General features: G+C 64.5%; 63 protein-coding genes (2 of these 63 only partly in view). 33 read left to right on the top strand and 30 right to left on the bottom strand.

Annotated elements, in window-relative coordinates:
* Together B5V03_RS07650 and B5V03_RS07645 are read left to right on the top strand one after the other, a co-directional pair.
* Positions 1–3,266 carry the 3' portion of a tetratricopeptide repeat protein gene (locus B5V03_RS07650; protein WP_164987849.1) on the top strand. Its footprint begins 427 nt before the window's first position, so 3,266 of the gene's 3,693 nt are visible here — the last part of the coding sequence; its start codon lies beyond the left edge, outside the window; the stop codon is at positions 3,264–3,266.
* A gap of 79 nt (positions 3,267–3,345) precedes the next feature.
* Complete coding sequence (locus B5V03_RS07645; protein WP_129268725.1) at positions 3,346–3,582, top strand: hypothetical protein; 237 nt, start codon at positions 3,346–3,348, stop codon at positions 3,580–3,582.
* Between the two features lie 203 nt (positions 3,583–3,785).
* Here B5V03_RS07645 and fliP read toward each other — a convergent pair whose 3' ends face one another.
* Both fliP and B5V03_RS07630 read right to left on the bottom strand, forming a co-directional pair.
* On the bottom strand, positions 3,786–4,547 hold the full coding sequence (gene fliP, locus B5V03_RS07635) for a flagellar type III secretion system pore protein FliP (RefSeq protein WP_129268721.1): 762 nt from the start codon (positions 4,545–4,547) through the stop codon (positions 3,786–3,788).
* A complete protein-coding gene (locus B5V03_RS07630) occupies positions 4,544–5,509 on the bottom strand; it encodes a flagellar biosynthetic protein FliO (protein ID WP_129268719.1) in 966 nt (321 codons plus the stop codon). The genes fliP and B5V03_RS07630 overlap by 4 nt, the downstream gene beginning before the upstream one ends.
* Before the next feature lie 351 nt (positions 5,510–5,860).
* Here B5V03_RS07630 and flgB point away from each other — a divergent pair, with 351 nt between their 5' ends.
* The 9 genes from flgB to atzF all read left to right on the top strand — a co-directional run bounded on the left by flgB (position 5,861) and on the right by atzF (position 14,978).
* Positions 5,861–6,265, top strand: a complete 405-nt coding sequence (flgB, locus tag B5V03_RS07625) for a flagellar basal body rod protein FlgB (RefSeq protein ID WP_129268717.1) — start codon at positions 5,861–5,863, stop codon at positions 6,263–6,265.
* 18 nt (positions 6,266–6,283) lie between these two features.
* A complete protein-coding gene (gene flgC / locus B5V03_RS07620; RefSeq protein WP_027567607.1) occupies positions 6,284–6,709 on the top strand; it encodes a flagellar basal body rod protein FlgC in 426 nt (141 codons plus the stop codon).
* A gap of 16 nt (positions 6,710–6,725) precedes the next feature.
* Entirely contained in the window at positions 6,726–7,034 is a 309-nt protein-coding gene (fliE, locus tag B5V03_RS07615) for a flagellar hook-basal body complex protein FliE (RefSeq protein WP_129268715.1), read from the top strand.
* A 157-nt stretch (positions 7,035–7,191) separates the two neighbouring features.
* Positions 7,192–7,455: a flagellar biosynthesis protein FliQ gene (gene fliQ / locus B5V03_RS07610; RefSeq protein WP_129268713.1), complete on the top strand. Its 264-nt coding sequence runs from the start codon at positions 7,192–7,194 to the stop codon at positions 7,453–7,455.
* 17 nt (positions 7,456–7,472) lie between these two features.
* Positions 7,473–8,243: a flagellar biosynthetic protein FliR gene (gene fliR / locus B5V03_RS07605; RefSeq protein WP_129268711.1), complete on the top strand. Its 771-nt coding sequence runs from the start codon at positions 7,473–7,475 to the stop codon at positions 8,241–8,243.
* 7 nt (positions 8,244–8,250) lie between these two features.
* Positions 8,251–9,330 (top strand): flagellar biosynthesis protein FlhB, encoded by a 1,080-nt coding sequence (gene flhB, locus B5V03_RS07600; RefSeq protein WP_129268709.1) that lies wholly within the window; start codon positions 8,251–8,253, stop codon positions 9,328–9,330.
* Positions 9,331–9,484: 154 nt separating this feature from the next.
* Positions 9,485–12,061 carry a cell cycle histidine kinase CckA gene (cckA, locus tag B5V03_RS07595; RefSeq protein WP_129268707.1) on the top strand — a complete coding sequence of 859 codons (2,577 nt, stop codon included), beginning with the start codon at positions 9,485–9,487 and terminating at the stop codon, positions 12,059–12,061.
* 368 nt (positions 12,062–12,429) lie between these two features.
* A complete protein-coding gene (locus B5V03_RS07590; RefSeq protein ID WP_129268705.1) occupies positions 12,430–13,422 on the top strand; it encodes a Tim44 domain-containing protein in 993 nt (330 codons plus the stop codon).
* A 170-nt stretch (positions 13,423–13,592) separates the two neighbouring features.
* The gene (gene atzF, locus B5V03_RS07585; protein WP_129268703.1) at positions 13,593–14,978 is read left to right on the top strand and encodes an allophanate hydrolase; all 1,386 of its coding nucleotides are present in this window, start codon (positions 13,593–13,595) and stop codon (positions 14,976–14,978) included.
* 10 nt (positions 14,979–14,988) lie between these two features.
* Here atzF and B5V03_RS07580 read toward each other — a convergent pair whose 3' ends face one another.
* The 4 genes from B5V03_RS07580 to B5V03_RS07565 all read right to left on the bottom strand — a co-directional run bounded on the left by B5V03_RS07580 (position 14,989) and on the right by B5V03_RS07565 (position 18,518).
* Positions 14,989–15,714 (bottom strand): Crp/Fnr family transcriptional regulator, encoded by a 726-nt coding sequence (locus B5V03_RS07580; protein WP_129268701.1) that lies wholly within the window; start codon positions 15,712–15,714, stop codon positions 14,989–14,991.
* A 91-nt stretch (positions 15,715–15,805) separates the two neighbouring features.
* Entirely contained in the window at positions 15,806–16,645 is an 840-nt protein-coding gene (locus tag B5V03_RS07575) for an ABC transporter ATP-binding protein (protein WP_206736128.1), read from the bottom strand.
* Between the two features lie 20 nt (positions 16,646–16,665).
* Positions 16,666–17,322, bottom strand: a complete 657-nt coding sequence (locus B5V03_RS07570; RefSeq protein WP_245502183.1) for an ABC transporter permease — start codon at positions 17,320–17,322, stop codon at positions 16,666–16,668.
* A gap of 182 nt (positions 17,323–17,504) precedes the next feature.
* Positions 17,505–18,518, bottom strand: coding sequence for an NrtA/SsuA/CpmA family ABC transporter substrate-binding protein (locus B5V03_RS07565; RefSeq protein WP_129268695.1), 1,014 nt, complete (start codon positions 18,516–18,518; stop codon positions 17,505–17,507).
* A gap of 241 nt (positions 18,519–18,759) precedes the next feature.
* On the opposite strand from B5V03_RS07565, the gene B5V03_RS07560 reads away from it, so the two are divergent.
* Entirely contained in the window at positions 18,760–19,464 is a 705-nt protein-coding gene (locus B5V03_RS07560; RefSeq protein ID WP_129268693.1) for a glutathione S-transferase, read from the top strand.
* 302 nt (positions 19,465–19,766) lie between these two features.
* Here B5V03_RS07560 and B5V03_RS07555 read toward each other — a convergent pair whose 3' ends face one another.
* From B5V03_RS07555 to B5V03_RS07550, 3 genes are all read right to left on the bottom strand, one after another.
* Positions 19,767–20,441 (bottom strand): methyltransferase family protein, encoded by a 675-nt coding sequence (locus B5V03_RS07555; RefSeq protein ID WP_129268691.1) that lies wholly within the window; start codon positions 20,439–20,441, stop codon positions 19,767–19,769.
* A gap of 116 nt (positions 20,442–20,557) precedes the next feature.
* Positions 20,558–20,731 (bottom strand): hypothetical protein, encoded by a 174-nt coding sequence (locus B5V03_RS41380; protein ID WP_164987848.1) that lies wholly within the window; start codon positions 20,729–20,731, stop codon positions 20,558–20,560.
* A gap of 313 nt (positions 20,732–21,044) precedes the next feature.
* On the bottom strand, positions 21,045–21,518 hold the full coding sequence (locus B5V03_RS07550; RefSeq protein WP_129268689.1) for a hypothetical protein: 474 nt from the start codon (positions 21,516–21,518) through the stop codon (positions 21,045–21,047).
* 247 nt (positions 21,519–21,765) lie between these two features.
* Here B5V03_RS07550 and B5V03_RS07545 point away from each other — a divergent pair, with 247 nt between their 5' ends.
* Entirely contained in the window at positions 21,766–23,421 is a 1,656-nt protein-coding gene (locus tag B5V03_RS07545; RefSeq protein ID WP_129268687.1) for a fumarate hydratase, read from the top strand.
* 157 nt (positions 23,422–23,578) lie between these two features.
* Here B5V03_RS07545 and B5V03_RS07540 read toward each other — a convergent pair whose 3' ends face one another.
* The 6 genes from B5V03_RS07540 to B5V03_RS07515 all read right to left on the bottom strand — a co-directional run bounded on the left by B5V03_RS07540 (position 23,579) and on the right by B5V03_RS07515 (position 27,843).
* The gene (locus tag B5V03_RS07540; protein WP_129268685.1) at positions 23,579–24,499 is read right to left on the bottom strand and encodes an SH3 domain-containing protein; all 921 of its coding nucleotides are present in this window, start codon (positions 24,497–24,499) and stop codon (positions 23,579–23,581) included.
* Between the two features lie 15 nt (positions 24,500–24,514).
* Positions 24,515–24,811: a hypothetical protein gene (locus tag B5V03_RS07535; protein WP_129268683.1), complete on the bottom strand. Its 297-nt coding sequence runs from the start codon at positions 24,809–24,811 to the stop codon at positions 24,515–24,517.
* Between the two features lie 105 nt (positions 24,812–24,916).
* The gene (locus B5V03_RS07530; protein WP_129268681.1) at positions 24,917–25,471 is read right to left on the bottom strand and encodes an inner membrane-spanning protein YciB; all 555 of its coding nucleotides are present in this window, start codon (positions 25,469–25,471) and stop codon (positions 24,917–24,919) included.
* 13 nt (positions 25,472–25,484) lie between these two features.
* The gene (locus B5V03_RS07525) at positions 25,485–26,054 is read right to left on the bottom strand and encodes a hypothetical protein (RefSeq protein WP_129268679.1); all 570 of its coding nucleotides are present in this window, start codon (positions 26,052–26,054) and stop codon (positions 25,485–25,487) included.
* Positions 26,055–26,130: 76 nt separating this feature from the next.
* Positions 26,131–26,394 (bottom strand): hypothetical protein, encoded by a 264-nt coding sequence (locus B5V03_RS07520; RefSeq protein ID WP_129268677.1) that lies wholly within the window; start codon positions 26,392–26,394, stop codon positions 26,131–26,133.
* Positions 26,395–26,445: 51 nt separating this feature from the next.
* Positions 26,446–27,843, bottom strand: a complete 1,398-nt coding sequence (locus B5V03_RS07515) for a carotenoid oxygenase family protein (RefSeq protein WP_129268675.1) — start codon at positions 27,841–27,843, stop codon at positions 26,446–26,448.
* 106 nt (positions 27,844–27,949) lie between these two features.
* On the opposite strand from B5V03_RS07515, the gene B5V03_RS07510 reads away from it, so the two are divergent.
* Positions 27,950–28,678 (top strand): TetR/AcrR family transcriptional regulator, encoded by a 729-nt coding sequence (locus tag B5V03_RS07510; RefSeq protein ID WP_129268673.1) that lies wholly within the window; start codon positions 27,950–27,952, stop codon positions 28,676–28,678.
* A 15-nt stretch (positions 28,679–28,693) separates the two neighbouring features.
* Here the strand turns inward: B5V03_RS07510 and B5V03_RS07505 are convergent, their stop codons facing one another.
* Positions 28,694–29,299: a hypothetical protein gene (locus B5V03_RS07505; RefSeq protein WP_164987847.1), complete on the bottom strand. Its 606-nt coding sequence runs from the start codon at positions 29,297–29,299 to the stop codon at positions 28,694–28,696.
* Between the two features lie 163 nt (positions 29,300–29,462).
* Here B5V03_RS07505 and B5V03_RS07500 point away from each other — a divergent pair, with 163 nt between their 5' ends.
* Complete coding sequence (locus B5V03_RS07500; protein WP_129268671.1) at positions 29,463–30,020, top strand: SET domain-containing protein; 558 nt, start codon at positions 29,463–29,465, stop codon at positions 30,018–30,020.
* Between the two features lie 75 nt (positions 30,021–30,095).
* Here the strand turns inward: B5V03_RS07500 and B5V03_RS07495 are convergent, their stop codons facing one another.
* Entirely contained in the window at positions 30,096–30,494 is a 399-nt protein-coding gene (locus B5V03_RS07495; RefSeq protein ID WP_129268669.1) for a hypothetical protein, read from the bottom strand.
* A gap of 37 nt (positions 30,495–30,531) precedes the next feature.
* On the bottom strand, positions 30,532–30,762 hold the full coding sequence (locus B5V03_RS07490) for a hypothetical protein (protein WP_206736125.1): 231 nt from the start codon (positions 30,760–30,762) through the stop codon (positions 30,532–30,534).
* Between the two features lie 101 nt (positions 30,763–30,863).
* Between B5V03_RS07490 and B5V03_RS07485 the strand changes: the two genes are divergently transcribed.
* The 3 genes from B5V03_RS07485 to B5V03_RS07475 all read left to right on the top strand — a co-directional run bounded on the left by B5V03_RS07485 (position 30,864) and on the right by B5V03_RS07475 (position 33,078).
* On the top strand, positions 30,864–31,685 hold the full coding sequence (locus B5V03_RS07485; protein WP_129268665.1) for a helix-turn-helix domain-containing protein: 822 nt from the start codon (positions 30,864–30,866) through the stop codon (positions 31,683–31,685).
* 88 nt (positions 31,686–31,773) lie between these two features.
* Entirely contained in the window at positions 31,774–32,325 is a 552-nt protein-coding gene (locus B5V03_RS07480) for a hypothetical protein (protein ID WP_129268663.1), read from the top strand.
* Between the two features lie 87 nt (positions 32,326–32,412).
* Entirely contained in the window at positions 32,413–33,078 is a 666-nt protein-coding gene (locus tag B5V03_RS07475) for a DsbA family oxidoreductase (RefSeq protein ID WP_129268661.1), read from the top strand.
* A 7-nt stretch (positions 33,079–33,085) separates the two neighbouring features.
* Here the strand turns inward: B5V03_RS07475 and B5V03_RS07470 are convergent, their stop codons facing one another.
* On the bottom strand, positions 33,086–34,255 hold the full coding sequence (locus B5V03_RS07470; protein WP_129268659.1) for a GNAT family N-acetyltransferase: 1,170 nt from the start codon (positions 34,253–34,255) through the stop codon (positions 33,086–33,088).
* A gap of 170 nt (positions 34,256–34,425) precedes the next feature.
* On the opposite strand from B5V03_RS07470, the gene B5V03_RS07465 reads away from it, so the two are divergent.
* A complete protein-coding gene (locus B5V03_RS07465; protein WP_129268657.1) occupies positions 34,426–34,854 on the top strand; it encodes a YeeE/YedE family protein in 429 nt (142 codons plus the stop codon).
* A gap of 22 nt (positions 34,855–34,876) precedes the next feature.
* The gene (locus B5V03_RS07460; protein WP_129268803.1) at positions 34,877–35,344 is read left to right on the top strand and encodes a DUF6691 family protein; all 468 of its coding nucleotides are present in this window, start codon (positions 34,877–34,879) and stop codon (positions 35,342–35,344) included.
* A gap of 57 nt (positions 35,345–35,401) precedes the next feature.
* On the opposite strand, the gene B5V03_RS07455 is transcribed toward B5V03_RS07460, so the two are convergent.
* The 4 genes from B5V03_RS07455 to B5V03_RS07440 form a co-directional block, all read right to left on the bottom strand.
* Positions 35,402–35,728, bottom strand: a complete 327-nt coding sequence (locus B5V03_RS07455) for a hypothetical protein (protein WP_129268655.1) — start codon at positions 35,726–35,728, stop codon at positions 35,402–35,404.
* 116 nt (positions 35,729–35,844) lie between these two features.
* Positions 35,845–36,315, bottom strand: a complete 471-nt coding sequence (locus tag B5V03_RS07450; protein ID WP_129268653.1) for a PaaI family thioesterase — start codon at positions 36,313–36,315, stop codon at positions 35,845–35,847.
* A 17-nt stretch (positions 36,316–36,332) separates the two neighbouring features.
* Positions 36,333–36,914, bottom strand: a complete 582-nt coding sequence (locus tag B5V03_RS07445; RefSeq protein WP_129268651.1) for a bifunctional transcriptional activator/DNA repair enzyme AdaA — start codon at positions 36,912–36,914, stop codon at positions 36,333–36,335.
* 70 nt (positions 36,915–36,984) lie between these two features.
* Complete coding sequence (locus B5V03_RS07440) at positions 36,985–37,389, bottom strand: hypothetical protein (RefSeq protein ID WP_164987846.1); 405 nt, start codon at positions 37,387–37,389, stop codon at positions 36,985–36,987.
* A 151-nt stretch (positions 37,390–37,540) separates the two neighbouring features.
* Here B5V03_RS07440 and B5V03_RS07435 point away from each other — a divergent pair, with 151 nt between their 5' ends.
* The gene (locus tag B5V03_RS07435) at positions 37,541–37,771 is read left to right on the top strand and encodes a hypothetical protein (protein WP_129268647.1); all 231 of its coding nucleotides are present in this window, start codon (positions 37,541–37,543) and stop codon (positions 37,769–37,771) included.
* A gap of 40 nt (positions 37,772–37,811) precedes the next feature.
* Positions 37,812–39,821, top strand: coding sequence for a pyrroloquinoline quinone-dependent dehydrogenase (locus B5V03_RS07430; RefSeq protein ID WP_245502182.1), 2,010 nt, complete (start codon positions 37,812–37,814; stop codon positions 39,819–39,821).
* Between the two features lie 44 nt (positions 39,822–39,865).
* Here B5V03_RS07430 and B5V03_RS07425 read toward each other — a convergent pair whose 3' ends face one another.
* Entirely contained in the window at positions 39,866–40,108 is a 243-nt protein-coding gene (locus tag B5V03_RS07425) for a PilZ domain-containing protein (RefSeq protein WP_164987845.1), read from the bottom strand.
* A 185-nt stretch (positions 40,109–40,293) separates the two neighbouring features.
* Here B5V03_RS07425 and B5V03_RS07420 point away from each other — a divergent pair, with 185 nt between their 5' ends.
* Complete coding sequence (locus B5V03_RS07420) at positions 40,294–40,587, top strand: HdeA family protein (RefSeq protein WP_164987844.1); 294 nt, start codon at positions 40,294–40,296, stop codon at positions 40,585–40,587.
* 118 nt (positions 40,588–40,705) lie between these two features.
* Here the strand turns inward: B5V03_RS07420 and B5V03_RS07415 are convergent, their stop codons facing one another.
* Positions 40,706–41,170, bottom strand: a complete 465-nt coding sequence (locus tag B5V03_RS07415; protein ID WP_129268641.1) for a PaaI family thioesterase — start codon at positions 41,168–41,170, stop codon at positions 40,706–40,708.
* A 379-nt stretch (positions 41,171–41,549) separates the two neighbouring features.
* Between B5V03_RS07415 and B5V03_RS07405 the strand changes: the two genes are divergently transcribed.
* Complete coding sequence (locus tag B5V03_RS07405; RefSeq protein ID WP_129268639.1) at positions 41,550–41,846, top strand: hypothetical protein; 297 nt, start codon at positions 41,550–41,552, stop codon at positions 41,844–41,846.
* 104 nt (positions 41,847–41,950) lie between these two features.
* Positions 41,951–42,205 carry a hypothetical protein gene (locus B5V03_RS07400; protein WP_129268637.1) on the top strand — a complete coding sequence of 85 codons (255 nt, stop codon included), beginning with the start codon at positions 41,951–41,953 and terminating at the stop codon, positions 42,203–42,205.
* 51 nt (positions 42,206–42,256) lie between these two features.
* Here the strand turns inward: B5V03_RS07400 and B5V03_RS07395 are convergent, their stop codons facing one another.
* On the bottom strand, positions 42,257–42,445 hold the full coding sequence (locus B5V03_RS07395) for a hypothetical protein (protein WP_129268635.1): 189 nt from the start codon (positions 42,443–42,445) through the stop codon (positions 42,257–42,259).
* Positions 42,446–42,697: 252 nt separating this feature from the next.
* Between B5V03_RS07395 and B5V03_RS07390 the strand changes: the two genes are divergently transcribed.
* Together B5V03_RS07390 and B5V03_RS07385 are read left to right on the top strand one after the other, a co-directional pair.
* Positions 42,698–43,096 (top strand): hypothetical protein, encoded by a 399-nt coding sequence (locus B5V03_RS07390; protein WP_129268633.1) that lies wholly within the window; start codon positions 42,698–42,700, stop codon positions 43,094–43,096.
* Positions 43,097–43,191: 95 nt separating this feature from the next.
* The gene (locus B5V03_RS07385; protein WP_129268631.1) at positions 43,192–43,431 is read left to right on the top strand and encodes a DUF2798 domain-containing protein; all 240 of its coding nucleotides are present in this window, start codon (positions 43,192–43,194) and stop codon (positions 43,429–43,431) included.
* 744 nt (positions 43,432–44,175) lie between these two features.
* On the opposite strand, the gene B5V03_RS07380 is transcribed toward B5V03_RS07385, so the two are convergent.
* Positions 44,176–44,343 carry a hypothetical protein gene (locus tag B5V03_RS07380; protein WP_164987842.1) on the bottom strand — a complete coding sequence of 56 codons (168 nt, stop codon included), beginning with the start codon at positions 44,341–44,343 and terminating at the stop codon, positions 44,176–44,178.
* Between the two features lie 154 nt (positions 44,344–44,497).
* Positions 44,498–44,698: a hypothetical protein gene (locus B5V03_RS07375; RefSeq protein WP_129268627.1), complete on the bottom strand. Its 201-nt coding sequence runs from the start codon at positions 44,696–44,698 to the stop codon at positions 44,498–44,500.
* Positions 44,699–44,931: 233 nt separating this feature from the next.
* On the opposite strand from B5V03_RS07375, the gene B5V03_RS07370 reads away from it, so the two are divergent.
* Positions 44,932–45,111 carry a hypothetical protein gene (locus B5V03_RS07370; RefSeq protein WP_129268625.1) on the top strand — a complete coding sequence of 60 codons (180 nt, stop codon included), beginning with the start codon at positions 44,932–44,934 and terminating at the stop codon, positions 45,109–45,111.
* Positions 45,112–45,218: 107 nt separating this feature from the next.
* On the opposite strand, the gene B5V03_RS41375 is transcribed toward B5V03_RS07370, so the two are convergent.
* On the bottom strand, positions 45,219–45,395 hold the full coding sequence (locus B5V03_RS41375) for a hypothetical protein (RefSeq protein ID WP_164987841.1): 177 nt from the start codon (positions 45,393–45,395) through the stop codon (positions 45,219–45,221).
* A gap of 256 nt (positions 45,396–45,651) precedes the next feature.
* On the opposite strand from B5V03_RS41375, the gene B5V03_RS41370 reads away from it, so the two are divergent.
* The 5 genes from B5V03_RS41370 (at position 45,652) to B5V03_RS07350 (ending at position 50,921) form a co-directional block, all read left to right on the top strand.
* Positions 45,652–45,807 (top strand): hypothetical protein, encoded by a 156-nt coding sequence (locus B5V03_RS41370; RefSeq protein ID WP_164987840.1) that lies wholly within the window; start codon positions 45,652–45,654, stop codon positions 45,805–45,807.
* Positions 45,808–46,739: 932 nt separating this feature from the next.
* The gene (gene recA, locus B5V03_RS07365) at positions 46,740–47,828 is read left to right on the top strand and encodes a recombinase RecA (protein WP_129268623.1); all 1,089 of its coding nucleotides are present in this window, start codon (positions 46,740–46,742) and stop codon (positions 47,826–47,828) included.
* A 104-nt stretch (positions 47,829–47,932) separates the two neighbouring features.
* Entirely contained in the window at positions 47,933–48,913 is a 981-nt protein-coding gene (locus tag B5V03_RS07360) for a hypothetical protein (protein ID WP_129268621.1), read from the top strand.
* Between the two features lie 626 nt (positions 48,914–49,539).
* Positions 49,540–49,917, top strand: coding sequence for a hypothetical protein (locus tag B5V03_RS42230; RefSeq protein WP_245502181.1), 378 nt, complete (start codon positions 49,540–49,542; stop codon positions 49,915–49,917).
* 29 nt (positions 49,918–49,946) lie between these two features.
* On the top strand, positions 49,947–50,921 hold the full coding sequence (locus B5V03_RS07350; RefSeq protein ID WP_245502180.1) for a hypothetical protein: 975 nt from the start codon (positions 49,947–49,949) through the stop codon (positions 50,919–50,921).
* Positions 50,922–51,037: 116 nt separating this feature from the next.
* Here B5V03_RS07350 and gcvP read toward each other — a convergent pair whose 3' ends face one another.
* Positions 51,038–53,843, bottom strand: the 3' portion of a protein-coding gene (gcvP, locus tag B5V03_RS07345) for an aminomethyl-transferring glycine dehydrogenase (RefSeq protein WP_164987860.1). 59 nt of this gene lie beyond the right edge of the window; 2,806 of the gene's 2,865 nt are visible here — the last part of the coding sequence; the start codon falls outside the window, past its right edge; the stop codon is at positions 51,038–51,040.

The following is a 53,843-nucleotide window of genomic DNA, read 5'->3' as shown; positions in this document are numbered from 1 at the left end:
AGGGCTGGAAGGGGCCGCCGCCGAGCCTGCCGATGGACGTCGTCAAGGAGCTCGCCGAACGCGCCCGCGTGGCCGAACGTGCCTTGCGCGCCCAGCGTGCCGCGGCCGAGACCAAGAAGCGTCCGCAGATTCGCGTGCGCGCCTCGATACAGCCGACCTTCGTGCGTTTCGTGTTCGAGATGCCCGACGGCGTCGGCGTCTCCTCCGTGCTCAACGAGCAAAAGCTCACGCTCGCCTTCAACGCCAATCTCAGCTTCGACCTGGCCGACGCGGTCGTCGCCGCGCCGCCGAACGTCGCCTCGATCAAGCAGAAGGCCGACATCGACCAGACCAGTGTCGAGATCGCCCTGATCGGCGATTCCGACGTGCACTCCTTCCGCGATGACAAGAACTACGTCGTCGACATCTCCTTCCAGCCCGACAAGGGCAAGATGGCCGCAACGGCCGAGTCCATGATCGCGCAGGCCAAGCCAGCGGCCCAGGGTCATGGACCCGCGCCGGCCGCGGAAAAGCCGGCGGCCGAGAAGCCCAAGGACGCTCATCGCGAGGTCGCGCCGCCGACGTCGGAGACGATTGCGCGCGAAGCGAAGATCGACATCAAGCCCGAGGTGAAGTCCGAAGCCCCCGCCGCGATGCCGGCCGCCGAAGCGCCGAAGCCTGCGGCGCCCGCAGCGGAGGCCGCCGCGCCAGTCGCTCCCGTCAAGCCTATCGTGCCTGCCGTTGTCGAAGCGCCCAAGGAGGTCGTGAAGGAAGCTGCGCCGGAGCCGGTCAAGGAATCCGTCAAGGCTGCGCCTGCCGAGGCACCGGCCGCGCCGCGGCCGGCCGGCGCAAGCGTCGATGCGCGCCGCGACAGCGATGGCCTGCGCGTCACGTTCCCGCTTCAGGTCTCGACCCCTGCGGCGGCGTTCCGCCGCGGCGACACCGTCTGGCTGGTGTTCGATACGCCGAAGCCGATCGATGTCGAGGCGATCCGCACCAAGGGCGGCGCGATGATCGGCGAGGTCAGCCGCATGCCGCTCGACAAGGGGCAGGCGGTGCGCATCCGTCTCACCCGGCCGCTGGTCTACTCGCTGACGAGCGAGGAGGTCGGCAAGGAGACCAACTGGCTGCTGACGCTCGCCGACAAGATCCAGGCGACGCCGCTGCCGCTGATGATGTCGCGCAACATCACCGACCCCGCGCTCGCCAACATCGCGATCCCCTTCGCCAATCCGGGCCTGCTGCACAAGCTCACCGATCCCGATGCCGGCGACATGCTCTATGTCGTCACCGGGCAACGGCCGGTGCGCGGCTTCATCAAGCGGCAGGACCTCGTCGATCTCTCGCTGCTGGAATCCGCGCACGGCATCGCGATCCGCCCGAACTCCGACGAGGTCGGCGTCGAGGTCGGGTCCGACAAGGTCATTCTCGGCAAGAAGGGCGGGCTGACGCTGTCGCCGGTCGACATCTCCGCCGAGCGCGCGCCGACCGCAGTGCGCCCGATCTTCAGCCCCGAAGGCTGGCGCAAGGGCCAGTCGGAGGACTTCTGGACACGCCAGAGCGATCTGATCACGGCGATCTCCGCCGTCGATCCGGCGCAGCGTTCGCTGCCCCGGCTCGACCTCGCGCAGTTCTACATGTCGCGCGCGATGTATCACGAGGCCAAGTCCGTCACCGACTTGATGCTGTCCGACCCGCTCAACAAGGAGGAGAGCGGCGCGCTGATCATGCATGCGATCGCGAGCATCCTGATCGGCCGCCCGGCGCAGGGCCTGAAGGACCTTGCCAATCCCGTGATCGGCAACAGCCACGATTCCCAGCTCTGGAAAGCGCTCGCCTATGCGCGCCAGGGCAAATGGGCGGATGCGCGCGAAAAATTCAAGAACGTCGAATTCGCCATCGCCTCGCTGCCGCTCGACATTCAGCGCATCGTGACGATGGACGCGATGCGCGCCTCCCTCGAGGTGAAGGACTATGCCGGCGCCTCCAAGCGGCGCAGCGAGCTCGAGATCGTCGGCGTATCGCCCGAGGCCGCACCCGGCTTCGCCGTGCTGCGCGGCAGGCTCGCCGAGGCGCTCGGCCACGACAAGGACGCGCTCGACGATTACAAATTTGCGGTCGCCTCGAACGACCGGCCGGCTGCGGCGGAAGCCAAGCAGCTCGAGGTCGCGTTGCGGCAGAAGCGCGACGAGATCAGCAAGGAAGACGCGCTGCGCGATCTCGAGACGCTGTCGATGACCTGGCGGGGCGACTCCATCGAGGTCAAGACGCTCCAGATGCTGTCGCAGATCTATGCCGAGAACGGGCGCTACCGGGACGCGCTCACGGCGGCGCGCACCGCGACGAAGCTTCAGCCCAACGCAGAGGCCTCGCGTCAGGCGCAGGACCTCGCCTCCGACCTGTTCACGCAGATCTTCCTCGGGCCGAAGGGTGACGACCTGCCCGTCGTCGAGGCGCTCGGGATGTTCTATGAGTTCCGCGAGCTGACGCCGATCGGCCGCCGCGGCGACGAGCTGATCCGCCGTCTTGCCGACCGTCTCGCCTCGATCGATCTGCTCGACCAGGCCGCCGAGCTCCTGCAGTATCAGGTCGATCACCGCCTCGAAGGCGCCGCCCGTGCCCAGGTCGCCGCGCGCCTGTCCATGATCTATCTCGCCAACCGCAGGCCGGACAAGGCGATCACGGCGCTGCGCGCGAGCCGCATCAGCGATCTTTCCGGCGAACTCCGGCAGCAGCGCCTGCTGCTGGAGGCGCGGGCGCAGAGCGACGTCGGCCGTCACGATCTTGCGCTCGACATCGTCTCCAACGTTTCCGGGCGCGAGGTGCTCCGCCTGCGCTCTGACATCTTCTGGGCGGGGCGGCGCTGGCGCGAATCCGCCGAGCAGATCGAGCTCTATTACGTCGACCGTTTCCGCGACTTCAAACCGCTCAATGCGGTGGAGAAGAGCGACATCATTCGTGCGGCCGTCGGCTATGCGCTCGCCGACGATTCGATCGGCCTGTCGCGCTTCCGCGAGAAATACGCGCCGCTGATGAGCGAGAGCGCCGACCGTGTCGCCTTCGACATCGCCAGCAAGCCGGCCGCGGCCTCCAGCGCCGAATTCGCCGAGATCGCCAAGCTCGCTGCCAGCGTCGATACGCTTGACGGCTTCCTGCGCGAGATGAAGCAGCGCTTCCCCGACGCCACCGCCCGCGCCCCGGCCGCTCCGCAGGCCAAGGACGAGACCGACCACACCGGCTCGCTGCCGACGATCCCGGTCGTGCGGCAGATCAAGATGACGCGGTAGGAACCCTGCTACCTGCAGGCCTCTCGACAGGTGCCGCGCAAGGCGGCAACCTGATGCCCCTTCATGCCGGGAGAGGAATATGAGCAAGCCTGCCAAGACCGAAGCCGAACTCATCGCCATGGCGCGGGCGGAGTTGAAGGTCCATGCCGATGGTCCCGACGACCTCGCCATCTCGATCGTCCGCGACGGCGACAGCTGGGAATTCCGCGTCGATGCGGACCAGGCGACGAGAGACAAGCCGGGCTTCCCGGAAAGCGTCGCCATGCTGGTGCAGATCGGCGATCACCTCAGCAGGCAGTATGATGTGAGGGGGTAGGGGGCGGGCGTACCGCGCGTAGCGCGGCCCGACCATTTGCCACATGCTCGGTCATTGCGAGCGCAGCGAAGCAATCCAGAATCTCTCCGCGGAGGCAGTCTGGATTGCTTCGTCGCAAGAGCTCCTCGCAATGACGGGGAGGGGCTGGAGGTTCTCGCTGGGGGCGTCGAGGATGCATTGCTGACCACACCCCGCAAGCCCGGCTACCCCCCGTAACTTTGGACCAAACTCCCCGCTACCAGCGACCAGCCGTCGACCAGCACGAAGAAGATCAGCTTGAACGGCAGCGAGATGGTTGCCGGTGGCAGCATCATCATGCCCATCGACATCAGCACCGAGGCGACGACGAGGTCGATGATCAGGAAGGGGAGGAACAGCAGGAAGCCGATCTCGAAGGCGCGCTTCAGCTCGGAGATCATGAAGGCGGGGACGAGGATGCGAAGCGCGAGCTCGTCGGGCGTGGCGGGCGGCGGCTCGCCGGAAAGGTCCAGGAACAGTTTCAGGTCCTTCTCGCGCACGTTCTTCTGCATGAATCCGCGCAAGGGAACGGAGGCGCGCTGGAGCGCGTCTTCGACGCTGATCTGATTGGCGACGAGCGGGCGGATGCCCTCGTCATAGGACTTTTGCAGGACCGGCCCCATCACGAAGAAGGTGAGGAACATCGCGAGCGCAATGATCACCGAGTTCGGCGGTGCGGTCGCCGTGCCCATCGCGGTGCGCAGCAGCGACAACACGACCACGATGCGCGTGAACGAGGTCATCATGATCAGGATCGACGGTGCGATCGACAGCACCGTGAGCAGTGCGATCAGCTGGATCGCGCGTTCGGTGACGCCGCCGCCACCAGCGCCGCCGCCGCCGAGATTGATGCTGATGTCCTGCGCATGCGCAGGCATCGCCAGGAGCGCGGCGCCGATCAGAACTGAGGAAAAAACAACTCTACGCGGGAGGGCCGGCAGCCTCACGAAGACGGCTTCGGACGGCCGAGCAGGGAGGCCATCTCGTCTTCGAGATTTTCAAAGCTGGTCTTTTCGGCGGCAGGCTTCGCCGGCGGGGCCGGTGGCTCGCTGCGTGCGGCGCGCGGGGGAGCGGCCGGCGGCTCCGGCGCAACCGGGGGCGCAACCGTTTCGCCGGCCGGGCGGCGAAGTGCTGCCTCTAACCGCTGCGCCATTTCGGCGAGATTCTGCTCGGCGTTCGAGGGTGCGGCGGGCGCGGGCGCCGGCGGCGGAACGGGCGGAGCCTGCGGCACAGGCGGAGGCGGCGGCGCGGCTGCGCGCTCGGCGCGGACGGGCGGCACCTTCACCGGCTCGCTCTGGCGCGGCGGACGCGGCATCAGCGGCGGCTCGTTGCGGGCAATGCGCGGCGGCAGCGGCTCAGGCCGCGGCTCGCGCTCGGGACGCGGCGCCAGCGGCTCGGGCGTAAAGCCTGCCAGTGGCGGCTCGCTGCGGCGTTCGGCCAAAGCGGGCGCGGGCCGCCGGACCTCGTCGGCGAAGGACGGGCGCGTGGGCCGCGGCGGCGGCTCGGGCATCTGCGGTTCGGGATGATCGAGCAATTCGGGGCGCGGGGCTTCGTCGGCCCAGCCGCCGGCATCGGGCATCGGCGCGAGGCGGGGCGGTTCGGCGGCGTTGGGACGCTGCGGGAGCTGGTCGCGGCCGGGCGCAGCACGAACGATGTTGGGCTCGACCACGATGTCGGTGGGGCCACCGATCATCAGGAGATGCTCGACATTGTCACGCCGGACCAGCACTAGGCGCCGACGGCCGTCGACCGCGGCCGCATCGATCACGGCGAGCCGGGGCATCCTGCCGCGCTGGGTGTTGGCGCCGAGCCGCGTGCTGGCGAATCGACGGACCAGCCAAGCGGCGAGGCCGATCAACGCCAGAACGACGATGAACGCGACAATGAAGGTGATAGGGCTACCGTTCATACTTGTCCCCGGCAAATGGCGCTTCTTTCGTGCCCATGGTCAGATGCGCCAACCACCGGCGTCGGATGCCCCAAACTGCGATTTCTTAATGTCCCACGGCAAGTTTTGCCGTCCCCAGCTCTTAATAACCTATGAATCGCTCGATCCAAAACGACTTCTTGGCCCGTGCATGCGCCGCCAAGCGGTTGGGTTAACGCCGCTTTTGGATGCGTAGAATCACGGAGGGCACGACTTGGTGTCCGGGGGGAACAGGCGCCTGCGACATCCTTAACCAGCTGTTAACCATACACGCGGCAAATTCTGCCTAGCTTCGGACCCTGAGGTCCGCAGCAGGCGGAAGGAGCCGCGACGATGTCCATCAACGACCTCCCGGTGCTGTCGGCGCTTCGCACCAAGATGCAGTGGCATCAGGAACGCCAGCGCGTCCTGTCCGAGAACGTCTCCAACTCCGATACGCCCAAATTCCGGCCGCGCGACCTGGTCGAGCCGAAGCTCGACAAATCAGGCGCCGTCACGGGTTCGATGGGCCCCCTGGCGATGACCCGCACCAGCGGCTCGCACATGACGCCGTCAGGCTCAGCCTCCGGATTCGACCAGAACAAGAATGCAGGCTTCGAGACCCGCCCTGCGGGCAACGCCGTCAATCTCGAAGAGGAGATGATGAAGGCTGCCAGCAACCAGATGGATTACGCAGCAGCGACCTCGCTCTACTCGAAGAGCCTGCACCTGCTCAAGACCGCGATCGGCAAGGGCTAGAGCAAGAGGAAGCGCATCATGGCGAATGACAGCAGCGACTTTGCCCGCTCGATGGCGATTGCGACCTCCGGCCTGCGTGCGCAGGCCGGGCGCATGCGGGTGATCTCGGAAAACATCGCGAACGCGGATTCGACGTCGCAGAGCGCCGGCGGCGATCCCTACCGGCGCAAGGTGCCGACCTTCTCCTCGGCGCTGGACCGCACCCTCGACGCGCAGGTCGTCACCCTCGGCAGGATCAAGCCCGACCAGTCCAATTTCCGCACCAAATACGAGCCGAACAATCCGGCGGCGGATGCGACCGGCAACGTCAAATACCCCAACGTGAACTCGGTGGTCGAGATGACCGACATGCGCGACGCGCAACGGTCCTACGAGGCCAATCTCAACATCATCAGTGCGACGCGCCGGATGATCCAGCGCACCCTCGACATCCTCAAGAGCTGAACAGGACAATTGAGCCATGGCAACACCGTCAATTGCCGCCAACGCTTATGCCAACCTCGCCCGCGTGCTGGAGAACACCGGTGCCGGCAAGGGCAGCGAAGCGAGCGGCCAGTCCTTTGCTTCACTGCTGAAAGACGCTGTCGGCAGCGTCATGGAGTCCGGCCGCAAGTCCGACGCGCAGACGGTGGCGATGGCCGCCGGCAAGGCCAACGTGATGGACGTGGTGACGGCGGTCGCCGACACCGATGTTGCGGTGTCCACGCTGGTCTCGGTCCGCGACCGCGTGATCGCGGCGTATGAAGACATCATGAAGATGCCGATCTGATTTTGGCTCCGTCGTCATTGCGAGCGAAGCGAAGCAATCCGGACTGTCTCCGCGGAAAGATTCTGGATTGCTTCGCTTCGCTCGCAATGACGGGGAGAGGTCTCCGCATCGCTTCGAAGGCGGTGAGGAGGCGAGAACGAACAAAGGAAATTTTGAAATGACCGGACCCGAAACGCTCGACGTCGCGCGTGATGCGATCTGGACCATCGTCATCGTGTCATCGCCGCTGATGATCGTGGGGCTCGTGGTCGGCGTCGTGGTGTCGCTGTTCCAGGCGCTGACGCAGATCCAGGAGCAGACGCTGATCTACGTGCCGAAGATCTTGGCCATCTTTGCCACGATGCTGTTGGCGCTGCCGTTCATGGCCGACGCACTCCATTCCCACATGCTCCGTATCTCGTCGCGAATCATCGGCGGCTGAGGCACAATGCGCCCGTCATGCGCATCGACGTCTCGCTGCTGCCGGCGCTCGCCGCTTCCTTCATGCTCGCCTTCGCCCGGGTCGGTGCGATGGTGATGCTGTTGCCGGGGCTGGGCGAGACCAACATTCCGACGCGGGTCAAACTGTCGATCGCGCTGCTGCTCACGCTGATCATCCTGCCGCTGCATCGCAACGCCTACCAGGTCGACATGGGCTCGCTGGCGCCGCTGCTGGTGCTGATGCTGCATGAGATCGTGATCGGCATCGTGCTGGGCGCCACCGCGCGCGTGACGCTGTCGGCGCTCCAGGTTGCAGGTGCTGTGATCGCGCAGCAGATGGGGCTCGGCTTCGTCACCTCGGTCGATCCGACGCAGGGACAACAAGGCGTGCTGGTCGGCAACTTCCTGACCATGCTGGGCGTGACGCTGCTGTTTGCCACCGACAGCCATCACCTGGTGATCGCGGCGCTGAACGACAGCTACACGATCTTCTCGCCGGGCGAGACCGTGTCGAGTGGCGATATTGCCGCCCTGGCGACGCGCGCCTTTTCCGCGGCGTTCCTGCTCGGCCTGCAGCTCTCGGGGCCGTTCCTGGTGTTCGGCCTCGTCTTCAATATCGGGCTTGGCGTGCTGGCCCGGCTGATGCCGCAGATGCAGGTCTATTTCGTCGGCGTGCCGCTGTCGATCTTCGCCGGCTTCCTGGTACTCGCCGTGGTGCTCACGGCGATGATGGGCACCTATCTGGATTACTTCATCGGTGTCATGCACCAGATGATGCCGCTGAAATAGGTGACCGATGGCGGAAGACAACGATCCAGAGAGTCAAACAGAAGACCCGACGCAAAAACGTCTCGAAGAGGCGCTCGAACGCGGCGACGTTGCGAAAAGCCAGGAGATCAACACCTGGTTCATGATCGCGGGCGGCACGCTCGTGGTCTCGACCTTCTCGGGCTCGGTCGGCAGCGGGCTGATGACGCCGATGCGCAACCTGCTCGCCAATTCCTGGATGATCAAGACCGACGGCAGGGCTCTGCTCGCGCTGATGCAGCAGATCGAAGTCGCAGTGCTCGCGGCGGTCGGCGTGCCCCTCTTGATGCTGGTGCTGGCAGCCATTGCCGGCAACATGCTCCAGCACCGTCTGGTCTGGTCGGCGGAGTCGCTCAAACCCAAATTCAGCAAGCTGTCGCCGGCCGAGGGCCTCAAGCGCATCTTCGGCAAGCAGGCGGCCGCGAACTTCCTCAAGGGCCTCGGCAAGCTGATCGTGCTCGGCGCGGTCATGACCACGATCCTGTGGCCGGAACGGCATCGCATGGAGGCGATGGTCAGGCTCGATCCGGCCGCGATGCTGGGCGCCACCACCAGCCTGACCATTCATCTGCTCGGCGCGGTGGTTGCGGCGCTCGCGATCATCGCCATCGGCGACTATTTCTTCCAGTATCGCAGCTGGTTCCAGCGGCAGAAGATGTCGCTTCAGGAGATCAAGGAAGAGTTTAAGCAGTCCGAAGGCGACCCGCACATCAAGGGTAAGATCAGGCAATTGCGCCAGCAGCGCTCCAAGAAGCGCATGATGGCTGCGGTTCCCAAGGCCGCCGTGATCATCACCAACCCGACCCACTATTCGATCGCGCTGTCCTACGAGCGCGGCATGTCGGCGCCGATCTGCGTCGCCAAGGGCGTCGATAACCTCGCCTTCAAGATCCGGGAGATCGCGCGTGAGCATGACATCCCGATCGTCGAGAACGTGCCGCTTGCCCGCGCGCTCTACGCCACCGTCGAAATCGACCAGGAAATCCCGACCGAACACTACCATGCAGTCGCCGAAGTCATCGGCTACGTCATGCGTCTGAAGAGCGGTTTCGGCGCCAGCCGGCAATAAAACCCCCGAAAAGTACTGGAAATGGCCGTAATCTGGGAATCAGCGTACCTTTCGCCCCTACTGCCCTTGCGTCTGCGGGTCCAATTCAGGCAGGGAGGACCCCGCGCGCTGCGTAGCGCGTTGATTCTCTGCCGACAGGCTGCGCCAGTTTGAGATGACTGCCGAGACCGATCACGACCTCACGCGAGAGCCCGTTGCGGCGCACGAGCCGTCGCCGCGCTCGGGCAGCATTGCGCTGGTGCTGCTGGTGGCCGCCGGCCTGGTCGCGGTCGCCATCGGGCTGATGACGCTCGGGCGCGCGGCTGCGCAACCCTATATCCTCGGCATCCTCGCCGTGCTGGCGATGGTCGGCCTGTTCAACCTGTTCGCCTTCGCCGCCGGTATCATCCGCTTCGTCGACCGCAATCTCGACGATCCCGTGATGGGGCGTATTGCCGACCACGCCTTCGATGGCCTGGCCGTGACCGATCCGCGCGGCCATGTGGTCTATTCCAACGCCGCCTATCTGACACTGACCGGTGCCACCGGTCCGCAGGAGGTGCGCCCCGTCGAGCGCGTCTTCATCGGCAACCCCGACGTTTCCGAAGCCGTGTTCCGCCTGCTCAAGGCCGCCCGCGAGGGCAAGCGCCAGCAGGAAGAGGTGCGCATCTCCGGTCATGACGGCAGCCAGGGCCGCTGGCTGCGCATGCGCGTGCGTCCGCTCGGCACCGGCAAGCGCGAGGCGAAATACGCGGTGTGGTCGATCGCCGACATCACCCGCGACCGCGAGCGCCAGGAGGACGTGTTCCAGGAGCTCCAGCACGCGATCGAATATCTCGATCATGCGCCGTGCGGTTTCTTCTCGGTCAATCCGGCCGGCGAGCTTGCCTATGTCAACGCGACGCTGGCGAACTGGCTCGACTATGATCTCGCCGAGATCGGCTCGGGCGGGCTGAAGCTCGCCGACATCGTCTCCGGCGACGGCGCCTCGCTGCTCACCGCGATCGTGGCGGTGCCGGGCGAGGTGAAGACCGAAGTCTTCGACATCGATTTGCGCATGCGTACCGGCAAGACCATGCCGGTGCGGCTCTATCACAAGCTCGCCTTCGGCGCCGACGGTGCGCCGGGGCCGTCGCGCACGCTCGTCATCAGCCGCGCCCGCGACGAGCGCAGCGATCCCGATCGTGCCGCCGAAGTGCGCTTCATGCGCTTCTTCGACCATACGCCGATGGCGATCGCGACCGTCGACCGCGGCGGCAATGTCGTGCGCGCCAATGCGCGCTACGCCAAGCTCGGGCAGGCGCTGGGGCTCGACACCAGCAGCAAATCGATCTTCCGTGCGGTCAATTCGCGCGACCGCCATCTGCTGATCGCGGCCATCAACCAGGCTGCCGAGGGCCAGGCCGACGTCGCGCCGGTCGAAGTGGCGCTGGAAGGAACCAAGGAGCGCTGGGGCCAGTTCTTCGTCACGCCGGTGGACGCCGCCGAGAACGACGCAGAAGCCGCCATCGTGCACATGCTCGAGACCACCGAGCGGCGCGCGCTGGAAAACCAGATCAACCAGTCGCAGAAGATGGAGACGGTCGGCCAGCTCGCCGGCGGCATCGCCCACGACTTCAACAACGTGCTCTCCGCCATCATGATGGCGAACGATTTCCTGCTGAACGCGCACAAGCCGACCGACCCGTCGTTCCAGGACATCATGCAGATCAAGCAGAACGCGACGCGTGCCGCGACGCTGGTGCGACAGCTGCTGGCGTTCTCGCGGCGGCAGACGCTGCGGCCGCAGGTGCTCGATCTCGGCGATGCGCTGTCCGACCTCGCCATGCTGCTGCGCCGCTTGATCGGCGAGAAGGTCAAGCAGGAGACCATCCACGGCCGCGATCTCTGGCCGGTCAAGGTCGACGTCTCCCAGTTCGAGCAGGTGATCGTCAACCTCGCGGTCAACGCGCGCGACGCCATGCCCGAGGGCGGCAAGCTGATCATCCGCACCGCCAACGTCACCACTGAAGAAGCGGCCAAGCTCGCCTACAAGGGCATGCCGGCCGCGGACTATGTGCGGATCGAGGTCGCCGACACCGGCACCGGCATTCCCGCCGACATCCGCGACAAGATCTTTGAGCCGTTCTTCTCGACCAAGGAAGTCGGCAAAGGCACCGGCCTTGGGCTCTCGACGGTCTACGGCATCGTCAAGCAGACCGGCGGCTTCATCTATGTGGACTCCGAGCCGGGGCAGGGCACCTCGTTCCACATCTTCCTGCCGCGCCATCACGCCGAGCCGGAGGTGCAGGTCGAGCTGCCTGCGGCGGTCAGCGCGACCAATGGCGCCGCGAAGGACGCGGCGTCAGCGGAGGCGAAGCCGCGCACCGATCTCACCGGGCAGGGCACCATCCTGCTGGTCGAGGACGAAGAGGGCCTGCGCGCGCTGAACGCACGCGGCCTGCGCTCGCGCGGCTACACCGTGGTCGAGGCCGAGAACGGCGTCGAGGCCATGGAGGTGCTGGCGGAACAGAGCGGCGGCATCGATCTCGTCGTCTCCGACGTCGTGATGCCGGAGATGGACGGCCCGACGCTGCTCAAGGCGATGCGGGAGAAGAATCCCGACATCAAGTTCATCTTCGTCTCCGGCTACGCCGAGGATGCCTTCGAGAAGAGCCTGCCCGAGGGGCAGCAGTTCGACTTCCTGCCAAAGCCGTTCACGCTGAGCCAGCTCGTGGCGGCTGTGAAGGAGACGATGGCGAATCAGGGTTGAGGTGAGGGACGGCGCGCCGTTCCCACATTCTCCGTCATTGCGAGCCACCGGGTCCGCGCGAAGCGCGGCCCGATGACAGGCTCCGCGAAGCAATCCAGAATCTTTCTGCGGCGGCAGCCTGGATTGCTTCGTCGCAAGGGCTCCTCGCAATGACGGGGAGAGAGCTGGGCCCTCAATGACGAGGGGAAAAAGCGGAATTCACCTCGTTAGCCCGCCGGTAACCTGCGACCATTGTTTCCCTGCGCGGCCGGCCAGACCCCCGCCAAATATGGGCTTTTGCCACATCCCCGCGACTGAGGGCCGCAGCCCCAAGTTCCGAAACCGTCTTCACTTTTCGGGAAGTCTGCCCATCTTAGGGGCATGTCCCCATGCCGGGGATTTGGGAAACCCACATGACTTTCTCGCAACGGTCCCGCACTCTCTTCAAGACGATTGCCGTCGTGCTGGCGCTTGCGCTGCCGACAGCGCTCGCCATCTCGTCCGCTGACGCCCGCGTCGGCGGCGGCATGTCGTCGGGTTCGCGCGGCTCGCGCACCTATTCGGCCCCGCCGTCCACCACGACGGCACCGGGCTCGGCCTCGCAGTTCAACCGCACCTACACCCAGCCTGGCGCAGGCATGAATTCGGCTGCGGCTGCGCCCGCGCGCGGCGGCCTGTTCGGCCGCGCCGGTGGCTTCATGGGCGGCCTTGCGGCCGGCTTCCTCGGCGCAGGCCTCTTGGGCATGCTGTTCGGTGGCGGCCTGTTCGGCGGCCTCGGCGGCCTGTCGTCGATCCTCGGCCTGATCATCCAGATCGTGCTGGTGGTGTTCGTGGTGCGGCTGGCGATGTCGTGGTGGCAGCGCCGCCACACGCCGCAGGCGGCCTATGCCAATGCTAACGCCGGTGCTGGTCCCGGACCGCAGCCGAACTATCGCAGCGGTATCGGTGGCTTCGGTTTCGGCGGCGCCAACAATGCACCGCTCGAGATCAAGCCTGACGACTATGAGGCGTTCGAGCGCCTGCTCGGCGATGTCCAGACCGCGTGGTCGAACGAGGATGTCGCCAAGCTGCACACGCTCGCGACCCCGGAGATGGTTTCTTACTTCGAGCAGGACCTCGGCCAGAACCGCGCGCGCAACGTCGTCAACAAGGTCACGAATGTGAAGCTGCTGCAGGGCGACCTCGCGGAATCCTGGCGCGAAGGCGAGACCGACTATGCCACGGTGGCGCTGCGCTTCGCGCTCACCGACAAGACGGTCGATCGCAACACCGGCGCAATCGTCGCCGGCAGCGAGCAGCCGGGCGAGGCGACCGAAGTCTGGACCTTCGCCCGCCGTCCGGGCGGCGCCTGGGAATTGTCGGCGATCCAGCAGACCAACTGATCGCAGACGTAGCGACATAGAGCAGGGCGTCGTGCCTCGGCACGGCGCCCTTTTTGTTTGGGCGGCACGTTTCCGCTCCAGGCGGCCATTCGGGCGAAGCACTTAATTGCTTGTTGGCCGCGCCGAGCTCCCGCAATTTCGCGCCTGCGAGTTGGAGAAGGAGATATTCGGTGAGTCAGTCTGTCGCGCGCTCCAGGACAAATCACGAAGCCGTCGTCAGGAATTCATCACTGCTGCTGGAGGCGATCGAAACGGCCTATGACCGGATCGAGGCCGAGCGCGACCGTAATTGCTGGATCCATCTCCGCCCGCGGGACGAGGCGCTCGAACAATGCCGCAAGCTCGTGGCGCGCGCGCGGACGGGCGAAAATCTTCCGCTGCTCGGCATTCCCTTTGGTGTGAAGGACAATATCGATGTCGAGGGAATGCCGACCACGGCCGCATGTCCGGCGTTCAGCTACACGCCCTGGCATTCCGCGCACAGCGTCGAACGCCTCACCGCGGCCGGCGCAATTTGCCTCGGAAAGACCAATCTCGATCAGTTCGCCACAGGCCTGTCCGGCGCGCGTTCTCCCCATGGCCCCTGCGCGTCGGTTGCCGATGCGCGCTATGTTGCGGGCGGCTCCAGTTCCGGATCCGCGGTCGCCGTGGCGGCCGGGCACGTCGCCTTCGCGCTCGGCACCGATACCGGCGGCTCGGGGCGCATACCCGCCGGGTTCAACAACATCGTCGGAATCAAGCCGACAATTGGGCTGGTGTCGTCACGCGGGCTGGTGCCGAATTGCCCGACGATCGATTGCGTTTCGGTGTTCTGCAATACCGTCAGCGATGGCGAGGCCATCCTCGACATCATCGAAGGGTTCGATTTCGAGGATCCCTACAGCCGCCTGCCCAGAACCTTTCTTCCCGCCAACGGGGCGGTGCCATCGTTCCGGTTCGGCCGCCTTGCGTCCGCAGATCTCGAATGTTTCGGCATGCCGGAATGCGGCGAACTCTATGAGCGCGCCTGCGAGCGTTTTGCGCAGATCGGCGGAACGGCGATCGAGGTGGACTTCGCCCCATTCCGCCAGGCCGGGGAGTTGATGTTCAGCGGTCCCTGGGTGGCGGAGCGGCACTCGGCCATCGCTGGGCTCGTCGACGTCGAATCCAATTCCCTGCTCGATGTCACCAGGACCGTGCTGGCCTCAGCCGCCGGCTATTCGGCGACCGACACGTTTGGTGCCATTCACCGGCTGCACCGGCTTCGCCGCAACGCCGAGGCGATTTTTGCGGGCATCGATGCGCTGGTGGTCCCGACCGCGCCGCGGCCGTTCACGCTGGAGGAGATGCAGCGCGATCCGATCACCCTCAACAATTGCCTTGGCTATTACTCGTACTTTGCCAATCTGCTCGATCTCTGCGGCGTGGCCATTCCGAACGCGACATTGCCGAACGGCATGCCCATGGGCGTGACCCTGCTGGCGCCGGCCTGGCACGATCGCGCGCTGATCGGGCTGGCGCGGCGGTTCGAGGCCAATGCGGGCGGAGCGGCGTTTGAATTAAAACTTGGCGGCTGAAGCGCGGATCTTATTCCGCCGCTTGCCCAAGCATGGAAAGATCCAGGATCGAGATCACGGATCTGTCGTATCTGATCACGCCTTCCTCCTGGAGCCGCGCGAGCTGCACCGTCACCCATTGGCGGGTGGAGCCGATGAGATTGGCGAGATCGCCGTGGGTGAACGGCATGCCGACGACGATCTCGCCGTCGCGCTTCACACCGTAGACGTGCGACAGGAAGATCAGCAGGCACTGCAGCCGCTCGGTGACCGAGCGCGTCCCGAGCATCTGGGCCATAGCCGAATAGCATCGCGCCTTGAATGCCAGGGCATCCAGCAAGGCGACGGCGATCGCCGGCGATTCCAGCGCAAGTCGCCGCAACGCCGGTCCGGGCATGAACGTCAGCCGGCTGCGCTCGGCCGCAACCGACGTCCACATGTGCGGTCCCGTTCCGAAGATGTCGGGCCCGCCGACGAAATTGCCGGGAAACCAGTAGGCGAGCGTGACTTCGCGCCCCGACGGCGCCGCATAGTAGCTGCGTATGCGCCCCTCGCCGATCAGGTAGATCCCGGCCTGTGCGTCGCCCTGAGACCAGACCAGTTGGCCGGCTTCCAGGACCTTTTCGCGTCCGATCGCACGCAGGCGATTGCAATCAGCGCGGTTGAGACCGTCCAGCAAGCCGGGCAGCGGTCTGACCAGATCGTCCGACTCCGCCAGCATCACACCTGCCGCTATCGCGCTGTTCGCTCTGTGCATCGCCGGCTCCGCATGTGAGACCCGGCGTCGATTATTCAAGAACCATGCCAGCGCGCGGCGGTCCGCTTCACGCTTGGTGGGCTCCGGACGATCAGCTTGCGTCCGACTGATTGAACGCCCGCAACCCCTCTGCGCGGATGACGTCGAGACAATCCTTCTTGAGGGCAAGATAAGCCGGCTCGAGCATGACAGAACTCGACCGCGGGCGCGGCAGCTTGACCGCGACTTCGCGCAGGATGCGGCCGGGTCCCGCGCTCATGATGAGAACGCGGTCGGCCAGCACGATGGCTTCGTCGATGTCATGCGTGACGAACACGATGGTCGCCTTGATCCGGTCGCGCAGCGCCAGCAGATTGTCTTGCATCACCGCCCGGGTCTGCGCGTCGAGCGCCCCGAAGGGCTCGTCCATCAGCAGCACGCGGGGCTGATTGGCCAGCGCTCGCGCGATCGCCACGCGTTGTTGCATGCCGCCGGACAGCGTGTTCGGATAGGCGTCGGCGAAACGCGTGAGACCGACCATCGCGATCAGATTGTCGGCGATGGCTTTCGCTTCCGCCCTCGACTTCCCAAGCATCCTGGGGCCGTGGGCGATGTTTTTGCGGACGGACTTCCAGGGGAAGAGATGCGGCTGCTGGAACACCATGCCGACCTCGGGGCGCGGACTGTACACAGGCGCGCCCTCCACCAGAATGTCGCCTTCAAACGGCACTTCCAGTCCGGCGATCGTGTTGAGCACCGTCGACTTGCCGCAGCCGGAGGGCCCGACGATGCAGACGAACTCGCCAGGTGCCACGTCAAAGGACACGCGATCCACCGCGATGTTCTGTCCGCGGTTGGTGTCGAAAACGATGCTCAGGTTCGAGACTTGAATGGCCGGTTGTTTCGGCGCCTCTTCGACAGAGGCGGACGAACTTGCCAGTGCCAGTTTGATGCTCGATCGAGGTCCCAACATCAGCGCCACCAGACGATCCGTTCCGCAAGAGCCGCAAACAGCCGGTCGGCAACGAACGATATCAACCCGAGCGCTGCGAGCCCGCCCATGACCTGGCCCGTTTGCAAATTCTGCTGCGCAATCTCGATCCTGTAGACGATGCCGGCGAAAGCGCCGGCCAGCTCCGCCGCGACAAGCGTGTAGAAGGAGATGCTGACGGCGGTGCGCAACCCGACCACGATGTAGGGAAGCGCGCCCAGCAGCACGATCTCCTGGAGCATCTGCCGCCGCGGCGTGCCGAGCATCAACGCCGCCCGGATCAGACCGCGGTCGACCTTCTGCACGCCGATGTGGGTCGAAAGCCACACCGTGAAAAACACGCCCCATACGACGAGGAACAGTTTTCCCGCCTCCGACAGGCCGAACCAGAGGATGACGATCGGTACGAAGGCAATCGGCGGAATTGGCCGCAGGATATGGAACAGCGGGGACAGCAAGCTCGAAACAACGGGGAATTGGCCGGTGAGAATGCCGAGCAGGATGCCCAGCGCGCCGCCCATGATGAATCCCGTGGTGACGCGAAAGAGGCTCGCCAGCAGATCGCCAAAGAACTGTCCGCTTCGGATCCACTCGAGCACGGCCGCAGCAACCACCGTCGGCGGCGGAAACAGCACCATATTGACGGCCCCGGAACGGGAGACCAGTTCCCAGAGGCAGACGAACAAGGGAAGCGAAAGCGCCCCGACCAGAATATTGAGGCGGCGAAGCCGAACTGAATTTGGCCGCCGCGCGCGACCGCCAGTGCGGATGGCAATCTCTCGCCCTGCTGAAGTGGCGTCCTGCATGGCCGTGCGGGTGCCTATTTCCACGATAGGGTGACGCGTGCGGGGTCGACCTTCTTCAGCGGCTCGGTGACGACGACCTTACTGAAGTCGGGCATCGCCGCTCCCGGAGGATGGTTGCCGCTCTCGAGGCGCCACGCAGAGTGGGTCTTGAGAATCTCGATCAGCCGGTCGTCGAGACGCACCCGGTAAACATAGTCGGGCCAGATCGGGGCGAGTTCGTCCCGCTTCATGCCGACCGCGTCCGCCACTGCCGTGATCGCTTCATCCGGGTGTGCTGTCATCCAGACCTCGGCATCGATCAGCGCGGCGATGAACTTCTCGACCAGCGCCGGGTTGGCGTCCAGATAGGACCTCATGACGACGATATTGAACGTCTCGGAGTAGGTGCCCTTAGTATTGACCTCAGCGACGGCTTCGCCCAGGGCCTTCTTCGCGTTGGCGACGTGGGGCTCCCAGGTGTCGAACGCGTCGATGCTTCCGGCTGCAAGTGCCGGCAGCATTTCCTGCGGCCGCAGATTGACGAGGGTGACATCCTTGGACGTCAATCCCGCCGACTTCAGCAAGGTCGCCGTGTAAACCTCGCTGCCGGTACCGGCCGTGAATCCGATTCGCTTGCCGCGAAGATCTGCCTTGGTCTTGACGCCGGCCTTGGCTGCGACGAGCGTCTTGAGATCGGAATATTCCATGCCGGCGACGAAGGCGATGGGCTGGTTTGCCATCGCTGAAGCGGTGACGGGGGCTTCCGCCGTCGTCGCGATGTCGGCACCGCCTCCGATCACGGTGTCCAGGCACTGCTTGCCGGAGGTGAAGTTCGAGACCGTGATGTCCAGTCCGTGCTTTTCGAAGATTCCCTTCGATTTGGCGACGATCGCAAGGCCGGAGATAGGTCCGAGATTTTGCGCCAGCCGGGCTTTGAGCAGTTCCGCGGCCGAGGCGCGGTCCGGACCGATGGCAAGACCGATGACGAGGCAGCAAAGCGAGGCATAACCGGCAATTGCCGCGATTGGGCGGACGGTGTTCCAGTGCATGACGATCTCCCCTCGTGCCGCGCCCGGCGGCAGCCCCGATGTGATCGCGGATACCGCCCCGAACGGTCCCGCAGCAGATCCCCGCGTCCTCCCCGGGCGATCGCTTGAGGACCGTCCCACACTGGCATGCTCGCCCGGCGCTACCGTCCCGGGAAGCAATTAATCGACATGGCTTTTGGGCGCGCCCGCGCCGCCGCGTGCTACATTGGTCGGGACGCTCCTACGCTCACGGACCCCTCCCATGAAATACGAGCTCTATTACTGGCCCGAGATCCAGGGCCGCGGCGAATATGTGCGGCTGGCGCTGGAGGAGGCGGGGGCGGCTTACGTCGACGTCGCGCGGGGTGCGCGCGGGACAGCTGCGATGATGAAGATGATGGACGCGAACGGCACGCCGCCTTTTGCGCCGCCGTTCCTGAAAGCCGGCAAGCTCGTCATCGGCCAGACCGCCAACATCCTGCTCTATCTCGGCGCCCGCCATGGCCTCGCGCCGAAGACGGAAGCCGGAAAACTCTGGGTGCACCAGCTTCAGCTCACGATCACCGATTTCGTACTGGAAATTCACGACACCCATCACCCGCTCGGGCCTTCGCTCTACTATGAGGACCAGAAGCCGGCGGCCAAGAAGCGCACGGCCGATTTCTGGGACCAGCGCGTGCCGAAATATCTCGGCTATTTCGAGCAGCTCCTGGACGACAAGGGCGGCGCCTTTGTCACCGGCCGCAGGCTCACCTATGTCGATCTCTCGCTGTTCCAGATCGTCGACGGGCTGCGCTACGCCTTTCCCAAGCGCATGAGGGCGTTCGAGAAGGACATCCCCGGCCTCGTCGGTCTGCGCGACCGCATCGCCGCGCGGCCGAACATCAAGGCCTATCTCGAAAGCGAGCGCCGCATTCCCTTCAACGAGCAGGGCATCTTCCGACGCTATCGCGAGCTCGATAATTAGCCGGTCCGGAGGGAGGCTGGCGGCAGTCCCCGTTCCGGACCGGCCGTTTCGGGCGCGATCAGTCGCCCGAACGCGTCGTGGCTCCCGAGCCTCTGTGAGCGCTCCGGGTCAGATCGATCGTTTGAATCATTTGGGATGGGAACGAGATCATGCTCGTCGGGGCAGGGGGGCTTGCAGAACATCGTCGCGTCTCCCGTTGCGTGAATGCGGGTTCCCTCTAGCGGGGTTTGGTCGCGGCGACGTCAGTCGATTGGAGGACGGGAGAAGCTTTTCCGTGGGGTGCACGGGAGCGTGATGCGCGGTCACCACACGCCAGGCAGCAGACGATGGCGCACCCGCGCTGCATAGTCGGAATAGCCCGGCAGGCCCTCGCGCAGCGTGCGCTCCTCGATGCCGATGCGGACCGCAAACAAGCCAACGATGACCGGCACCATCACGAGGCCCCACCACGAACCGAGCAGCAACGGCACGCCCGCGAAGAACAGGACCATGCCGCTGTACATGGGATGCCGCACATGCGCGTAAGGTCCGGTCGAGATCACCCGCTGTGCGCGCTCGGCCTGCAGCTTCACCACGGGTGCGGCGAACGAGTTCTCGCGGAAGACCCAGAGGATGAACAGCGTCGAGAGCACGAACAGCACGAGGCCGAGCATCTGCACCGCGACCGGCACGTCGGAGGATAGCGCGCGCCGGTCGAGCCCCATCGCGGCCAGCCAGGCGAGCATCGCAACGACGAAGACGAACATGAAGGCCTTGTCGGCCGCGGGCTGATCCCGTTGCAGGACCGGACGCAGACGTTCAGCGAGCAGTGCGGGATCGACCCGATAAAGCCACCAGCCGCAGAGCGGGCCTAGCAGGGCGCAGGTGCCGAGAAACACCCAGGCCGAAGGCCAATGCAGTGTGCCGGCGGACGCGAACAGCAGCGCGCCCATCGCGACGGTGGTGATCGTGTTCTGCAACAGCAGTTTTGCGATCATGCGCAGGTCTCAGGTCTATCGCGCACAATACTGGTCCCGCTATCCGGCGAAGATGCGGCCGCACACACGAAATGCCCGATCGACCGGATCGGGCGTTTCATCTTCGGCAGACCTGATCAGGCGAGCTGATCGATCCGCGTGCCCTGACCCGGCGGCAGCGGCGCGGGCGGCGTCGGCTTGTAGGTCGGATCGCTGTCCCTGGTCTTGGTCTGGTCGTCCTGCTGCTTGGTCGTATCGTAGCTCGGCACCACGATCGCGATCGGCGGCGGTGCTACGGTCGAAACACTCATCCACAAATCCTCACACATGGAAACAATTGACCTTGCCCCGTGAGGAGCGAAATTTCCTTCAAGGCAATCATTAAAATGCGAGGGAACTGGTGAGGGTGGGGCGCTGCTTTTGCGCCTCATCCGACCGTGTGAGGGAGACAACGAGACCTCTCCCCGTCGTTGCGAGGAGCCCTTGCGACGAAGCAATCCAGACTCTCCGCGGAAAGATTCTGGATTGCTTCGCTGCGCTCGCAATGACGGAGTGCGTGGCGGGCGGCGTCGCCATGTTTGCGTTGCCGCAGGCGCGGAAAGAGCGAGGGGGGCGACGTCCCGCCTACTCGTCCTTGCCGCGCGTGATCGCGATGGACGCGTCCGTCTTGGTGCGGGTGCATTCCATGTTGAGGCGCCGGTAGCGCATGCTGACCTTGTCGCCGCGCAAGAGGCCCATCCGCTTCAGGCAGCGTGTCGCGCCCGTCGTGGTGTCGTCCTTCGTCACGGTGAAGACGATCGCGGCCATCGATCCGACCAGCGCAAGGAACTCCGGCGTCGGCTTGCGATCGCCCTTGGCATAGAGCTCGATCGAATATTTGTCGCCGCGGCAGCCCACGGACAACTCCTTGGCCGCTGGGTGCGAGAGGTACACGATGTTGCCGGCGCGAAAATTCACCTTGAGGCGGTCGACCTGGTTCGCCAGCTCCTTGGCGCTGTCGTCACAGCGATCGGCCCGCGCCGGCGAGGCGAGGGTCACAAGGCCGGTGATGGCGGCGGCGACCAGAATCGCGCCGCGGAGGTTCAGTTTGAAAATCATGATGAAAAGCCCCTTAGGGCGCGCATTCAACAATCGTCGCGCGCGGAGCGCAAGGGGCCCACCCAGTCTTCCCGGACATCATGATGGCCACAGGGCTCCGCCGACAGCTGTCCGAAAGGGGGCCGCTATGCAGCCGAATCGGGATGCCCCGATCGCGCCAGAACGCCTTCCCTTTGCGGCAAAAAAGCTTAGAACGCTTCTATGCTAGGGGCCCGCACGAGGGCTCCAAAACCCCGAGATTCGCCCCATGAACGCTCCCACCGCCTTCCCCGACCCCGCCAAGCCCGTTCCGCCCTACAAGCACACCCCGCTGTTCCCGCTGGGCAAGGACGAGACGCCCTACAAGAAGATCACGGCCGAGGGCATCAGGGTCGAGAAGGTCCTGGGCAAGGACATGTTGGTGGTGTCGCGCGAGGCGCTGCGGGCGCTGTCGGAGGCGGCTTTCGGCGACATCAACCACTATCTGCGCCCGGGGCACTTGAAGCAGCTCCGCGCGATCCTGGAGGATGGTGAGGCGAGCCCGAATGACAAGTTCGTCGCGCTGGACTTTTTGAAGAATGCCAACATCGCGGCCGGCGGCGTGCTGCCGATGTGCCAGGACACCGGCACTGCGATCATCATGGGCAAGAAGGGCTGCAACGTCATCACCGACGGTGACGACGAGGCGGCGCTGTCGGAAGGCGCGCGCGATGCTTATCTGCGCCGCAATCTGCGCTACTCGCAGGTCGCGCCGCTGTCGATGTACGAGGAGAAGAACACCGCCAACAACATGCCGGCGCAGTGCGAGATCTACGCCGAGGGCGATGATGCCTACAAGTTCATGTTCATGGCGAAGGGCGGCGGCTCCGCCAATAAGAGCTTTCTGTTCCAGGCCACGCCTTCGGTGCTGACCAAGGACCGGCTCCTCGCCTTCCTGAAGGAGAAGGTGTTGACGCTGGGCACCGCGGCATGCCCGCCCTATCACCTCGCCATCGTGATCGGCGGCACCTCGGCCGAGCTCTGCATGAAAACGGTGAAGCTCGCTTCAGCCCGCTATCTCGACGCGCTGCCGATCCACGGCTCGCCCGACGGCAACGCGTTCCGCGATCTCGAGATGGAGCAGGAAATCCTGAAGATGACGCAGTCGCTCGGCGTCGGCGCGCAGTTCGGCGGCAAGTATTTCTGCCACGACGTGCGAGTGATCCGCCTGCCGCGCCATGGCGCTTCGCTGCCGATCGGGCTCGGCGTATCCTGCTCGGCCGACCGCCAGGTGCTCGGCAAGATCACCAGGGACGGCGTCTATCTGGAAGAGCTCGAGCACAACCCGGCGCAGTATCTGCCTGAGGTCGAGCAGTCGCTCGGCGGCGAGGTCGTCAAGATCGACCTCAACCAGCCGATGAAGGACATTTTGGCGACGTTCTCGAAATTCCCGATCAAGACGCGGGTCTCGATGACCGGCACCATGATCGTCGCGCGCGATTCCGCCCACGCCAAGCTGCGCGAGCGCCTGGAGAGGGGCGAGCCGCTGCCGGATTATTTCAAGAACCATCCGGTCTACTATGCCGGCCCCGCCAAGACGCCCGAGGGTTACGCTTCCGGTGCGTTCGGCCCGACCACGGCGGGCCGCATGGATTCCTTCGTCGACCAGTTCCAGGCCGCCGGCGGCTCCATGGTGATGGTGGCCAAGGGTAACCGCGCGCCGGCCGTGCGCGAGGCCTGCAAGAAGTACGGCGGCTTCTATCTCGGCTCGATCGGTGGTGCGGCGGCAAACCTCGCCGAGCACTGTATCAAGAAGGTCGAGGTGCTCGAATATCCCGAACTCGGCATGGAAGCGATCTGGCGCATCGAAGTCGTCGACTTCCCCGCGTTCATCATCGTCGACGACAAGGGGAACGACTTCTTCAAGGAGTTGAATTTGGGCTAGCCCTTCACCTCGCCCCGCTTGCGGGGAGAGGTCGGATTGCATCGAAGATGCAATCCGGGTGAGGGGACTCTCCACGAGTCCAACGGTTACCGTCCTCGCGGAGACTCCCCCTCACCCCAACCCTCTCCCCGCAGGCGGGGCGAGGGAGATGAGATAGCTAACTACAATTCGTGACCTGGTTGGAGCACAGACCGCGCCACCAGCCGCGGACGCCGTCCTGGCTCTCGACCAGACCCCAGAGCCCGCTGCAGGCAAAAATGCGCTTCGGGCCGCCGTCGGTGTCGATTGCGCCGCCGAGCTCGCGCTGCGCGGGCATCCATTTGGCATCGATGAAGGGGGCTTGAAACAGGCCGCCCATGCGCGTGGCGCCATTGGCGTAGGACGCGCCGACCTTGTTGGAGGCGACCCATCCGCGCCCCGCATAAGGTTTTGGCGCGCTGCGCGGATATCTCTTGTCGTCCTCGTAGTCCTTGCCCGGCGGCTTGGCGCCTTCGATCAGAAACCAGCCGTCCTTGAAACCAACGATGCGGAATTCGGTGAGCCAGCCACCGTCGGGCGTGTTCTCGGCACCGCCGAGCTTGAGCCGGTAGGGCGGCGGCAGCGTGCCGAGCACGCGCGCTTTCACTGAGGGTTCGGCGCGCACGTTGAGGCCATCAGGATCCTTGTCGATGGACCAGGCGCCGAGATTGCAGGGCTCTGTGCCCTCGGGCAGCGTTGCCCGCTTCGCGGCGAGATCGGCGTGCAGCTTTGCGAAATCGGTGTCGTCGTTATCGGGATCAGGCCCGGCGCGCTGCTTCAGCTCGGCAGAGACTACGCGCGTCGCGTCCGATGTCAGCGTGACGACGAGAGCCTGACGCGCAGCGAACACGCTTGCCGGTGTCTTTGGATCGTTCGACGTCGCGGGATAGACGGCGAGATATCCCGTTGAACCATCGGTCCGGTAGGCGATGCCTGCGACATAGCCGGCAGGCACCATGGCGAGCGCGCTTGGGCGCCACGCCGGTTCGTTGTCATCCGCGCGCGCCGCTTGTGCCGCGATACAGAGGATCGTTGCCGCGATGAGACGGAGCGCGCGCACGGATGCAGCGCGACCTTACGCCCGCGAGCCGGTGAACGGGAAGCTGCCCATCGGGCCGATACCCATCTCGCCGCTCATGCTGTCGCCGGAAACCGTGCCGATGAACTCGAGCGTCAACGGCATCGGATTGGTGATGGAAACCTTCCAGTTGACGGCATCGCCGCTGACGGTGCCGTCGAAAATCTCGGCGGAATTGCCTTCGGCGCCCTGCGTGCCGGTCAGCGTACCGCCGGAGCTCGAGAGGCTCAGCGTCGCCTGGCGCTCGCCCATCGGCGTCGTCATGGTCAGATTCCAGTTGCCGTCTACCGCCATTCCCGTCTCCCGAACAGATCCCGGCGGACCGCGACGATCGCGGCCAGTCCTGAGCGAGCCTATAGCCCAACTCGAGGCGGCTGCCTAACGGCGTGTGAGCGGCAATCAGGCGCGGGCGGCGGCGCGCCGGCGGCTGGTGACGATGAGCCGGAGCACGACATACTGCACGGCAAAGGCCAGGATCTTGGCGCCGCCGGCGACCACCGTGATGTAGAACGCCCACAGCTTCAGATCGCCGGTCGAAGCGACTGCGATCATGCCGGCGCCGATCACGAACATCAGTGCCGCCCAAGCATAGCCCGCAGCCGTGACATATTCCGGCACGGTCTCGACGACGATTGGCGGCATGTAGCGCAGCATCCAGCCGCGCTTGAGCATGATGACGCCGATCGCGAAATGCGCGATGGAGGGCTTGGCCAGCATGAAGCGGGGATCGTTGGTCAGCAGCGTGACGGTGCCGAGCAGGACGACGAGCGCGACGCTCGCATAGGTCATGAAGCTGAGCTCGCGCCCCTTGACACGGGCGTAGATCACCTGCGCGATCGCGCCTGCAATCGCCACCGACGTCGCCAGGATGACGTTGTCCGTCAGGAGGTAGATCACCAGGAAGAGGATGGCCGACAGGAAGTCGGAGGCGAGGCGGGCGAATACGTCCTTCATCGTCGGTCCTGTTTCAGTGGGTGGTCGGCAGAGCGCGAGCACCGTACTTGATCTGGCGATATTCCGGATACCACTTTGTGAAATAGATCGCGCTGTTGCGGGCGGCGAAGGCGACTGCAAGGCTCGACCAGAGCGGCAGGCCGGGGAAATAGAGCAGCACGAGATTGGCGGCCGCCATCGCCAGCGCGGCTGCCGTCCAGGCACCCGTGATGATGTAGTTGGCGGTGAGGAAACCGGGCATCGCTGCGGTCTCGTCCGGGACCGCTTCAACCGCATATTGCAGCGTGAAGGGACGGCGCAGCAGCATCGAGCCGAGCGAGATGACGAAGATGCCGATATCGACCGACAGCTTGACGCCGAGGGTGCCGAGCTTCGGGTCGACCAACGAGAGGGTGAGGCCGATGGCAGCGAACAGGATCGCCGAGCCTACGGCCAGGATCTTCGCCGAGCGGCCGCGCGCGACATCGATCGCGACGGTGGCGAGGCAGATCGCGGAGGCCGCGAACACGCTTGAAGTGGCCGACGTCACCAGCATCAGGAAGGTGAAAGCGCCGTAGGGCGCGAGGATCAGGAAAATCGCCATGGGCTGCCTCGGTCAGGCTGATCTTTACGATGTAAAGATACATAGTTCAGGGTCGATGCCCGGTCAAGCGAAATCTTTACAGTGTCAAAATGACGTAGGTGACCTCTAAAAGATGAAGCGCTGCAATGGCTTGGTCGGACGCCTCCGTGGCCAATTCCGCCCAGGGCAGGCGCGCCAGGACCGGCAGCGCGGAGACGATCAAGAGGCCCACGGCGAGCAGGATGCCGCCGTTGAAGATCGCAGCGCTGCTTCGCCGCAGCCGCATCGTCCGGAGTGCGAGCGCGGTGCAGGTCAGGGCGAAGAGGGCGAGGCAGTCTGCGGTGATCGAGGGCATATCCATGCGAGACCTCTTTGGTGACATCCACGCTGTCATTCCGGCGCGAGCGGAGAATTACTGCGCACCCACCCAATTGCCGTGAAAGCCATCGGGCACGCGGTGGCCGAGCTGCACCAGCGCGACGGGGCCGGCCTCGATGTCGGTGGCGTTGAACACGGCGAGGTCGCTGCGGTTCTCCCGCGCGCGCCAGACCACTGCGAGCAACCAGCCGTCGCCTTCCAACGCGTCTTTCGACCGTTCGACGAACACCGGCTCGGAGATGGTGTCGCCGGCCGGCAGCAGATAATGGCCGAGCCGCTTTCCGCTGCCGTCGACATGGACGATTCCGGAGAGCGCGCCGAACATCGGCAGCTTTGGATTGGCGCAGGCGTACCAGCCGTGATGGCTCTTCAGGCCGGCGCGGCGATCGTCGATGCGGGGGAATTCGCCGGTGAGATCGTCGAGATAGGTCTGCTGGAAGCGGTCGGTATTTCCTGACAGATCAAACGTCCAGCGGCAGTGGCGGGCGCGCGATTTCTCCGGGTCCGTCGGACGGCCGTCGGGATGCGGAAACAGCGGCGCTTCCTCGAACTGCATCACGTCGGAGATGATGCGATTGCCGTCCTCCCACGCATTCATGATGTGGAAGACGTAGGAGGCCTCGCCGCGGAACCAGGCGATGTCCTTCGCCGTGCCGTTGCGCTTCATCACGCCGACATAGGCGCCCTTGTCCGGCTCCCACGCATAAGGCGGCCGCCCGTTCATCGCGCGCTCCATGCTGCCGGTGATCGGGAGAATGGGAAACAGCACATGGTTCTCGGTGACGATGAAGTCGTGCACCATGCTGGCGTAGGGCGCCTCGAAACGCTCGAAGCGCGTTGCCTTGCCGGAGGCATCGATCGATCCGTAGGAGAGGGCTGATGTCAGCGGCCCCGCGGCGTTGTAGCCGAAGAACACAAGCTCGCCTGTGATAGGATCGATCTTGGGATGCGCGGTAAAACTGCCGGCGACGCGGCCCTGGTAATTGTGATAGCCGCGTGTTGCCAGCGTGCCCGGCTCGATCTCGGTCGGCAGATGCGCTTCTTCGAGCGCAAGCAGCTTGCCGGCGTGGAAGATGATGTTGGTGTTGGCGACGCCGCCGTCGGTGATGGTCGCAGGCGCATCCGGCAGCTTGCGGCCGAAGCCGCCGAACAAGGCGCGGCCGGCATCGTGCTCGGCCAGCCATTTCGGCGTGCGGACCCAGCGGTTGCGGTAACTGGCGCGGCCGTTCTCGAGGTGGAAGGCGTGCAGCATGCCGTCGCCAACGAACCAGTGCGCGCCGGGGGAGTCGAACTGCGGGTTGGGGCCGTTGCGATAGAGCACCCCGTTCAGCTCGCGCGGCAATTCGCCGACGATCTTTAGGAAGGGCGCGTCGGCCTCAAACGGAATCGGCGCGATATTGTTGCGGCGCTCGGTGACGGCGGCCTGCTGCACGGCGTATCCCTCCTATCTTTACATCGTAAAGATGAGATAACCTTGTCCGCGGGTTTGGTCAAGCGAAATCTTTACACTGTCAATATTGCGTCATATAGCTTGGTGCATGGGCAAAAGTGAAACCAGGACTGAAACCGCGCGCGTGGCGCGCACTCCGAAGAGGGCGTCAGCCACGCCGTCGCGTCCCGCGCGGCGGCCGGCGAGCGCGAAGGCGGAGACGCCCTATCATCACGGTGCGCTGCGTGAGGCTTTGCTTCAGGCCGCCGAGCGGGTGCTGGAGCGTGACGGGCTCTCCGGCCTGACATTGCGCGCGGTGGCGCGTGAGGCTGGGGTCTCGCATGCCGCACCCACCCATCATTTCGGCGATCTCACCGGCCTGCTCAGCGAGCTCGCGGCCGTCGGCTTCCGCCAGTTCAACGCGGCGATGGCGTCGTCCTGCGATGCTGCCACCACGCCGCTCGAGCGTGCGCTGGCGCGGCCAAAGGCCTATGTCGCCTATGCGCAGGCCCATCCCGGCATGTACGGCATCATGTTCCGCACCGAACGGCTCGATTATTCCCGGCCCTCGCTGCACGAGGCGGCCGAGTCCTCTTTCGCTGGGCTTGCGAACGCCATCGGCGCGATGCGGCAGGAGCAGATCAGCGGCGACACGCTCACGCTGAACCAGGGCGCCGCGATCGCGCGCGCATGGTCTATGGTGCACGGCTTCACCATGCTGCTGCTCGACGGGCGCCTCGAGGATATTTTGGGGCGGTTGCCCGAGGGCACCACGGCCGAACGCCTGCTCGAGGCGATCCTGATGGCGCCGGTCACGGGCAAGCTGCCCGCTCCCTGATCGAGCAGGATAGGCCTAGCGCATCGTTGCGAGTTCGACGGCACGGCCGCGCGTGCCGATGATCTTCACTTCGTCTTTGCCGCAAGCAAAGCCACGGGCAAAATCGTCCGCGGCCTTGCGGGCGAGTTCATTGGCGTTCGGGTTGGCGACGGCATCGACATAGGCGACATGGCAAACCGGCCCCGGCGGCAGCCGGGTTACGACCAGCATGGCCTTGGTGTTCGGTCGCCCCTGCTTGTCGAGATCGGTGCCGTCGGCGATGTGCCAGCGCTGGATGATCGCAAAGGGTTTTCCGCCCGCGGCGCGCCATTCGACGGTGTTCTCCGATGAATTGAACGGACCGAACCAGACCTGTGCCGCCGGCTCCTCGGCTGCCACCTTGCGGTTGCGGCCGACCGAGACGATTTCGCGAAGATCGTCCTCGGCGACGAGCACCATCAGGCCGTCCTTGCCCGGACAGATTCGCGCCGTGCTGCCGTCGAGCTCGCTGGGCTTGCCGATCTGGCGGCAGTCCTTCGGCGCTGTCGAGGTGTAGGTGCTGCCCAGCGATTGGGCGTCGGCATTGCCAGCATTCGAGCAGGCAAGCAGCACGGCCAGGCAAACGAACGCAATACGCTTCATGATAACACCCTGATGCAGCGGGAACTCCGTACCATCAGACGTCTTCATTGTGGGCAAGGTTCAAACAAAGGCGGGATAGACCTGACAGCGGCGCGGAATCGTTCTAGAAGAGCGGCTTCGCTTGAGGCATTGGGCCTCGTTCGCGTCCTCATGTCTCTCGATCATGCCAGCCATCGCATCCAGCAAATCCTATCGTGTCGGCCGTTCCAAGACCGGACTTGGCCTCTTCGCCACCATGCCGATCAAGAAGGGCACTCGGATCATCCGTTACTACGGACCGATCCTGGATTCGCGGATTCCCGCGCATGACGCCATCGAGAATAAATATCTGTTCGAGCTCAATAACCGCTGGACCATCGACGGATCGGTGCGCAAGAACCTCGCGCGCTACATCAATCATTCCTGCCGGCCCAACGCGGAATCGGACGTCCGCCCGCGCGAGCGCAAGGTCTTCATCCGCGCCATCAAGAACATCGAGCCGGGCGACGAGATCAACTACGACTACGGCACCGACTATTTCAAAGCCTATCTGAAGCCGATCGGCTGCAAATGCCCGTCCTGCGAAGCCAAGCGCAAGAAGCAGCGTGCCGAAGCCCGCGCCGAGCGTGCCAAGGTGAAGGCGCGCACCGAGCGCAAGGCCAAGGCGGGCACCAAGGGTGCCAAAAAGAAGAAGCTCAATGGCCACGCGTTCAGCAAGGCGAACGGCCGCGCGCGGGCGTAGCGGGCGCCTCTAGCGCCGCCGTCATGCCCCGGCTTTGACCGGGGCATGCAGTACACCGCGGTAAAGTGACGTAACTCACGCCGTCACTGCACGCCCGCTCTTGCGCAATCCCATATATTGCAGCTCCGCGAACACGCCGGTCGCGATCGCTTGCGCCACGACCATGAGCTCGCCGCTGATGTTCGGCGAGACCGCGCCGGAGAGCAGCAGCGCGATGCTGCCGACCGTCCACGCGGCATTGCCGACCACAACCAGCAGCACCAGCGGCTTCGGCACAGAGGGGCGCGAGGCAAGCCAGCCAACTAGCGCAGTGTAGGCGATCAGGAACAGGCCGGTCTCGCGCAGCAGCGCGTCTGGCAGGTTGAACAGAGCCGCGAACGCGCTGGCGCCGAAGGTGAAGCCTATCGCGGCGACGCCGCTGAAGATCGCGTCGGCGAGCAGGGCGCGGCGCAGGAAGGTGGATGCGTCGATCATCGTGGTCTCCATGGTTGGGTTGGGCTTGGGGTGGAGTTCATTGCAGTCCGCGCCACCAGGCACGGAGCAGGCGGGCGAGGCGGAACGGGCAGAGGCTCCTGCCGACGCTGTGCTCGAAGGCGGTGACGTGCGCGACAACATAATCGCCGGTCGAATGCACCAGCGGTTCCGGCATGTTGAGGCTGCGCGCCAGCATCCGGGTTGCGAACGCGATGGCCCAGGGTGCGATGTGGTCTGCGACGGACCGGTAGAGCAGCAGCGCGATCATGGTCATCTCCTGTTGCGACCGACGATGCGCCGGGGCGGGGGCCAATTCGATTACCTTGCGGGTAATGGAAGGGCTGAAATCTGCATGCTAGGTTTTCGACCATGAACGCACACGCATCCACGGCACAGGCCGAACGCAGCCAGCCGGTCCATATCGGCGACCATTTGCGCGAATGGCGGCAGCGCCGCCGCATGAGCCAGCTCGATCTGGCGGGCGAGGCCGAGATCTCCGCCCGGCATCTGAGCTTCGTCGAGACCGGCCGCGCCGCGCCCTCGCGCGACATGGTGCTGCGGCTTGCCGAGCGTCTCGACGTGCCCCTGCGCGAACGCAACGTGCTGCTGGTCGCCGCCGGCTACGCGCCGGCTTTCCCGCAGCGCCCGCTGGAGGATCCCGCCTTGAAATCAGCCCGCCAGGCGATCGACCTCGTCCTCAAGGCGCACGAGCCCAATCCGGCGCTGGCCTACGACCGGCACTGGAACCTGGTCTCCGCCAATCGCATGGTGGCGCCGCTGCTCGACGGCATCCCGCAGCGGCTGCTCGGCCAGCCCTTCAACGTGCTCAGACTCGCCTTCCATCCCGAGGCGCTGGCGCCGCGCACCGTCAATCTCGCGGAATGGTGCGGGCATCTGCTGGAGCGGCTGCACCGGCAATGCGAGGCCACGGCCGATCCCGAACTGATCAAGCTCTACAACGATCTGAAGAGCTACCCCATTCCGGCGCGCTCAGCGCCGCTGTCGAGCGACAATGTCGCGATCCCCTTCAAGCTGCGGCATGACGGGGGGATACTGAGTTTCTTCTCCACCACCATGGTGTTCGGCACGCCCGTGGACATCACCCTGTCGGAGCTGGCGCTGGAGACGTTTTTTCCGGCCGACGAGCGCACAGCCGAATGGCTGAAGCAGACGGCGGCGGAGTTGGGGTAGCTGTCCCGTGCGTATCTCGCCGCCGCTCCGTGTGCAGTCGCCCGAATCTCTGGCCGGTCGGCGAAGCTGAGGCTAGGCTCCCCGAACCATGCCAAATCCTTCCGACGCCGTGACAAGCTACCTCCTCGCCAAGGATGGCAATCGTCCGTTCCTGATGAAGAGGGCGTTCGCTGAAGACGCCGAGCTGGACATGGTCGTGAAGACCGATGCCATCAGCTTTCCAAGTTCGGCAAAGGGCATCGCGGCGATCGAAGACATCCTGGTGCGCCGGTTCGGAGCGGACTACGAGAATGTGTTCACCTTTTGCCTGGCAGAAGCCCCCGCTGCCGCATCCGTGAATTTTTCCTGCCATTGGCTGGTCGGAATGTCCGTCAAGGCCAATGGCCAGCTGCGCGTCGGTTGCGGTCGTTACGATTGGCGCTTCGGCAGCCAAGGCCGCGTCGAGAAGCTCGTCATCACGATCGACCTCATGAAGGTGCTTCCGCCTGATACGGTCCCCGTCAGCATGGACTGGCTGTCCGCGCTGCCCTATCCCTGGTGCAGCCCGGAGCGGGCCTTGCGGCACGCGCCTGCGTTCGAGCAGCTCTCCGACATCAAGGCCTATCTGACGCAGGCCGGCCCGATTGCGCCGACGCCCTAACGGGCATGTCTAGCCCGGCGGCGCGGCTTGTTTTGCGAACCGTTGGGCTTATCTTGGGTCAATCCGCACCGCCCGAAGGAGGCGCTCATGAGCACGCTGAAACCGCTCCAGATCGACGTCGTCTCCGACGTGGTGTGTCCCTGGTGCTATATTGGCAAGCATCGCATCGAAAGCGCGCTGGCGCTGGTGCCCGACGTTCCCGTCAAGCTGAATTTTCGCCCCTTCTTCCTCAATCCCTGGGTGCCGCGCGAGGGCATCAGCCGCGAGGCCTATCTCACCCAGAAGTTCGGCTCGGTCGAAGCCTATAAGGGCATTGCGGGGCGCGTCGTCGCGGCCGCGGGCGAGGAGGGCCTCGTCTACAAGCCGGAGCTGGTGGCGCGCCAGCCCAACACGACCGACTGCCATCGGCTGATCCTCTGGGCCGAGGCGATCGGCAAGGCGCCCGAGATGAAGCAGCGCCTGATGGAGCTGTATTTCCGCGACGGTGGCGATCTCACCGATGTGAACGTGCTGGTGCAGGCGGCAGCTGACATCGGCCTCGATGCCGACGACGTGCGCAAGCGCCTCGCCACCGACGAGGACGTCGCGCGGGTTTCGGCGGACGCGCAGGAGGCCGCCGAGAAGGGCATCTCGGGCGTGCCGACCTACGTGTTCGCGCAGAAATACGCGGTCTCCGGCGCGCAGGATCCGAACATGCTCGCACGCGCCATTCGTGAGGTCTCGGCCGAGATCAACGCACAGGCGGCGGAATAGCTTTCGCTCATTTGCGGAAGCGGTGCACTACACGTCGCGCGGCTTCGCGCGCGACGTTGAGGCCGACCAGCGCCGCGTGAATCAACGCTACAACCGGATCGTTCCGCCGCAGCGGAATCAGCACGTCGCCGATGGCAAAGCGTCCGCGCCAGATCGGGTTGATCATGGGGTGGTCAGCGCTCGCCGTGGAATCCGCGCTCGCAATGGCGGGGTCGGCGCAGAGGTGACGGGTGAGGTCGAGCGTGAGCTGCGCACCCGGCGAATATTTCGCAAAGCTTTCGTCGATGCCGAGCTTGAAGAAGAACGCGCGGTCCTGATGGCGCAGCACGATGCCGGCCGCGACTGGTGTCGTGCCGGCACGAAGCGTGATGATCTCGCACTGCGCCGTGTCTGCCAGTGCCGGAACGGCGCGGCGGATGAAGGTCGAGTCGCCCGCATGCTGGATCAATGCGGTGCCGCGCTTGCCCTTCCAGCCGCTGGCTTCGAGTTGCAAGAATGTTTCGAGCGCCGGCCTGATCTCGTCGGGCTTGCGTGCGATTTCGAACACGACGGGGCCGTGATCTTCGAGCCGATGGCGCTGGCGGCGCAACTCCTTGAGCTTCTTGGTGCCGAGCGCATCGCGCAGCATCGTCTCGCCATCCTGCGTCGCATCGAGGCTGGCGCGGATGTAGGACGAAAGCACGCGGGGCTTCAGGCCGTCGCGATTGAGAACCTGCTTGAGCGAATTCATCGCGGCGCCGTCGAGCGAGACGTCGTTCAGCACCAGCGCATGCGCGCCGGCCTTGCGCGCCTGTTGCAACAGGTGCGTGGCCGCCTCGGTCTGGGCGTCGCGGTCGATCAGCGGGCTGCACAGCGTGCCATAGGGATGCGCGCTGACCAGTGCGGGCAGGGGGATATTCAGGGCGCGCCAAAGCGGGATCACGGGCATCAACCCGATCAGCCGCTTCGACGATCCGTCGCATGCGGGCAGCGCCGAGGCATCGGTGCGGCCGCGCGCGGTGGCGCTGACGGCGAGCTCCCAGCCGGGCAGGTAATATCCGTTCGGCTCGACCGCCCGCTGCGCGAGTGCGCGCCATTGGCCGGGGTCGATGGATGTGAGCGGAACGAGCGCGCGCGCCATCGCAGCATCCTTTGCAGATGTCGGATTGATCGCTGCCTGATGCGCGATGTCGACCACGTCCCGCGTCCCCCTTCAGAAGGCCATGATTAGCGCAAAGATTGGAAAATACCGTTGGGACGCCGCTTCAATTCGAGTGGTAATATTAACGTTTCATTGAACATGCGGGCGGCAGGCGGCCGGACGCCTCGGTGGATACGCAAGAATGGCTCTCGACCCGGAGGATCACGATGATCGCCACACCTTTCACGCCGACGACTTCGCTCCTCGGCGGGGCGCTGATAGGGCTGTCTGCCGTGCTCCTGATGTGGGCGACGGGGCGGATCGCCGGTGTCAGCGGCATCGCGGCGCGGCTGTTTCCGCCCTACGAGGACCGTCAATTCGCCGGCCGGCTCGCCTTCGTCGCAGGCCTCATCGCCGCGCCGCTGTTGGTCCGCCTGGTCACCGGAAGCTTGCCGGCGCAAACGATCGCCGCGGCAACACCGGTGCTGATCGTTGCCGGATTGCTCACAGGCTTCGGTGCGGTGTGGGGCAGCGGCTGCACCTCCGGCCATGGCGTCTGTGGACTGTCGCGGCTGTCGGTGCGCTCGCTGGTCGCGACCATCACCTTCATGGCGGCTGGCGTCGTAACCGTGTTCGTGATGCGGCACTGGAGCTGAGCCGATGGCAATCCTCGTTCAAATGGCAATCCTCGTTCAATTCGCGATCGGCCTGATCTTCGGAATCGGTCTCATCGTCTCCGGGATGTCGAACCCGGCCAAGGTGCTGAATTTTCTGGACGTTGGCGGCATTCCGGCAGGGACGTGGGACGCCAGCCTTGCGTTTGTCATGGCCGGCGCGATCGCAGTGACCTTCATCGGCTTCAGCCGCGTCCTGAAACTCGCGCGGCCGTTCTTCGCCGAACGCTTCTACGTCCCGACGCGAACGGACATCGATCCCAGGATTATCGTTGGTCCCGCCATCTTCGGCGTCGGCTGGGGATTGGCCGGCTTCTGTCCCGGCCCGGCGCTGACCGCGCTTGGATTCGGCTCGGTCTCGGCTTTCATCTTCGTCGCGGCGATGTGCGCCGGCATGGTGCTCGCGCGTTTCATCGCGAATCTTCCATCGTCGGCGCGCGTCATCACGCCTGCTGATCCACTGGAGAGCTGATATGGACAGGACCGGGCGAGTTGCCTCGCCCGGTCCCGCCCATCATCGTTTCGTCAATTACCAGCGGTCGCCGACACCGACGCCGACGCTGACGCCGGGCGCGCGAATACCAACGCCGCCGCGCGGACCATCGTCCCAGTCGCGATAGGTACGGCGCTCATAGTAGCGGTCGCGCGGCATCGAATTATAGGAGTCGCGCACGATCACGCGCGCGCCGCCGCGCGTGCGATAGCAATTGCCGGCGTCATCGCAGACGAGCCGGACCTGCTGAATGAGCTCAGGGTTGGTGTATTCGCTGGTCGTGTAGACATCGGCGGCCTTTGCGCCGCTCGCCGCAGCGAGGGCCCCGATGCCAGCCAGTAGCGCAATCGTCAAATTCTTCATCCTGTCCTCCTCCAAAACTGCCCTCGGCGGTACAAGAAGGGGAGGCTGGGATCGTTCCGGCGAATTTACAGGTTTTTCCCGGAACCGCCCGCTTGCAGCGGCTTGTTCCTCTCGTCTCAGGTCGGGAAGATGAGGCACGTCGTCGTGCCATGGGCCAGCAATCGGCCCTTGGCATCTGTCACGCGTCCGTCGGCCGTTCCAATGCGACGGCCGCAATTCAGGACGTTGCCCTCAGCCGTGATCGGGCCCGTCTCCGGCGTGATCGGCCGCACCAGCGAGATCTTGAACTCGAGCGTGGTCTGGCTGATTCCTTTGTCGAGCGTGGATTGGATCGCCAACCCCATACAGCTGTCGAGCAAGGTGGCCGTGAGACCGCCATGCACGGTGCCTGCCGGATTGAGATGAGCGCCGGTGGGCACGAGCGCGACGACGACGCGGCCTTTCTCCGCCTCCACGACGTCATAGCCGAGGGTCTGCGCGATCGTGTTGAGGGGGAGTGTTCGTGCAGCGAGGCCCTGAACGAATTCGAGCCCACTCATCTGGTTGCGATGTTCGGCGTCAACTGTTCCGTAGATCCTGGTGGTCATTGATGTCCTCGTTGTGCTCAGCGGTCCGCGAACCTGCGCTCGCTGCTCCTCTTTCGGAATGCCGAAGGCGGACGACCGTAGAGTTGCGCGAACGCCGTGCTCATACGTCGCACACTTGAAAAGCCGGAACGTTCTGCCACGGCCGCGATCGGAAGATCGCTGGCATCGAGCAGGCGCTTGGCGCGCTGGACGCGCAGCGACAACGCGACTTGCAGCGGGGATGCATCGAGATGCCGGGCGAACAAGCGTGTCAGATGACGTGGACCGACTCCGAGCCGTTCGGCCAGTCGATCCACGCTGCTGCGATCCAGCCCTCCCGCTTCGATCAAGGCGAGCGCACGCTCGACCGTTGTCCGCGTGCCTTTCCATGCGGGACAGAACGGGGCGGTTTCTGGACGACATCTGAGGCAGGGGCGGAAGCCGGCCTGCTCGGCAGCGGCGGCGCTTCGATAGAATGCAACGTTGCGCGCGAGCGGCGTTTTTGCTGGACAGACAGGGCGGCAGTAAATTCCGGTCGTCTTGACCGCGACGAACACGACGCCGTCCATTGCTGCGTCACGGCGGCGAAGGGCTTCGTATCGTGCGTCGAACTCTGGCATGGCCTCGCTATAGTGGCCGGACCTTCGCGGCGCGAGTCCGGTCCGATGACCACGTCTGAAAACGACCGAGCTAGATCGGCTCGTAAGTCTCGGTGCCGCAGATGTCGTCGGCCTCCGCGCGACGGCGATCGACGACCTTTCCGCCGTTGATGGTCACGATATAGGTCTGGGGGCCGAGCGAAGAGCCGGTTGCCGAGGTAAGCTGCGCGCGGACGCAGGCCGTCCAGCCCGGTCCGCGCACCTCGCGATGCGGCGAGGCGACGTGCACCTCGCGGGGATAGGACGTGTTGAGGAAGACGATATCGATCTGCTCGCGCACCACGCGCTTGACGTCGGGGGGCTGCTCGGGCGGCGGCTGCTCGGCCTCCTTGATGCGCATGAACTCGGGCACCGGCGCCCGGCTGTCGGCGAAGCCGCAGGCCCCGAGCGCGAGCGCGCCGGCCAGCAGCGCCATATGGGCAATAATCCGCAACATCTGTGAAGGCCCCCGCGGGCCAACAGATAGGCACGAATGCGATCCGGCGAAGTCCGGGCCGATCAAGATTTGCTGAGCGCCTGGAACCACCGGGATTTGCTAATACGGGATTGCAGGCTAGTTTGTACCCCAGACGAGGGGGATTGCACCAATGAGGATTTTGGTCATAGCGGCGGCGGTGCTGGCGCTGGCGGGCGGCTCGGCTCAGGCGCAGATGGGCGCCGGCAGTAAGCGCCAGGGCAATGCGCCGAAGGCCGACAACACCCCCAAGATCGACGAAAAGGCCTACAAGGCTGCGCTCGAGCGCATTCCCGAGCCCAAGGAGAAGTACGATCCGTGGAGCGGAGCGCGTCCGAGCGAGCCTCTCAAGAAGCCCAAATGACGTGAGGCGGGCGTGGCGGACAGGCCTGGATGTTCCGGCCGTGCTCGTTGCGCTCCTGTTGGTTGCAGTACGGCCGTGCTTCGCCTGGGACAGTTGGGGCGGCGATGCCGGCGGTTCGCGCTTCTCGCCGTTGCAACAGATCACGCCCGACAATGTCGGTCAGATCGTCCGCGCCTTCGAATATCACACTGGCGATCTCACCGCGCGTTCGCCCGAAGTGATGCGGCGAACCAAATTTCAGGCGACGCCGCTGTTCGTCGAAGACAGCCTGATCTTCTGCTCGCCCTTCAACGAGGTGATCGCACTCGATCCCGGCACGGGCGCGCAGAAATGGCGCTACGATCCGAAGATCGCAACCAATCAGCGTCCCGCCAATCGCTATGTCTGCCGCGGTGTCACGTACTGGGTCGATGACAAGGCGCCGCAGGATGCTGCCTGCCGCTCGCGGATCTTCATGGGCACCAACGATGTCCGCCTGATTGCGCTCGATGCCAAGACGGGACGCCCCTGCGCCGGTTTCGGCAATGGCGGCGAGGTCAGGCCCGATATCGGCATGAAGCTGGATTGGCCCGGCGAATTCCAGATCACCTCGCCACCGGCGGTCGGCCGCGGTGTTGTCGTGGTCGGCTCCGCGATCGGCGACAATAGGCGCGTCGATGGGCCGAGCGGCATAGTGCGCGCGTTCGACGCGCGCACCGGTCGAGCGCGCTGGACTTTCGAGCCGCTCAAGCGCGACGGCATCGAGGCCGGTCACGCCAATGTCTGGGCGCCGATGTCGGTCGACGAGGCGCGAGGGCTCGTTTTCCTGCCGACGTCCTCTCCGTCGCCGGATTTCTGGGGCGGCAAGCGGCCGGGCAACAACGAGCATGCTAATTCGGTGGTCGCGCTGCGCATCGAGACCGGCGAACTCGTATGGGCCTTCCAGACCGTGCATCACGACGTCTGGGATTACGATCTGCCTGCGCAGCCGACGCTCACGCGCATCGACACCGGAGACCGTCTACGCGACGTCGTGATCCAGCCGACCAAGCAGGGCTTTGTGTTCGTGCTCGATCGCGACACCGGGAAACCGGTGTGGCCGGTGGAAGAGCGCGCGGTGCCGCAGGGCGGCGCCGAAGGCGAACAACTGTCACCGACACAGCCGTTCCCGACGCATGTGCCGGCGCTGACGTCGCAGAAAATCTCGACCGACGATGCGCGCTCGCTGCTGCCGGGCTTGCGCCGCTCATCCTGCGGGCGGCAGTTCGCGGAGGCGCGCAACGAGGGCCTGTTCACGCCGCCTTCGGTGCAGGGTACATTGGAGTTTCCCTTCACCGGCGGCGGCGTGAACTGGGGCAGCGCGGCGTTCGACTCGACCAATCAGATCCTCTACGCCAACACCGGCCGCGCCGTTCATCTCATCAAGCTGATCCCGCGTGCGGAAGCTGCCGGATTCAATCCGCCGCCCGGTCATGATTTCGGCCAGCAGACAGGCGCGCCGTTCGCGATGTCGCGCGCGGTGCTGATGTCGCCGCTCGGCTTTCTCTGCAACAAGCCGCCATGGGGCGAGATGGTCGCGGTCGATCTAAAGGCCGGCAAGATTCTCTGGCGTTCGACGGTCGGCACCACCGAGGATCTGGCGCCGCTCGGCCTGCCGCTGCCCTGGGGCGCGCCGCTCGTCAACGGGCTCGCGGTGACCGCGGGCGGTCTGGTCTTCACCGGCGCGATGGATGCCTATTTGCGCGCCTTCGATGCGCGCAGCGGAAGAGAGCTGTGGCAGGGGCGACTGCCGGTGCCAGGCGTCGCCAATCCCATGACCTATCTCTGGAAGGGCGAGCAATATGTCGCGATCGGCGCCGGCGGCCACTCCGAGGCAGGCACCTCGATCGGCGACAGCGTCGTTGCGTTCCGTCTCGCGCGGCCCGGCGAGGAGCCGTCGCTATGGTCACGCACGATCGATCGTCCGGGCGGACGATTTTTTGCGGCATCCGCGGCGATCGCACTCGCGATCATCGTGCTCGTGATCGCGGGCCTGCGCTGGCGTCGAAGTCGTCGTATCGAACGATCATAACGCCGTATCGCGCGCGATGCGAACAGACATTCACACGTCATGGACTACTGTACGAAAGCTAATCCGATGCGCCTGTCGCTGCGCCAAACGGCGCGGCAATTCCGCACAAAATTGTCGCGCGCGATCGAGAGCGTGAATGATTGCGGCAATGTGACGGGAGCATCGAGGTCGATTGCAGCGCCGCTTTCCGATATGTTTCGTACCGTGCACGCGATTCCGCTATTTTCAAAGGTGATCGTTCCACCCTTGAAAACACGGTACCGCTGCGCTGCGCGCTTCTCGATCATCGGCATTAATCCATAACGATGATTGTGAAGTAGTGCATAGAAATTACGTTGAAATAAACTCAATACTGGCGCTACTTGCACTGCGCTTCAGACTTCGTTTACGACGTTGAAGCGGCGAGTTACGTCCCGCCGACTTGTCCCACAAGCCTTTTCCTTTATGGCGTTTCGCGCCGATGGAGATTCCGATGAAGACCACGCTTTCGATTCTGTTCGCCGCAGCGCTCTCGCTGTCGTCGATGCCCGCCCACGCCGTCAAGTGGGACCTCTCGACCATGACCTGCAAGCAGTTCCTCGAGAGCGGCGAGGACAACATCGCGGTCGTGCTGACCTGGATGGACGGCTGGTACAAGGGCGACGAGGACAACGCGATCATCGACACCGAAGTGTTCATCGATAACGCCAAGAAGTTCGGCGCCTATTGCGGAAAGAATCCGACCGTCAGCGTCGTCACCGCGGCCGACGAAATTCTCGGCAAGTAATCCGCGCAACTTCTGACGCGCGATAGCAATCGCGCCTCAGCATGTTGGCTTGATGCGACGTCATCGAGAGCCGCGGTGCGCCTTGCGCTCCCGCGGCTCTCTGCTGTTCGGACGATGCTCAGCCCGGCAGCATCGCGAATGCGCTCGACACCATCGCCACCTGCTTGTTGTCGGACGCCGAGAGCAGCGTGACGCGGCCGAAGCTCATGGTGCGCCCGAGCCGCACCACGCGGGCGTCGGCCAGCACATCCGAGGAGGAGACCGCGCGCATGAAATGCGTGGTCTGGTCGACCGTGGTCATCGGACGGTAGCCGCGGTTAGCGGCGAGGTTCGCGATCACCATCGCGGTGTCGGCGAGCGCCATCAGCGCCTGGCCGCAGACCACGCCGCCGTTGCGGCACAGCCGCTCCGAGAACGGCATGCGCAGCAGCGCCCCCGGCTGCCAGTCCGGCGCATCCGCGGGCTGGACGTGCTCGATGCGCTCGACCGCGAGGTTAAGATCCTGGACCCAGGGCGCAAAGACCTCGCCGAGGATGCGTCTGGCATCGATGATGCCGAACTCGGCTTCTGGCTGCGATGGCATTGCTGTCATTCCCTCCTTTGTTGCCGGATGTTTCGGCCATTCTGCGCGGATCGACGCGGCAAAGTCACCCGGCCTGGAGCCGCTCCGGTCGGCTTGAAAATGCCTGACTTGGCCCGGTATGATGCCATGCTTGGGAGCGGGTGGACGATGTTGCGTCGGTGTGTCCTCATGTTTTGGCTGGTGGCGCTCGGCCTGGTGCTGAACGGGTGCACCCGATGCGGCCCGATCTGGGACGACTGGCTGCACGCCCCGAAATCGTGCAGATCGGACCGGCTCTAGCGCGGCATTCGGCCCTGGACGGGCCGTTGGCAGGCAAGCCGTTGACAGGAATGACGGGGCGCGGTTGATCCGCCCCTTGTGGATGATCAAGGAGTGAATGATGAAGCTTTTCCGTATGGCGGCGGTGCTGCTGGCCGTGCTGGCGGGACCGGCCTACGCGCAAATGCCCAATCTCAATTTGCTGCAGGAAGGCCCGGGCAAGACCCCCGAGGAGAAGGCCGCCGATGCCGAGCGCGACAAGGCCTACAAGGAAACGCTGAAGAAGATTCCCGACGCCAAGGCGTCCAACGACCCCTGGGGCGGCATGCGCTCCGATCCGGCGCCGAAGCAGGCCGCGCCGAAGGCATCGACTGCCTCCAGCGTGCCGAAGAAGAAGTCCGGCGCGACCGCGAATTGATTGTATCTAGCCCGATCGGAGGCGGCTGATGCCTCCGGCCGGGACTCCTCTTGCCCAGCCCGCGCCCTACATTGTCGGCAGTCGTTGCGTAGAGGAGGCAGGTCATGGCCGATCGTCCGCGGGATCTTGCCGAGCGGATGGCGCGCCGGCGCAAGATCGGCGGCAAGCCGGCGATGCGCACCGGCGATGGCTATCTGCGCGAGACCTTCACCCTGCCGCGCGCGGCGGCGCGGGCGAGGGCGGAGGCCTTCTTCGCCCGCTATCCCAAGGCTGGCTATATGAGCGCGGTCGAGACCTGGCGCGAGCTGCCGGGCGGCGACATCGAATTTACCATGCGGCGGCTGCCCAGCGCGGATTAGCCGCCCGCAGCTGGCCGAGCGTCTCGGCGACGATGCGGAACACGGCCGGTCTCAGGCCGTCTTGCGCCCGATGGCCTTCAGTTCCCGATCGATGCGCAGCTGCACCCGCCGGATCGCCAGGAGATCGATCTTGGTCTCGGTCTTGCCGCTCTTGACCTGCTCACCAATGCGGAACTGCCACTGCCAGATTCCAGGAATTGCCGTCTTGGCGACGGTGAACTCAACGCCCCTGTGATTCATGGTCACCTCCCCACGATTCACCCTCGATCACAGGAACATGTTGGGCGTCATAATATTCCCGGGACAAGCAAAATCTGCTGATAAGCCTTGGATAGTTCACGGAAATCTGGAAAACGCGCGCGCTCCGAAACAAATGAAATCGGTTTCCGAAAGATGCGGGCGCGGAACCCTCAGGCCTTGCGCGGAGGCGACCGGGAGTGGCTCGAGGAACTCTGTTCATGGTCGGAGAACCACGGGGCGTTTGATCGTCCCGTGCGGCTGCCTGGCGCGTTCCGCGGCACTCTGCACGGCGCGGCCCTTCAAAACGACTGGGCGAGTTGTACTCTTTTCCACTTTTGCGTGCGCTCCATCTATGCTCTTCTCGCGTCGAAGACGCGGGACGTCGCGGAAGAGGAAGGCGTGATCTGGTTGAGACATCTTGTGTTGCGCTGGGGTGCACGGAATTTCTCGTTGGTCTGTCCGCGTTGCCGGCACCCCGCGTCATCGCCGACGTTCAAGCGCGGACGGTACATGCTCGGCGACGAGACGCTCGTCTGCGAAGAGTGCGGCGAGTCCAGTCTCGTCACCTTCTGGCGCTTCGAAGGATTGTCGTGCCACGCCGATCGCCCGGACGCGATGCCGCGTGCGCCGCTGCCGAACTCGCGGCGCTGATCGAGCGCCCGCGGCTCCCGACTCAACTCCATCTCGATGCATGTGACGGCATGTGCCTTGCTTGACCCGACCACGGCAAGCAACACGGGACCATCATGCTCGGCATTCCCCGCCGCTACAGTCATTTCGTTTTCGGTGTGATCCAGTCCGGACTGACCTCGCTGATCGCGGCGGGAATCGCCAGCTTTCCCGCTGATGGTGCGATGCTGTTCGTGCGGCACTGGATGGTGTCGTGGCTGATCGCATGGGCTGCGATGCTGCCCGTGGTGCTGCTGGCGGCGCCCGCGATTCGCGCCTTCTCGGTGCGGCTGACGCGGGAGGAGCGGGGCTCGTGAGGCGGCCGGCAGGCATGAAAAAACCCCGCTTGGGGAGAGCCAAGCGGGGAAAGGTTATTGGAGGCTGAGGTGCTGGGCTGCAACACCATAGCCAGACGACCCTAGCGGGCCGAGCTTACGACAGCCTGACAAGCCGGCAGATCCGATTCAAGCCCGCGCGCCGATGCCCGCAAAACAGAAAACCCCGCTCGGGGAGAGCGGGGTCGTCGGCTGGGTATGGAGGTCCGGTGTTGGTCCACCGGACAACGCGACATTAGAAGAGCAGGCTGACAGGCGCCTGACGGCCGCGCCGAAAGCTCAAGCCCGCGAGGCCGCAGACTGGCCCCGCACACGTCCCAATTTGGCCATCCGATCGCACAACTGGAGCCACACCGCTCGGCGAGATTCCATGCCGTCAGGTGCTGCCATGGGGGAAACGTGGCGCGCCGACAGCGGGGTGGCATCATGGATAAGGTCGAGCGGTCATTCGCCGCCGCGACGGCGGCTGGCTTTGTGGTGTTGGTGATAGGGATAGCGCTACTGGCGCTGCTGTAGGGCGGCACCCCGAGGGGGGCGCCAGGAAAACGCCGGCGCGCCTGCCAAAAACGGGAAAACAACCCCATGCATAGTAGGCCGCTGCGCGATTTCGCTGCGGGATCAACGGCCTATAAGTAGTATCTGGATACCTTGATGCCGCGTAACGACGGCACAGGAGCCGTCCGCCGTACCGCCGTAGCCCTCGATCCGCCCGAAGCCGATCCCGATCTAATGAACCTTGATCGCGTCCAGCGGCAAATGGAGCTCGGCGGCACGCTCCTGACGATCCTTCTTGCGGAATTCGTTCTCCTTCCGCTCGAACTTGATCATCTCCTCATGCGCCGCTTCGAGCAGATGATTGCGCCTGATGGCATCATGCTGCGCGTTTTCCGTCATGGCCGAGATCCCCATTGTTGCGCTCGAACCCGATAAAAGTCCGCAGGCCGCGGAAAGTTCAATGCCGCGGGATTGCGGAATTATGACGGCATCCTCGCCGCACGTCCTTGATGCAGGTCAGCTTCACGCAACAAGCACACCGTTCGGGCCGCGATTATTTCGGCGGTTGAAGCCCGGGAGACTTGGCCCAGTCGTGCAGATGACTGGCCACGTCGGCCTGGCGGACCTTCTTGAGCAGGGCGTCCCGCTCGGGACCGGGGGCAAGTTTTGAAGCCTGCTCCTGGACCTGCTTCACCCATGCCGAAAGTCGATCCTGAAGGGTCAGCTGTTGCTTGAAACGCCGCCGTTTGAGCATGGCGCACTCCTTTCCATCCGGGGACAGCGGGAGCGCGACCGGCGTTCTCATCACCGATAGCAGCCGCGGTCCGTGCGATGATGGCCCATTAGGCGCCCGACGGATGGATCCGGTCTGTCCATTTGTGCACACAACGCGAATGCGGCGGCTGACCAGACGGCCTCACTTTTTGCGGAGGGCAGGGAGCGCGCCTGCTGCCATGCTATCGTTCCGTGCCGCATCGGAGATGAGCCATGGGCTATTGGCTATTCGTCATCATCACGACCGGATCGATCCCGCTCGCCGGCGCGATGGCCCGTGAGCGTAACAGGTCGTCGAAGGCATGGCTCTGGGCCGCCGTGGCCGTCGGCCCCCTGGCGCCACTGGCATTGCTGATCCTGGGTGACGCGAAGATCCCGTCCTCCGCCGGCTGATAAAGCGCGCTTGACCCGATCCAGACGTTCACAGCTTCCCGCGAGAACGCGCGATGTGAAAGAGGCCGCCCATCGAGGCGGGCCTCTCGATGTCTCCGGACCATGCCTTAGTGGCAGGGCCTGCCGCGCATCTGCGCGTACCGGCTATGGCAGCCATCGTGCAGCTGCCACCGCTTGGTGATCTTGAGCTTCGGAGCACACTCCGTGATCGGAGCCGCCGATGCCTGCGCCAGCGAGCCGGCGAAGATGGCGAGGGCCAGAGCGAATTTGAGAGCCGACTTCATGTCTCCTCCAGACGTTGTTCAAAATGGTTGATCTTTGTAGCGCTACGAATACGAGCGTTATAAATGGTAGCATTAAAATGCAAGCCCGGAATCGGAGAGCATGGACACGGCGCCTTTCCAGGACCCGGAAACAGGACGCCATTCTTCAAATCGGAGCAGGAGGCAGCCCAACTCCGGGTGATGCCCTAATTAGGACACCCGCAGAAGTAGATTGAGGCCGTTTGGCTTCGTCCGCCAATCCGCCGCAGAGGTACGCATGACCGACCAAGTGGAAGCAGAACGCGACTGCCCCGAGTGTGACGCGACGGGCCAGGTGAGAAGCATGACGCCGGTTCGCCTGGGCGAAAAGAATGACTTTCGCCCCTGCCCGAAATGCGGTGGATCGGGGAAAGTGAAAGAGGCCGCCAGCTGAGGCGGCCTTTTGCTCCAATTTAAACGGCCCCAAAGGGGGGCCGCCAACCCGGATACGGGTTTTCCTCCAGCAGTCGGGGGGCTACCTGTCTGGCTGGGGGCTCTAAACAGACGTCCCGCCAAGGCGATAGTTCCTACTTATCGCGCTGCGTTTCGGACCCAAAATCCAAAACGGGCCACTGCGAAATTCAACTTAGGCCACGAGGGGTTCAAACAGGCCAACTCCCAAATCGGTACTGTCCTAATTAGGACACGCAGAGATTCAGATTAGGACACTGGAGAATTCTTCCCTTGAAGCAGATCGGCTGGACCATTTTGATTTGCATCGTAGGGGGTGTGGCTTTCGTCTTGTTGACGACGCCAAATTGTTTCAATGGCACTGCGCGCCTGACGCTTACTGGCTGGGAATGCGTTCAGAGATAGGTCGCCCGTCACCGCACCCGCAGAGGGGGATTAGGACACCGTCTCACATCCGCCGCAAACTTCTGATAATCAGAATATACCGCGGCGGAGGGGCACCTGGCGGTCCGAACCGGGGCTGCACTCGAACCCTGCCCATTGAAGGCATCGCGGATTGCATTCTCCCAAGCAATGAACGTGTACTGATCGCCCTTGTGGTTGATCTCATGGCGCTCAACGCGCTTTTGCTTCTTGCAATCGGCGTTCTTCTAGCGGAACGCCCCGACACTTATTTGCTACACCCATAACGGGTTAATCCAAACCGCGCATGAACAGGTTGTGGCCGTCCTAGAACAAATTAGGACGCTCCCGAATTCAGCTTAGGACACCGGGGGTTAAATGCGGACAGTACCCCCAAATCCAAAAGAACATATTGCGAACCTAGAACAAATAGAGTACGGTACTTTTATCGACGACCCGCCGCGCCAATCGTTTGTCCCCCTAGCGAATCCTCGCCATAAGGAGCACGACCCAATGTCCACCACTGCCCTGCGTATCGTCGAAGGATCTTCCATGGACAAGAGTAAAGCTCTCGCCGCCGCGCTCTCCCAGATCGAGCGGCAGTTCGGCAAGGGCTCGGTGATGAAGCTCGGCAAGAACGACCGCTCGATGGATGTCGAGGCGGTCTCCTCGGGCTCGCTGGGGCTTGATATTGCGCTCGGCATCGGCGGCCTGCCGAAGGGGCGCGTCGTCGAAATCTACGGGCCGGAATCCTCGGGCAAGACCACGCTGGCGCTGCACACGGTGGCGGAAGCGCAGAAGAAGGGCGGCATCTGTGCCTTCATCGACGCCGAGCACGCGCTCGACCCGGTCTATGCCCGCAAGCTGGGCGTCAATATCGACGAGCTCCTGATCTCGCAGCCCGACACCGGCGAGCAGGCGCTGGAGATTTGCGACACGCTGGTGCGCTCGGGGGCGGTGGACGTGCTGGTGGTCGATTCGGTCGCCGCACTGGTGCCGAAGGCCGAGCTCGAGGGCGAGATGGGCGATGCGCTGCCGGGTCTGCAGGCGCGTCTGATGAGCCAGGCGCTGCGCAAGCTGACGGCCTCCATCAACAAGTCCAACACCATGGTGATCTTCATCAACCAGATCCGCATGAAGATCGGTGTGATGTACGGCTCGCCCGAGACCACCACCGGCGGCAATGCGCTGAAATTCTACGCCTCCGTCCGCCTCGACATCCGCCGCATCGGCGCGATCAAGGAGCGCGACGAAGTGGTCGGCAACACCACGCGCGTCAAGGTCGTCAAGAACAAGCTGGCGCCGCCCTTCAAGCAGGTCGAGTTCGACATCATGTACGGCGAGGGCGTCTCCAAGATGGGCGAGATCCTCGATCTCGGCGTCAAGGCCGGCATCGTCGAAAAATCCGGCGCCTGGTTCTCCTATGACAGCCAGCGTCTCGGCCAGGGCCGCGAGAACTCGAAAGCGTTCCTGAAGGCCAATCCCGACATCACCGCCAAGATCGAGACCTCGATCCGCCAGAACTCCGGCCTGATCGCCGAGCAGATTCTCGCAGGCACCCCCGAGCGTGACGCCGACGGCGAGGAGCCGGGCGACGAGTAAGACTTAGCCGAATCAATTTTCGCGAGGAGCGGGCGCTGAGGACGTTGAGTTGCCGACGTCTTCGGTGCCCGTTTCGTTTTGCGTTGGAGTAGTCGGGTGGTGCGATGAAGCGTCTGATCCTGACAGGCTGGGGCGGCGGGAGTGAGCTAACTCGATCGGGGTTGGCCGAGATCGTTATACCGTTCCATTTTAGATTCGAGTGGGGGCCCCTCCCGCGGGCGGAAAAGCTCTCAGCTTATTTCGCTGCCTACACCACGGATCTGGGCCCGGCCGATCACTGGTCGGATTGGGTCCGCTGGCCACGGGGTGCCAAGGGCCGCAAATTGTCGCTGGCCGAATTTTGCGAGCCCTATGACGAGATCGAACTCTGGTTCGCAGCGACTCCCCGAGACCAACTGCAACTCGTCTGGTTGCTCGATCACCTCAGCAGTTGTCCTGCGCTGGGGCAGAAACTCGGGCTGCGGGTGCTGGACTCCGACCTGATGTTCAGTCCCGATTATGATTTCGCTAAGGCCGAGCCTCATATTCCCGTCGCGGCCGTCGGTGCGGAGGAGTTCGAGATTGCCAAATTGGCGTGGTCGGCCTACCGCGCCCCGACCCCGGAGGCCTGCATCGATCTGCTTCACCGGGATCTGAGTGCCTTGCTGATGCTGCGGCCGGCGTTGCTCGAGCTTCTGGCAGAACTTCCGTCTCCATTGACAGGACTCGGTGCGACCGAGATGCGATTTCTGGAGATGCTCGACTGGTATGCGAACACGAATGCGTTGTTCCATCTCCGCTCGCTGCGGCGGACGGATGTGTTCGGCGAGTCCGAACTGGGATATTTGCTCGAAGGCCTTGCGCTCGGCCCCAAGCCAGCTGTGGCCGGGCTGGGCGACGAATTGCGCACCATCGACATCGACGATCTCGGAGCCCGGCACAGGGTTTATCTCCGCAGCCGGTTGTCGCTGACCGAGTTTGGCAAGGCCGTCCTGGCCCATCGGGAAGACTTCAGTGGCTACAATCCGATCGACCGCTGGTGGGGCGGCACGCATCTGACCAACGATCGACTGTGGCGCTACAGTTCCGTGCTGACGAAACCTTGAGGCTCCGAGCATGACGCGGCTCATTGTCACGACAGACTCCTCCATCGCCGGCGCTATCCAACAGGCGAGACTCGCCGACCTCGTGATCGCGATCGAGCGCCGGCTCGTGTGGGGACGATTGCCGTCCGATGCTGAGCTCGACGCGTTCTTTGCGTCGCGCACGACGCAGCCTCGAGGGCTTCATTGGCTCGACGATACGCCGTCCCGGCGTCTCGAGGAATCGGGTGCGGGGAATCGAGGATTCGTTGAACTGCTTGAGGAATACGACACTGTCGAGTTTTGGCGAGGGCCGGAGCCGAATGCGCAATTGATCCTGCTCTGGCTGCTCGATCATTGGCGCCGCCGACACGATGCGAATCCCGACTTTGTTGTCCGCTCTCTGTCCTTGGGCGTCAGGGACGTCGACCCACCGCGAGAGGAATCCTACCCGCCGGTTGTCGAGATCACACCTCGCCAACTCAAATCGGCCAGCCGTGCATGGCGGGCCTATTGTGCCAACCCCGGAAAGCTGGCGCGATCTCTTCAAGACGGATTTGAGCTGGCTACCGCAACTTGCACATCACGTGACGGCTCTTCTCAAAGAGCTACCGCGCCCGGCTTCGGGCCTTGGCGCTACGGAGCTGCGGATGCTCCAGCTGATCGCGCGAGGCGGCCTGCAGCCTTTCGATGTCTTTCCGGGACGTCAGAAGCACGAGGAGCTGCATGTCTACGGATATTGGGAAGTTGGCGCATTGCTTGATGGGCTCGCCCGGTGCGACAGGCCAGCGGTCGCCGGACTGGATGAAGGCCCGTTTTCCCTGGAGATGCACAACGATCCCGTCCGTTTCGATCGGTACAAGCGATCGCAATTGTCGCTGACCGAGTTCGGCAAGGCGGTGCTGGAAGGCGACCAGAATTTTCGCCGGCACAACCGGATTGATCGCTGGTGGGGCGGTACTCACCTGACCAATGAGCGGCTCTGGCGGTGGGACGGCGAGACCCGCGCCCTTGTCGCGCCCGAATGATTATTGCGTATCAATTTTGAGAGGCAATCGTGTCCCATTTAATTTTGGCAACGAACGATCGGGCGGAGAGCACGCTTCGCCAGACGCGCCTCGCGAATGTCGTGCTCGGACTCTATCCACGCTTCGTCTGGAGGAAATTGCCTTCCGAGGAGCGGCCTTTGATGGGGCTGGAGCGCCGATCAGCAAAGCACTGCAATCCGGGCGATCACTGGCTCGACGACGTCTGTCCCGCTTCGCTGAACGGTTTTGGCACGCGCGATATCGGTTTGTTCGAACTGTGTGCGAAGTTCGACTCGATCGAAATATGGGTCGACCCGCTGCCCAATGATCAACTCGTGCTGGTGTGGCTGCTCGACCTGCTTCGCCCCTACAAGGAGATCACGACGAAACTGAGCCTGGTGCATACGGACGACAAGGTTGCCAACTATGCCCCGGAGTCTGTCGCAAAATGGAAGCTGCCGACCTTCAAGGTGATCGACGACCATGTGGTGGCCGCAAGCCGCGCCTGGCGAGCCTACCGGGCTGAAACACCGGAATCCTGTTTCGATCTGCTGATGACGGATCTGGCGATCCTGCCGAGACTTCGATCGGCGCTGATTGCGGTGCTCGAAGAGCTTCCGGACAGCGTGACAGGACTCGGTGCCAGCGAAATGGATCTGCTGGATTTTGTGAACGACGGGCACACCGACCCGAGGCGCGTCTGCGAGGCGAGCTGGCTTCGCGATGTGTTCGACGAAAACGACGCGAGAGATGCCTTGCTCGAACTGGCGGAATATTCGTCGCCGCCGGTGCTGTTGGGCGATCCGTTGTTCGACAATGAGGATCGCTACTTCGGCAGGAGCGAGTGGAAGGTCACGCTGACTGAACTCGGTCGTTCGCTTTTGGCCCGCGAAGACGACATGTGGCGCCATAATCCGATCAATCGTTGGTGGGGCGGTACTGAGCTCACCAATGAGCGACTCTGGCGGTGGGATCGCGAGACGCGCTCGTTGGTTGCGCCTTAAGCAGGACCGTAGGGTGGATTAGCCGAAGGCGTAATCCACCCTGGTTCGTCTCTGCGGAAGCTGAAGTGGTAGGTTACACCTTCGGCTAACCCACCCTACGAAACCTCCGTTGTGTCTTACTCCGCGGCTTCCGCGTAATCGCTGACCGGCGGGCAGGAGCACACCAGGTTGCGGTCGCCGTAGACATTGTCGACGCGGCCGACGGGGCTCCAGTATTTGTCGGTGCGCGAGGTGCCCGCGGGGAAGCAGCCTTCGCTGCGCGTATAGGCACGATTCCACGCATCATCGGCGATGTCGTGCACGGTGTGCGGGGCGTTGCGCAGCGGGGATGCTTCAATCTTGAAGCGGCCGGCCTCGACCTCGGCGATCTCCTTGCGGATCGCGATCATGGCATCGCAAAAACGATCCAGCTCCGCTTTCGATTCCGATTCGGTCGGCTCGATCATCAGCGTGCCCGGCACCGGGAAGCTCATGGTGGGCGCGTGGAAGCCGTAGTCGATCAGGCGCTTTGCGATGTCGTCGACAGTGACGCCGGAGGTCGTCTTGAGCGGACGGGGATCGACGATGCACTCATGCGCGACGCGCCCCCTGGCGTTCTTGTAGAGCACCGGAAAATGCGCATCGAGCCGTGCCGCGATGTAGTTGGCGTTGAGAATCGCAATCTCGGTCGCGCGCTTCAGCCCTTCGCCGCCCATCATCAGGATGTAGATGTAGGAGATGGTCAGGATCGAGGCTGAGCCGAACGGCGCGGCGGAAACCGGGCCGATCGTGGCGTCCGCGTTGGCCGCGGGGTGGCCGGGCAGGAACGGCGCGAGATGTGCCTTGACGCCAATCGGGCCCATGCCGGGGCCGCCGCCGCCATGCGGGATGCAGAAGGTCTTGTGCAGGTTGAGATGGCTGACATCGGCGCCGTAATCACCGGGCCTGGACAGGCCGACCTGCGCATTGAGGTTGGCGCCGTCGAGATACACCTGGCCGCCATGGCCATGCACGATGTCGCAGATCTCGCGAATGTGCTCCTCGAACACGCCGTGGGTCGAGGGATAGGTGATCATGACCGCGGCGAGATCGTTGGAATGCTTCTCGGCCTTGGCGCGGAGATCGTTGACGTCGACGTCGCCGTTGGCCTCGCAGGCGACCACCACCACGTCCATGCCGACCATCGCGGCCGAGGCCGGATTGGTGCCGTGGGCGGAGGAGGGGATCAGGCAGATTTTTCGGTGCGTCTCGCCACGCGCGGCATGATAGCCGCGGATCGCGAGCAGCCCGGCATATTCGCCCTGCGCGCCCGAGTTCGGCTGCAGCGAGATCGCGTCATAGCCGGTGATGTCGCATAGCCATTTTTCCAGCCGTGCGAACAGCGCGTGGTAACCCTTGGCCTGCTCGCGCGGGGCGAACGGGTGCAGGCTGCCGAATTCCGGCCAGGTCAGCGGCATCATCTCGGTGGTCGCGTTCAGCTTCATGGTGCAGGAGCCGAGGGGGATCATCGCGCGGTCGAGCGCGAGGTCGCGGTCGCTGAGCTTGCGCATGTAGCGCAGCATCTCGGTCTCCGAGCGATGCGCGTGGAACACCGGGTGAGTCAGGAAGGCGGTCCCGCGCTTCAGCGCCTCCGGCAGCGCCTCGCGCGTGGTGGCGTCGATCTCGGCATAGGCGAGCGTGCCGCCGAACGCGCGCCAGACGGCTTCGACCGTCGCGGCCGTCGTGGTTTCGTCGAGCGCGATGCGCAGGGCCGTGTCACCGATGCCAAGATTGATCTTTTCGGCGGCGGCGCGCGAGATGATCTCGGCTCGCTTGGCGCCGGCATCGACGCTGAGCGTGTCGAAGAAGTTTTCGCAATTCAACGCAAAGCCGAGCTTGCGCAAGCCCGCCGCCAGCACGGCGGCGCGGCGATGCACGTTGCGCGCGATCTGCGAAAGTCCTTCGGGGCCGTGATAGACCGCATACATCGAGGCGATCACGGCGAGCAGCACCTGCGCGGTGCAGATGTTGGAGGTCGCCTTCTCGCGGCGGATGTGCTGCTCGCGGGTCTGCAGCGCGAGGCGATAGGCCGGCATCCCGCGCGAATCCACGGAGAGGCCAACGATGCGGCCGGGCAGCGAGCGTTTTAGCGCATCGCGCACCGCCATATAGGCTGCGTGCGGTCCGCCATAACCCATCGGCACGCCAAAGCGCTGCGCCGAACCGATTGCGATGTCGGCGCCGAGCTCGCCCGGCGAGGCGAGCAGCGTCAACGCGAGCAAGTCAGCCGCGATGATCGCGAGCGCGCCCTTGGCCTTCAGCGTGGCGATCGCGGGCCGGAGATCGCGCACTGCGCCCGAAGTTCCAGGATATTGCAGCAGCGCGCCGAGCACGTCACACGTCGCGAGATCGGTGAGGGGATCGCCGACGATCAAATTCCAGCCCAAGGGTTCGGCGCGGGTGCGCATCACAGCCAGCGTCTGCGGATGCACGTCCTTGTCGACGAAGAAGGCCTTTGCTTCGACCCGCGAGTGGCGCTCGGCGAGTGCCATGGCTTCGGCCGCGGCGGTCGCTTCATCCAGCAGCGAGGCGTTGGCGACGTCGAGCCCGGTGAGGTCGCAGATCATGGTCTGGAAGTTGAGCAGCGCCTCCAGCCGGCCCTGGCTGATCTCGGGCTGGTAGGGCGTGTAGGCCGTGTACCAGGCCGGGTTTTCCAGAATGTTGCGCTGGATCACCGCGGGCAGGATGGTGCCGGAATAGCCTTGGCCGATCAGGGAGGTGAAGACCTGATTCTCTCGCGCGAGCTCGGCCATATGCGCGATCGCCTCGGTCTCGCTCAAGGGCTTGCCGAGATCGAGCGGGACGGCCTGCCGGATCGAGGCCGGCAGCGTCTCCGCCATCAGCGCATCGACGCTCTTGGCGCCGACGGCCTCGAGCATGGCGGTGACATCGCGGGCCGACGGG

It is taken from the genome of Bradyrhizobium betae, from assembly GCF_004123905.1.
GTDB classification, from domain to species: domain Bacteria; phylum Pseudomonadota; class Alphaproteobacteria; order Rhizobiales; family Xanthobacteraceae; genus Bradyrhizobium; species Bradyrhizobium betae_A.
This window is presented reverse-complemented; position numbering and strand designations above follow the sequence as displayed.

Excerpts from the sequence above, each read along its gene's own strand:
- B5V03_RS07645 (WP_129268725.1), top strand. The coding sequence starts at position 3,346 with ATGAGCAAGCCTGCCAAGACCGAAGCCGAACTCATCGCCATGGCGCGG.
- B5V03_RS07630 (WP_129268719.1), bottom strand. The coding sequence starts at position 5,509 with ATGAACGGTAGCCCTATCACCTTCATTGTCGCGTTCATCGTCGTTCTG.
- flgB (WP_129268717.1), top strand. The coding sequence starts at position 5,861 with ATGTCCATCAACGACCTCCCGGTGCTGTCGGCGCTTCGCACCAAGATG.
- flgC (WP_027567607.1), top strand. The coding sequence starts at position 6,284 with ATGGCGAATGACAGCAGCGACTTTGCCCGCTCGATGGCGATTGCGACC.
- fliE (WP_129268715.1), top strand. The coding sequence starts at position 6,726 with ATGGCAACACCGTCAATTGCCGCCAACGCTTATGCCAACCTCGCCCGC.
- fliQ (WP_129268713.1), top strand. The coding sequence starts at position 7,192 with ATGACCGGACCCGAAACGCTCGACGTCGCGCGTGATGCGATCTGGACC.
- fliR (WP_129268711.1), top strand. The coding sequence starts at position 7,473 with ATGCGCATCGACGTCTCGCTGCTGCCGGCGCTCGCCGCTTCCTTCATG.
- flhB (WP_129268709.1), top strand. The coding sequence starts at position 8,251 with ATGGCGGAAGACAACGATCCAGAGAGTCAAACAGAAGACCCGACGCAA.
- cckA (WP_129268707.1), top strand. The coding sequence starts at position 9,485 with ATGACTGCCGAGACCGATCACGACCTCACGCGAGAGCCCGTTGCGGCG.
- B5V03_RS07590 (WP_129268705.1), top strand. The coding sequence starts at position 12,430 with ATGCCGGGGATTTGGGAAACCCACATGACTTTCTCGCAACGGTCCCGC.
- B5V03_RS07580 (WP_129268701.1), bottom strand. The coding sequence starts at position 15,714 with ATGCACAGAGCGAACAGCGCGATAGCGGCAGGTGTGATGCTGGCGGAG.
- B5V03_RS07570 (WP_245502183.1), bottom strand. The coding sequence starts at position 17,322 with ATGGTGCTGTTTCCGCCGCCGACGGTGGTTGCTGCGGCCGTGCTCGAG.
- B5V03_RS07565 (WP_129268695.1), bottom strand. The coding sequence starts at position 18,518 with ATGCACTGGAACACCGTCCGCCCAATCGCGGCAATTGCCGGTTATGCC.
- B5V03_RS07560 (WP_129268693.1), top strand. The coding sequence starts at position 18,760 with ATGAAATACGAGCTCTATTACTGGCCCGAGATCCAGGGCCGCGGCGAA.
- B5V03_RS07555 (WP_129268691.1), bottom strand. The coding sequence starts at position 20,441 with ATGATCGCAAAACTGCTGTTGCAGAACACGATCACCACCGTCGCGATG.
- B5V03_RS41380 (WP_164987848.1), bottom strand. The coding sequence starts at position 20,731 with ATGAGTGTTTCGACCGTAGCACCGCCGCCGATCGCGATCGTGGTGCCG.
- B5V03_RS07550 (WP_129268689.1), bottom strand. The coding sequence starts at position 21,518 with ATGATTTTCAAACTGAACCTCCGCGGCGCGATTCTGGTCGCCGCCGCC.
- B5V03_RS07545 (WP_129268687.1), top strand. The coding sequence starts at position 21,766 with ATGAACGCTCCCACCGCCTTCCCCGACCCCGCCAAGCCCGTTCCGCCC.
- B5V03_RS07535 (WP_129268683.1), bottom strand. The coding sequence starts at position 24,811 with ATGGCGGTAGACGGCAACTGGAATCTGACCATGACGACGCCGATGGGC.
- B5V03_RS07530 (WP_129268681.1), bottom strand. The coding sequence starts at position 25,471 with ATGAAGGACGTATTCGCCCGCCTCGCCTCCGACTTCCTGTCGGCCATC.
- B5V03_RS07525 (WP_129268679.1), bottom strand. The coding sequence starts at position 26,054 with ATGGCGATTTTCCTGATCCTCGCGCCCTACGGCGCTTTCACCTTCCTG.
- B5V03_RS07520 (WP_129268677.1), bottom strand. The coding sequence starts at position 26,394 with ATGGATATGCCCTCGATCACCGCAGACTGCCTCGCCCTCTTCGCCCTG.
- B5V03_RS07510 (WP_129268673.1), top strand. The coding sequence starts at position 27,950 with ATGGGCAAAAGTGAAACCAGGACTGAAACCGCGCGCGTGGCGCGCACT.
- B5V03_RS07505 (WP_164987847.1), bottom strand. The coding sequence starts at position 29,299 with ATGAAGCGTATTGCGTTCGTTTGCCTGGCCGTGCTGCTTGCCTGCTCG.
- B5V03_RS07500 (WP_129268671.1), top strand. The coding sequence starts at position 29,463 with ATGCCAGCCATCGCATCCAGCAAATCCTATCGTGTCGGCCGTTCCAAG.
- B5V03_RS07495 (WP_129268669.1), bottom strand. The coding sequence starts at position 30,494 with ATGATCGACGCATCCACCTTCCTGCGCCGCGCCCTGCTCGCCGACGCG.
- B5V03_RS07490 (WP_206736125.1), bottom strand. The coding sequence starts at position 30,762 with ATGATCGCGCTGCTGCTCTACCGGTCCGTCGCAGACCACATCGCACCC.
- B5V03_RS07485 (WP_129268665.1), top strand. The coding sequence starts at position 30,864 with ATGAACGCACACGCATCCACGGCACAGGCCGAACGCAGCCAGCCGGTC.
- B5V03_RS07480 (WP_129268663.1), top strand. The coding sequence starts at position 31,774 with ATGCCAAATCCTTCCGACGCCGTGACAAGCTACCTCCTCGCCAAGGAT.
- B5V03_RS07475 (WP_129268661.1), top strand. The coding sequence starts at position 32,413 with ATGAGCACGCTGAAACCGCTCCAGATCGACGTCGTCTCCGACGTGGTG.
- B5V03_RS07465 (WP_129268657.1), top strand. The coding sequence starts at position 34,426 with ATGATCGCCACACCTTTCACGCCGACGACTTCGCTCCTCGGCGGGGCG.
- B5V03_RS07460 (WP_129268803.1), top strand. The coding sequence starts at position 34,877 with ATGGCAATCCTCGTTCAATTCGCGATCGGCCTGATCTTCGGAATCGGT.
- B5V03_RS07455 (WP_129268655.1), bottom strand. The coding sequence starts at position 35,728 with ATGAAGAATTTGACGATTGCGCTACTGGCTGGCATCGGGGCCCTCGCT.
- B5V03_RS07450 (WP_129268653.1), bottom strand. The coding sequence starts at position 36,315 with ATGACCACCAGGATCTACGGAACAGTTGACGCCGAACATCGCAACCAG.
- B5V03_RS07445 (WP_129268651.1), bottom strand. The coding sequence starts at position 36,914 with ATGCCAGAGTTCGACGCACGATACGAAGCCCTTCGCCGCCGTGACGCA.
- B5V03_RS07440 (WP_164987846.1), bottom strand. The coding sequence starts at position 37,389 with ATGTTGCGGATTATTGCCCATATGGCGCTGCTGGCCGGCGCGCTCGCG.
- B5V03_RS07435 (WP_129268647.1), top strand. The coding sequence starts at position 37,541 with ATGAGGATTTTGGTCATAGCGGCGGCGGTGCTGGCGCTGGCGGGCGGC.
- B5V03_RS07425 (WP_164987845.1), bottom strand. The coding sequence starts at position 40,108 with ATGATCGAGAAGCGCGCAGCGCAGCGGTACCGTGTTTTCAAGGGTGGA.
- B5V03_RS07420 (WP_164987844.1), top strand. The coding sequence starts at position 40,294 with ATGAAGACCACGCTTTCGATTCTGTTCGCCGCAGCGCTCTCGCTGTCG.
- B5V03_RS07415 (WP_129268641.1), bottom strand. The coding sequence starts at position 41,170 with ATGCCATCGCAGCCAGAAGCCGAGTTCGGCATCATCGATGCCAGACGC.
- B5V03_RS07405 (WP_129268639.1), top strand. The coding sequence starts at position 41,550 with ATGAAGCTTTTCCGTATGGCGGCGGTGCTGCTGGCCGTGCTGGCGGGA.
- B5V03_RS07400 (WP_129268637.1), top strand. The coding sequence starts at position 41,951 with ATGGCCGATCGTCCGCGGGATCTTGCCGAGCGGATGGCGCGCCGGCGC.
- B5V03_RS07395 (WP_129268635.1), bottom strand. The coding sequence starts at position 42,445 with ATGAATCACAGGGGCGTTGAGTTCACCGTCGCCAAGACGGCAATTCCT.
- B5V03_RS07385 (WP_129268631.1), top strand. The coding sequence starts at position 43,192 with ATGCTCGGCATTCCCCGCCGCTACAGTCATTTCGTTTTCGGTGTGATC.
- B5V03_RS07380 (WP_164987842.1), bottom strand. The coding sequence starts at position 44,343 with ATGACGGAAAACGCGCAGCATGATGCCATCAGGCGCAATCATCTGCTC.
- B5V03_RS07375 (WP_129268627.1), bottom strand. The coding sequence starts at position 44,698 with ATGCTCAAACGGCGGCGTTTCAAGCAACAGCTGACCCTTCAGGATCGA.
- B5V03_RS07370 (WP_129268625.1), top strand. The coding sequence starts at position 44,932 with ATGGGCTATTGGCTATTCGTCATCATCACGACCGGATCGATCCCGCTC.
- B5V03_RS41375 (WP_164987841.1), bottom strand. The coding sequence starts at position 45,395 with ATGAAGTCGGCTCTCAAATTCGCTCTGGCCCTCGCCATCTTCGCCGGC.
- B5V03_RS41370 (WP_164987840.1), top strand. The coding sequence starts at position 45,652 with ATGACCGACCAAGTGGAAGCAGAACGCGACTGCCCCGAGTGTGACGCG.
- recA (WP_129268623.1), top strand. The coding sequence starts at position 46,740 with ATGTCCACCACTGCCCTGCGTATCGTCGAAGGATCTTCCATGGACAAG.
- B5V03_RS07360 (WP_129268621.1), top strand. The coding sequence starts at position 47,933 with ATGAAGCGTCTGATCCTGACAGGCTGGGGCGGCGGGAGTGAGCTAACT.
- B5V03_RS42230 (WP_245502181.1), top strand. The coding sequence starts at position 49,540 with ATGCTCCAGCTGATCGCGCGAGGCGGCCTGCAGCCTTTCGATGTCTTT.